General features: G+C 67.5%; 43 protein-coding genes, 1 tRNA gene, 1 pseudogene and 1 riboswitch (1 of these 46 running past the window's edge). Of the genes and pseudogenes, 21 read left to right on the top strand and 24 right to left on the bottom strand.

Annotated features, from left to right (window positions below; genetic code table 11):
- From ACRYCC_RS40640 to ACRYCC_RS40605, 8 genes are all read right to left on the bottom strand, one after another.
- Positions 1 to 418: the 5' portion of an alpha/beta hydrolase gene (locus ACRYCC_RS40640; RefSeq protein WP_433819427.1), read on the bottom strand. It extends 512 nt beyond the left edge of the window; 418 of the gene's 930 nt are visible here — the first part of the coding sequence; the start codon lies at positions 416 to 418; its stop codon lies beyond the left edge, outside the window.
- Between the two features lie 9 nt (positions 419 to 427).
- Complete coding sequence (locus ACRYCC_RS40635; RefSeq protein ID WP_433819426.1) at positions 428 to 1,975, bottom strand: outer membrane protein assembly factor BamB family protein; 1,548 nt, start codon at positions 1,973 to 1,975, stop codon at positions 428 to 430.
- Between the two features lie 156 nt (positions 1,976 to 2,131).
- The gene (gene cobN, locus ACRYCC_RS40630; protein ID WP_433819425.1) at positions 2,132 to 5,815 is read right to left on the bottom strand and encodes a cobaltochelatase subunit CobN; all 3,684 of its coding nucleotides are present in this window, start codon (positions 5,813 to 5,815) and stop codon (positions 2,132 to 2,134) included.
- Between the two features lie 39 nt (positions 5,816 to 5,854).
- Positions 5,855 to 6,001: riboswitch (cobalamin riboswitch) on the bottom strand.
- Positions 5,993 to 6,577 (bottom strand): DUF1444 domain-containing protein, encoded by a 585-nt coding sequence (locus ACRYCC_RS40625; RefSeq protein ID WP_433819424.1) that lies wholly within the window; start codon positions 6,575 to 6,577, stop codon positions 5,993 to 5,995. (Overlaps the previous riboswitch by 9 nt.)
- A gap of 52 nt (positions 6,578 to 6,629) precedes the next feature.
- Positions 6,630 to 8,126 (bottom strand): cobyric acid synthase, encoded by a 1,497-nt coding sequence (locus tag ACRYCC_RS40620; RefSeq protein WP_433819423.1) that lies wholly within the window; start codon positions 8,124 to 8,126, stop codon positions 6,630 to 6,632.
- Positions 8,123 to 9,148, bottom strand: a complete 1,026-nt coding sequence (locus ACRYCC_RS40615) for a cobalamin biosynthesis protein (protein ID WP_433819607.1) — start codon at positions 9,146 to 9,148, stop codon at positions 8,123 to 8,125. Before ACRYCC_RS40615 ends, ACRYCC_RS40620 begins: the two co-directional genes overlap by 4 nt.
- A 45-nt stretch (positions 9,149 to 9,193) precedes the next feature.
- Positions 9,194 to 10,000 (bottom strand): phosphotransferase enzyme family protein, encoded by an 807-nt coding sequence (locus tag ACRYCC_RS40610; RefSeq protein ID WP_433819422.1) that lies wholly within the window; start codon positions 9,998 to 10,000, stop codon positions 9,194 to 9,196.
- A gap of 71 nt (positions 10,001 to 10,071) precedes the next feature.
- Positions 10,072 to 11,286: a cytochrome P450 family protein gene (locus ACRYCC_RS40605; RefSeq protein ID WP_433819421.1), complete on the bottom strand. Its 1,215-nt coding sequence runs from the start codon at positions 11,284 to 11,286 to the stop codon at positions 10,072 to 10,074.
- 391 nt (positions 11,287 to 11,677) lie between these two features.
- Between ACRYCC_RS40605 and ACRYCC_RS40600 the strand changes: the two genes are divergently transcribed.
- Positions 11,678 to 11,751 (top strand) — tRNA-Arg (locus ACRYCC_RS40600).
- A 378-nt stretch (positions 11,752 to 12,129) separates the two neighbouring features.
- Here ACRYCC_RS40600 and ACRYCC_RS40595 read toward each other — a convergent pair.
- Positions 12,130 to 13,170 carry an MCE family protein gene (locus tag ACRYCC_RS40595; protein WP_433819420.1) on the bottom strand — a complete coding sequence of 347 codons (1,041 nt, stop codon included), beginning with the start codon at positions 13,168 to 13,170 and terminating at the stop codon, positions 12,130 to 12,132.
- 258 nt (positions 13,171 to 13,428) lie between these two features.
- Positions 13,429 to 14,715 carry a cytochrome P450 gene (locus ACRYCC_RS40590; protein WP_433819419.1) on the bottom strand — a complete coding sequence of 429 codons (1,287 nt, stop codon included), beginning with the start codon at positions 14,713 to 14,715 and terminating at the stop codon, positions 13,429 to 13,431.
- A gap of 127 nt (positions 14,716 to 14,842) precedes the next feature.
- Between ACRYCC_RS40590 and ACRYCC_RS40585 the strand changes: the two genes are divergently transcribed.
- Both ACRYCC_RS40585 and ACRYCC_RS40580 read left to right on the top strand, forming a co-directional pair.
- Entirely contained in the window at positions 14,843 to 15,493 is a 651-nt protein-coding gene (locus ACRYCC_RS40585; protein WP_433819418.1) for a TetR/AcrR family transcriptional regulator, read from the top strand.
- A 161-nt stretch (positions 15,494 to 15,654) separates the two neighbouring features.
- A complete protein-coding gene (locus tag ACRYCC_RS40580; protein WP_433819417.1) occupies positions 15,655 to 16,557 on the top strand; it encodes an alpha/beta hydrolase in 903 nt (300 codons plus the stop codon).
- Between the two features lie 96 nt (positions 16,558 to 16,653).
- Here the strand turns inward: ACRYCC_RS40580 and ACRYCC_RS40575 are convergent, their stop codons facing one another.
- Positions 16,654 to 16,953 (bottom strand): Pycsar system effector family protein, encoded by a 300-nt coding sequence (locus tag ACRYCC_RS40575; protein ID WP_490885261.1) that lies wholly within the window; start codon positions 16,951 to 16,953, stop codon positions 16,654 to 16,656.
- Between the two features lie 44 nt (positions 16,954 to 16,997).
- Here ACRYCC_RS40575 and ACRYCC_RS40570 point away from each other — a divergent pair, with 44 nt between their 5' ends.
- Positions 16,998 to 17,837 carry an IS5 family transposase gene (locus tag ACRYCC_RS40570; protein WP_433819605.1) on the top strand — a complete coding sequence of 280 codons (840 nt, stop codon included), beginning with the start codon at positions 16,998 to 17,000 and terminating at the stop codon, positions 17,835 to 17,837.
- 278 nt (positions 17,838 to 18,115) lie between these two features.
- Here ACRYCC_RS40570 and ACRYCC_RS40565 read toward each other — a convergent pair whose 3' ends face one another.
- From ACRYCC_RS40565 to ACRYCC_RS40555, 3 genes are read right to left on the bottom strand one after another with little or no spacing between them, the layout of a single operon-like run.
- A complete protein-coding gene (locus ACRYCC_RS40565) occupies positions 18,116 to 19,822 on the bottom strand; it encodes a nitric oxide reductase activation protein NorD (protein ID WP_433819416.1) in 1,707 nt (568 codons plus the stop codon).
- On the bottom strand, positions 19,819 to 20,652 hold the full coding sequence (locus tag ACRYCC_RS40560; protein WP_433819415.1) for a CbbQ/NirQ/NorQ/GpvN family protein: 834 nt from the start codon (positions 20,650 to 20,652) through the stop codon (positions 19,819 to 19,821). The genes ACRYCC_RS40565 and ACRYCC_RS40560 overlap by 4 nt, the downstream gene beginning before the upstream one ends.
- Positions 20,653 to 20,659: 7 nt before the next feature.
- Positions 20,660 to 21,832 carry a spirocyclase AveC family protein gene (locus ACRYCC_RS40555; RefSeq protein WP_433819414.1) on the bottom strand — a complete coding sequence of 391 codons (1,173 nt, stop codon included), beginning with the start codon at positions 21,830 to 21,832 and terminating at the stop codon, positions 20,660 to 20,662.
- A gap of 283 nt (positions 21,833 to 22,115) precedes the next feature.
- Between ACRYCC_RS40555 and ACRYCC_RS40550 the strand changes: the two genes are divergently transcribed.
- Positions 22,116 to 22,718 (top strand): TetR/AcrR family transcriptional regulator, encoded by a 603-nt coding sequence (locus tag ACRYCC_RS40550; RefSeq protein WP_433819413.1) that lies wholly within the window; start codon positions 22,116 to 22,118, stop codon positions 22,716 to 22,718.
- A gap of 65 nt (positions 22,719 to 22,783) precedes the next feature.
- Here the strand turns inward: ACRYCC_RS40550 and ACRYCC_RS40545 are convergent, their stop codons facing one another.
- The 3 genes from ACRYCC_RS40545 to ACRYCC_RS40535 form a co-directional block, all read right to left on the bottom strand.
- Positions 22,784 to 23,251, bottom strand: a complete 468-nt coding sequence (locus ACRYCC_RS40545; RefSeq protein WP_433819412.1) for a spirocyclase AveC family protein — start codon at positions 23,249 to 23,251, stop codon at positions 22,784 to 22,786.
- A complete protein-coding gene (locus ACRYCC_RS40540) occupies positions 23,142 to 23,963 on the bottom strand; it encodes a spirocyclase AveC family protein (RefSeq protein WP_433819411.1) in 822 nt (273 codons plus the stop codon). The genes ACRYCC_RS40545 and ACRYCC_RS40540 overlap by 110 nt, the downstream gene beginning before the upstream one ends.
- 488 nt (positions 23,964 to 24,451) lie before the next feature.
- On the bottom strand, positions 24,452 to 25,072 hold the full coding sequence (locus ACRYCC_RS40535; protein WP_433819604.1) for a TetR/AcrR family transcriptional regulator: 621 nt from the start codon (positions 25,070 to 25,072) through the stop codon (positions 24,452 to 24,454).
- 383 nt (positions 25,073 to 25,455) lie between these two features.
- On the opposite strand from ACRYCC_RS40535, the gene ACRYCC_RS40530 reads away from it, so the two are divergent.
- From ACRYCC_RS40530 to ACRYCC_RS40480, 11 genes are read left to right on the top strand one after another with little or no spacing between them, the layout of a single operon-like run.
- Positions 25,456 to 26,499 (top strand): 2Fe-2S iron-sulfur cluster-binding protein, encoded by a 1,044-nt coding sequence (locus ACRYCC_RS40530; RefSeq protein ID WP_433819410.1) that lies wholly within the window; start codon positions 25,456 to 25,458, stop codon positions 26,497 to 26,499.
- 13 nt (positions 26,500 to 26,512) lie between these two features.
- Positions 26,513 to 27,280: an SDR family NAD(P)-dependent oxidoreductase gene (locus tag ACRYCC_RS40525; RefSeq protein WP_433819409.1), complete on the top strand. Its 768-nt coding sequence runs from the start codon at positions 26,513 to 26,515 to the stop codon at positions 27,278 to 27,280.
- Complete coding sequence (locus tag ACRYCC_RS40520; RefSeq protein ID WP_433819408.1) at positions 27,277 to 27,909, top strand: carboxymuconolactone decarboxylase family protein; 633 nt, start codon at positions 27,277 to 27,279, stop codon at positions 27,907 to 27,909. The genes ACRYCC_RS40525 and ACRYCC_RS40520 overlap by 4 nt, the downstream gene beginning before the upstream one ends.
- A gap of 2 nt (positions 27,910 to 27,911) precedes the next feature.
- Positions 27,912 to 29,174 (top strand): aromatic ring-hydroxylating oxygenase subunit alpha, encoded by a 1,263-nt coding sequence (locus ACRYCC_RS40515; RefSeq protein ID WP_433819407.1) that lies wholly within the window; start codon positions 27,912 to 27,914, stop codon positions 29,172 to 29,174.
- The gene (locus tag ACRYCC_RS40510) at positions 29,174 to 29,509 is read left to right on the top strand and encodes a hypothetical protein (protein ID WP_433819406.1); all 336 of its coding nucleotides are present in this window, start codon (positions 29,174 to 29,176) and stop codon (positions 29,507 to 29,509) included. The genes ACRYCC_RS40515 and ACRYCC_RS40510 overlap by 1 nt, the downstream gene beginning before the upstream one ends.
- Before the next feature lie 40 nt (positions 29,510 to 29,549).
- A complete protein-coding gene (locus ACRYCC_RS40505) occupies positions 29,550 to 30,392 on the top strand; it encodes a TauD/TfdA dioxygenase family protein (protein WP_433819405.1) in 843 nt (280 codons plus the stop codon).
- A 42-nt stretch (positions 30,393 to 30,434) separates the two neighbouring features.
- On the top strand, positions 30,435 to 31,706 hold the full coding sequence (locus ACRYCC_RS40500) for an aromatic ring-hydroxylating oxygenase subunit alpha (protein WP_433819404.1): 1,272 nt from the start codon (positions 30,435 to 30,437) through the stop codon (positions 31,704 to 31,706).
- A gap of 5 nt (positions 31,707 to 31,711) precedes the next feature.
- Positions 31,712 to 32,044, top strand: coding sequence for a hypothetical protein (locus tag ACRYCC_RS40495; protein WP_433819403.1), 333 nt, complete (start codon positions 31,712 to 31,714; stop codon positions 32,042 to 32,044).
- Positions 32,041 to 33,300 carry a metal-dependent hydrolase family protein gene (locus tag ACRYCC_RS40490; protein WP_433819402.1) on the top strand — a complete coding sequence of 420 codons (1,260 nt, stop codon included), beginning with the start codon at positions 32,041 to 32,043 and terminating at the stop codon, positions 33,298 to 33,300. The genes ACRYCC_RS40495 and ACRYCC_RS40490 overlap by 4 nt, the downstream gene beginning before the upstream one ends.
- A 26-nt stretch (positions 33,301 to 33,326) precedes the next feature.
- Complete coding sequence (locus ACRYCC_RS40485) at positions 33,327 to 33,647, top strand: hypothetical protein (RefSeq protein ID WP_433819401.1); 321 nt, start codon at positions 33,327 to 33,329, stop codon at positions 33,645 to 33,647.
- Between the two features lie 39 nt (positions 33,648 to 33,686).
- Positions 33,687 to 35,135 (top strand): aldehyde dehydrogenase, encoded by a 1,449-nt coding sequence (locus ACRYCC_RS40480; protein WP_433819400.1) that lies wholly within the window; start codon positions 33,687 to 33,689, stop codon positions 35,133 to 35,135.
- 1,064 nt (positions 35,136 to 36,199) lie between these two features.
- Here the strand turns inward: ACRYCC_RS40480 and ACRYCC_RS40475 are convergent.
- From ACRYCC_RS40475 to ACRYCC_RS40465, 3 genes are all read right to left on the bottom strand, one after another.
- Positions 36,200 to 36,916: a DUF998 domain-containing protein gene (locus ACRYCC_RS40475; protein WP_433819399.1), complete on the bottom strand. Its 717-nt coding sequence runs from the start codon at positions 36,914 to 36,916 to the stop codon at positions 36,200 to 36,202.
- A gap of 18 nt (positions 36,917 to 36,934) precedes the next feature.
- Positions 36,935 to 37,378, bottom strand: coding sequence for a hypothetical protein (locus tag ACRYCC_RS40470; RefSeq protein WP_433819398.1), 444 nt, complete (start codon positions 37,376 to 37,378; stop codon positions 36,935 to 36,937).
- 118 nt (positions 37,379 to 37,496) lie between these two features.
- The gene (locus ACRYCC_RS40465) at positions 37,497 to 37,859 is read right to left on the bottom strand and encodes an ArsR/SmtB family transcription factor (RefSeq protein ID WP_433819397.1); all 363 of its coding nucleotides are present in this window, start codon (positions 37,857 to 37,859) and stop codon (positions 37,497 to 37,499) included.
- Between the two features lie 141 nt (positions 37,860 to 38,000).
- Here ACRYCC_RS40465 and ACRYCC_RS40460 point away from each other — a divergent pair, with 141 nt between their 5' ends.
- Positions 38,001 to 38,633, top strand: coding sequence for an oligopeptide/dipeptide ABC transporter ATP-binding protein (locus tag ACRYCC_RS40460; RefSeq protein ID WP_433819396.1), 633 nt, complete (start codon positions 38,001 to 38,003; stop codon positions 38,631 to 38,633).
- Here ACRYCC_RS40460 and ACRYCC_RS40455 read toward each other — a convergent pair.
- Entirely contained in the window at positions 38,591 to 39,085 is a 495-nt protein-coding gene (locus ACRYCC_RS40455; RefSeq protein WP_433819395.1) for a hypothetical protein, read from the bottom strand. The genes ACRYCC_RS40460 and ACRYCC_RS40455 overlap by 43 nt on opposite strands.
- Positions 39,086 to 39,349: 264 nt before the next feature.
- Between ACRYCC_RS40455 and ACRYCC_RS40450 the strand changes: the two are divergent.
- Together ACRYCC_RS40450 and ACRYCC_RS40445 are read left to right on the top strand one after the other, a co-directional pair.
- Positions 39,350 to 39,974 (top strand): annotated as a pseudogene (locus ACRYCC_RS40450) (transposase family protein); the annotation flags it as partial.
- Positions 39,975 to 40,370: 396 nt separating this feature from the next.
- The gene (locus ACRYCC_RS40445) at positions 40,371 to 40,526 is read left to right on the top strand and encodes a hypothetical protein (RefSeq protein WP_433819394.1); all 156 of its coding nucleotides are present in this window, start codon (positions 40,371 to 40,373) and stop codon (positions 40,524 to 40,526) included.
- 754 nt (positions 40,527 to 41,280) lie between these two features.
- Here ACRYCC_RS40445 and ACRYCC_RS40440 read toward each other — a convergent pair.
- Positions 41,281 to 48,723 carry an RHS repeat-associated core domain-containing protein gene (locus ACRYCC_RS40440; protein ID WP_433819393.1) on the bottom strand — a complete coding sequence of 2,481 codons (7,443 nt, stop codon included), beginning with the start codon at positions 48,721 to 48,723 and terminating at the stop codon, positions 41,281 to 41,283.
- A 768-nt stretch (positions 48,724 to 49,491) separates the two neighbouring features.
- On the opposite strand from ACRYCC_RS40440, the gene ACRYCC_RS40435 reads away from it, so the two are divergent.
- Complete coding sequence (locus ACRYCC_RS40435; protein WP_433819392.1) at positions 49,492 to 54,222, top strand: ricin-type beta-trefoil lectin domain protein; 4,731 nt, start codon at positions 49,492 to 49,494, stop codon at positions 54,220 to 54,222.
- 464 nt (positions 54,223 to 54,686) lie between these two features.
- Here ACRYCC_RS40435 and ACRYCC_RS40430 read toward each other — a convergent pair whose 3' ends face one another.
- Positions 54,687 to 55,235, bottom strand: a complete 549-nt coding sequence (locus tag ACRYCC_RS40430) for a hypothetical protein (RefSeq protein WP_433819391.1) — start codon at positions 55,233 to 55,235, stop codon at positions 54,687 to 54,689.
- A gap of 22 nt (positions 55,236 to 55,257) precedes the next feature.
- Between ACRYCC_RS40430 and ACRYCC_RS40425 the strand changes: the two genes are divergently transcribed.
- Positions 55,258 to 55,614, top strand: coding sequence for a hypothetical protein (locus tag ACRYCC_RS40425; protein ID WP_433819390.1), 357 nt, complete (start codon positions 55,258 to 55,260; stop codon positions 55,612 to 55,614).
- A gap of 135 nt (positions 55,615 to 55,749) precedes the next feature.
- Here the strand turns inward: ACRYCC_RS40425 and ACRYCC_RS40420 are convergent, their stop codons facing one another.
- A complete protein-coding gene (locus ACRYCC_RS40420) occupies positions 55,750 to 57,018 on the bottom strand; it encodes a hypothetical protein (protein ID WP_433819389.1) in 1,269 nt (422 codons plus the stop codon).
- Between the last annotated feature and the right edge of the window lie 653 nt (positions 57,019 to 57,671).

Raw genomic sequence — 57,671 nt, 5'->3', positions numbered from 1 at the left:
CGCCCTGGACGAGCCCCTGGCCGCGGACCCGGTCGGCCCACAGCGCGGCGATCAGCCCGCCGGTGGAGTGCCCGTTGAGCAGCAGTACGTCATGGTCCTCGCGGATGATCCGGACGGCCTCGTCGAGCTCGGGGAAGTAGTCGGTGAGGCTGCCGATGAAGTTGGGGGTCTGGTGCGGCAGCAGCGACCGGCCGTACTTCCGCAGGTCCAGGGCGTAGAAGTCGAAGCCCTGCTCGACGTAGAAGTCGGCCAGATGCCGCTGGAAGAAGTAGTCCACGAAGCCGTGGACGTAGAGCACCGCGCGCCGGGACGGCTCCGCGGTGCTCCGCCGCACCAGCGTGGCGACGACCTCGCCCTCGGGGTCCTCCCCCAGGGGAAGCACGGTCGCCTCGTAACCCTCGCCCAGAATGTCTTCCATGCCAGGAGACTACTTGCGCTTGGTCACCACGACCGGGTGGTACCAGGGCGAGTAACCCTTCTCACCGACGAAGACGTAGTGGTCCCCGTGCACGTAGAGCGCGGTGTCGGAGTCCACCCGGTCCAGTCCGAGGACCTGGGCGCCGCCCTGCTGCCGGCCGTCCGGCACGTTCAGGGTACGCATTTCGGGGCGCGCGCTGGAGCCGGTGACCACGTACGCCTTGCCCCCCGCCACCTGGACCGTCTCGATGGAGTTCCGGCCGAGGCTCTTGCGCCAGAGCCGGTGCCCGTCGGTCAGGCTGTAGCCGACCAGCGCGTACTTGCCGCGCTGCGACCGGGTGGCGGCGACGAGCGCGCCGTCTCCGACGATCAGCCGCCGCACCGGGGCGGCGTCGAAGCCGTACGTGCTGGAGTCGAGCGTCTCACCGTCGGCGGACAGCATGGGGATGGTGGCCCGGATCCGGCCGGCCTCGTCGAAGGCCATCACGCTGTCGACCCCGCGCTTGCCGCCCTCGCTCACCTGCACCACCGCCGGAGAGGCCGACAGCAGGGAGAGGTTGATGGATTCGGTGCGCGTGGGCACCGGGCTCTCCCAGCGCTGCCGGCCGGTGGCGGCGTCCAGCGCCCGGACCTTCGGCGCGGACCGGGTGCAGTCGACCTTGGTCAGCACCTGGTCGCCCCCGCCGCCGACCCAGTCGAACCGGCAGCTGCTCTCCTCGACCTGCCCGGGCGCGTGCGACCAGCGCTTGACGCCGGTGCGCAGGTCGAGCCCGGTGATGGCCTCCGAGGTCTTCAGCACCGCGGTCTGGCCGGCGACGTCGACGAAACCGGCGGAGGTGCTGCTGGACAGGCTGGTGCTGGTGAGCGCCTGCTCCCACAGCGCGCGCCCGCTACCGAGCTCGATGGCGGCCACCCGGTCGCAGGGCTTGTTCTCCGTCGCGTAGGCGACCAGGCCGATGTCCCCCGACAGGTGGGCGCTCATCCCGCACAGCACCTGCCGGTCCGGGATCGGAAAGGTCCAGCGCTGATGGCCGGTCGCGACGTCATAGGCGATGAGCCCGTCGAAGCGGGCCCGCACGACGGTCTGACCCGAGATCCAGCTGCCGTCGGCGTCCTCGCTGCCGCTGCGTTCGTACGGCGCCTGCCAGACCGCGCCCAGCGTCTTCCCGTGCGCCCATTCGAAGATCGCCAGTCCGGGGTAGACGCCGGCCACGAGCGCGCCGAGCAGGAACACGCCGAACACCCGGCGGGCGACCTCGCGTGCCTTCAGCGAACGGACGATCATGACTGCCGCCAGCGGGAACAGCGGGAACAGCGCGAAGAACGACAGCAACAGCATGGGCGTGGTCCCGCGCGGGCAGGGCCCGTGGCTGATGCCCTTGGAGCTGCCGCAGGAGCCGCCGGCCTCGACCGCGACCGCCGTCCAGCTGCGCACCTGGAGGGTCAGCGCGATGCCGAGCCCGACCGCCACGAGCAGGCCGACCGCCACCCCCCGCACCGTGAGCGTCGGCCGGCCGGCCGCCCGGGCCTGCGGGGGGAGCACACTGTTGAACGCCATGACGGGCACCTCGGTCTTTCTGCGCCCGCGCGGCGCGGCTCGGAGTATCACAGCAGGTGGCCGGTGCACATGCCGGACACTTCACCGATTTCCTGGGGCACGATTCGATGTCACGGATGTGACGCTGGACCTCGGCGAAGAGTTCGGCGGACCTTCTTACGAACCCGGTTGCCCACCGGCCTCCAGGTCCCCCTCGAGCTGCAGGTAGGTCCGGCGGAGCCGGTCCAGGACCTCCGGGTCCGGCTCGGCCCACAGCGAGCGGTCTGCGGCCTCGAGGAGCCGCTCGGTGATGCCGCGCAGCGCCCATGGGTTCGACCTCTCCATGAACTCGCGGGTCTCGGCGTCGAAGACGTACTCCTCGGCGAGCTTCTCGTACATCCAGTCGTCGACCACACCGGCGGTCGCGTCGTACCCGAACAGGTAGTCCACCGTGGCGGCCAGCTCGAAGGCGCCCTTGTAGCCGTGCCGGCGCATCGCGGAGATCCAGCGCGGGTTGACCACCCGGGCCCGGAACACCCGGTGCGTCTCCTCGGCCAGCGTCCGGGTCTTCACCGAGTCCGGCACCGCCGAGTCCCCGACGTAGGCGGCCGGGCTGGCGCCGGTCAGCGAGCGCACCATCGCGACCATGCCGCCGTGGTACTGGAAGTAGTCGTCGGAGTCGACGATGTCGTGCTCGCGGTTGTCCTGGTTCTTCGCGGCGACGGAGATGCGCCGGAAGGACGCCTCCATGTCCGGCCGGGCCTCCTTGCCGGCCAGCCCGCGGCCGTAGGCGTAGCCGCCCCAGACCGCGTACACCTCGGCCAGGTCCGCGTCGTCCCGCCAGTTGCGCGAGTCGATGAGCGGCAGCAGCCCGGCGCCGTACGCGCCCGGTTTCGAGCCGAAGATCCTGGTGGTGGCGCGCCGCCAGTCGCCGTGCGCCGCGTGGTCCTCGACGGCGTGCGCGCGGACGTGGTTACCGGGTTCGTCCAGGGCCGCGACGGCCGCTATGGCATCGTCGATCAGCGTGATGACATGCGGGAACGCGTCCCGGAAGAACCCGGAGATGCGCACCGTGACGTCGATGCGGGGCCTGCCGAGCTCGGCGGCGGGGATCACCTCGAAGCCCGTCACCCGCCGTGAGGCGTCGTCCCACACGGGCCGTACGCCGATCAGCGCGAGCACCTCGGCGAGGTCGTCGCCCTGGGTGCGCATCGCCGAGGTCCCCCAGACCGTGAGGCCCACCGAGCGCGGGTACTCCCCCGTGTCGGCGAGGTGCCGGGCGATGAGCGAGTCGGCCAGCGCGACCCCGACGTCCCAGGCGTTGCGGGAGGGGATCGCCTTGGGGTCGACGGAGTAGAAGTTCCGCCCGGTCGGCAGCACGTTGACCAGGCCACGGGTGGGCGAGCCGGACGGCCCCGCGGGCACGTGGCCGCCGTCGAGCGCGTGCAGCACCGCGTCGATCTCGCCGCTCGTCGCGTCCAGCCGCGGCACCAGCTCGGTGGCACCGAACTCCAGGACCCGGACGACCGCGGGCACGGCCGCGCCGAGTACCCCGGCGCAGACGGCGGGGGCCTTGGCGGCGTCCCAGCCGAGCGCCTCCATGCCCTCGACCAGCCGGCGGGCGACCGCCTCCAGCAGGTCCACCACGTCCGACGCGGTCCGCGCCGCCCCACCCCCGGCGTGATCACGCAATCGTTCGTCGATTGATTGCATGATCACGCCGGGGGTGGTGAGGAGTTCCTTCTCGTTCAGGCCGTACGCCTGCGCGAGCGCGGCGCGCAGGCCGGGCAGGGCGCCGGCGACCCCGCCCCAGACCTGGGCGGAGCGCAGCACGGCGAGCACCAGGTTGGTCTGTGCCTCGCCGGTGGGCGCGGCGCCGAGGATGTGCAGGCCGTCGCGGATCTGGACGTCCTTGATCTCGCACAGGTAGCCGTCGACGTGCAGCACGAACTCGTCGAAGTCGTCGTCGCCGGGCTGGTCGGAGATGTGCAGGTCGTGGTGGAGCTGGGCGGCCTGGATCAGCGTCCAGATCTGGGCCCGCACCGCGGGGAGCTTGGCGGGGTCGAGGGCCTGCACGGTGGCGTACTCGTCCAGCAGCTGTTCCAGCTTGGCCAGGTCGCCATAGGTGTCGGCGCGGGCCATCGGCGGCACCAGGTGGTCGACGACCGTGGCGTGCGCGCGGCGCTTGGCCTGGGTGCCCTCGCCGGGGTCGTTGACGATGAACGGATAGATCAGCGGCAGGTCGCCGAGCACCGCGTCGGGCGCGCACGACGACGAGAGTCCCAGGCCCTTGCCGGGCAGCCACTCCAGCGTGCCGTGCTTGCCGAGGTGGATGACGGCGTCGGCGGCGAACTCCTCCTCCAGCCAGCGGTAGGCGGCGTAGTAGTGGTGCGACGGCGGCAGGTCGGGGTCGTGGTAGATGGCGACCGGGTTCTCGCCGAATCCCCGCGGTGGCTGGATCATCAGCACGACCTTGCCGAACCGCAGCGCCGCCAGCACGATGCTGCCGCGGTCGACGTACAGCTCGCCGGGCGGCTCGCCCCAGTGCGAGCGCATCCGCTCGCGCAGCGGCTCGGGCAGCGCGTCGAACCAGCGCTGGTAGGTGCCCGGCGCGACCCGGGCCGGGGACAGCCTCAGCTGCTCCTCGGTGAGCCATTCGAGGTCGTGGCCGCCCGCGGCGATCAGTGCGTGGATGAGCGCGTCGCCGTCCTCGTGGTCCTCCCAGAGCGACCGGTCGTCCCCGAGGTCGTACCCCTGCTCGGCCATCGCGCGCAGCAGCCGTACGGCCGAGGTGGGCGTGTCGAGTCCGACGGCGTTGCCGACCCGGGCGTGCTTGGTCGGGTACGACGACAGCATGATGCCGACGTGCTTGGCCTGGTTGGGCGTGTGGGCGAGCATCGCGTGCCGGACGGCGATCCCGGCGACCCGGGCGGCGCGTTCGGGGTCGGCCGCGTAGACGGGGACGCCGTCGGGGCCCTCCTCCTTGAAGGAGAACGGCACCGAGATGAGCCGGCCGTCGAACTCGGGGATGGCGACCTGCATGGCCGCGTCCATCGGGGCGAGCGCGGCGTCGGACTCCTCCCAGGCCGCGCGGGAGGAGGTCAGGCAGAGCCCCTGGATGATCGGCACGTCCAGCGTCGCCAGCACGCCGGCGTCCCAGGAGTCCTCGTCGCCCCCGGCGCTCGCGGTGGCGGCCACCGCGCCGCCGGCCGCCAGCACCGTCACGATCAGCGCGTCCGCCCGCCGGAACAGCTCGGTCAGCCCCTCGTCGGCACCGCGCAGCGACCCGCAGAAGACCGGCAGCGCGGTCGCGCCGCGAGCCTCGATGGCCTCGCACAGCGTGTCGACGAAGGCGGTGTTGCCGGACAGCTCGTGCGCCCGGTAGAAGACCACCCCGACGACCGGACCGGCCCCGGCCGGCTCGTGCTGCCCGTGCGCGGCGGATCCGTGCACGCCGTAGGACGGCATGGCGATGGGCGGCTCGAAGCCCTCTCCGGTGAGCAGCACCGTGTCGGACAGGAACCGGGCGAGCTCCCGCAGGTTGGCGACGCCGCCCTCGCGCAGGTAGTCGAGGGCCTCGGCGACCACCCCGGCGGGCACCGTGGACAGCGCCATGAGCTCGGCGTCCGGGGTGGCCTCCCCGCCCAGCAGGATCAGCGGCAGCGTCGTCCGCCGCAGCGCGTCGATGCCCTCCGGCCAGGTCCTCCGCCCGCCGAGCAGGCGGACGACGACGAGGTCGACGCCGTCGAGGAGTTCGTCGAGCCGGGTCACCCGGGCCGGGTTGGCCGTGACGTAACCGGCGTCCGCCGAACGGGCGGCGAGCAGCTCCGTGTCGGCGGTGGACAGCAGCAGAACGCGCATGGGAGGTCCTCCTCCGGGGGTCCGCGCCCCGGTCGGGTGAAGGGTCGGCGACGGCCGGAAGTGTCTGGCTTCTCAGGCGGAGCGCCTGTTCACAGTTGCGGGACAGCCCCGGATTCACACCGGGTTCCTCCCTGTGCCGTCGCCGGGTCAGTCTATGGGCCCGGCACCGGCAGGCCGTCAGGCGTACAGCTCCCAGCGGGCCTGCCGGCGGACCAGCAGCTCCCTGGTGAGCAGCAGGGTGCGCTCCTCGATGCCGGACCAGACCTGGTCGACGATCCAGCGCAGTTTCACCAGCCCGTCCGGATGGCCGGTGCCGGTGGCGACCAGGACGTTGCGGGCGGGCACCGCCACGACGACGTCACCGTCGACGTCCTGGGCGAGCTTCTCCATCATCGCGTCGTCCAGCAGCAGCCCCGACTCCAGGTCACCGCCCAGCGAGACCGACACCGCCTTGGCGTCCGGGTACCAGGTGAAGCCCAGGTCGGGGCGGCGGGTGCGCAGGTTCGCGGTCGATTGCTGCCGCAGCGCCTCCGGGAGCAGCCCGGTCTGCGCGCAGTAGCGCCGGGTGACGTACTCGCTCTGCCGCCTGCCCGAGCCGGCCTCCTGCTCGGGCAGGTCGAAGGCGTAGGTGAGGTAGAGGTCGGCGATGAACGGCTCGCGGATCGGCTCCTCGTCCGGCGGCGGCGGAAACTCCAGCCGCAGGTCCACCGGGACGCGCGCCTTCATCACCGGCACGATGAGCGTATGCCGTGGCTCGGTCATCGGCGATCCTCCGGGCGTTTCGAGTCGATCATCCAAGGGGCGCTCAGGCCGATCACACTAGCGGTCCTCCAGGGGGTAGCACGCTGAGACCAGAGGGAGCACCGTGCTCGATGAGGCGACAGACCGCATCGGTATCGAGGTGGCGTTCGACCAGATCCCCGAGCGCGTCCAGCCGGGCCTCGCGGAGCGCCGCGAAATCGGTGCCCGGCGCCGGGGTGAAGTCCCGCCCCGCCACCTGCGCCACCTGGGCGAGGAAGGCGCGGCGGAATCCGTCGTTCTCCAGCGCGCCGTGCCAGGTCGTGCCCCAGACGGCGCCGTCGCGGCAGCCGTCCAGGAACGGTTCGCCGCCCTCGACCGCGGTGATCCCGTGATGGATCTCATACGCGCGCACCTGGTGCCCGTAGGCGCTGCCCACCGGCCGCCGCAGGGTCTTGACCGGTGCGAACTCGACCCTGGTCGGCAGGAGGCCCAGGCCGTCGACGAGCCCGGCGCAGGATTCGACGTCGTCGAGGATCTCCCGGGCGAGCATCTGGTAGCCGCCGCAGATCCCCAGCACGGGCCGCCCGTCACGCGCCCGGCGCACGATCTCGGCGGCCAGCCCCCGGGCTCGCAGCCAGCCGAGGTCGGCGACGGTGGCCCGCGAGCCGGGCAGGATGACCAGGTCGGCGTCGGCCAGCTCACCCGGTGACGTGACGAACCGGACGGCCACCCCCGGCTCGCAGCCCAGCGCGTCCAGGTCGGTGAAGTTGGAGACGCGCGGCAGCCGGACCACCGCGACGCGCAGGGTGTCCCGGCCGTGCGGCGGGAGCGTGCCGGGCCTCGGAGCGTCCAGGCCGAGGGAGTCCTCGACGTCCATCCACAGCCCCTCGAGCCAGGGCAGCACCCCGTACGTCGGCCGTCCGGTCAGCTTCGCCAGCTGGTCCAGGCCCGGTGCCAGCAGCTCGGGCGCCCCCCGGAACTTGTTGATGACGAACCCGCTGACGAGCGCCTGGTCCTCGGGTTCCAGCAGGGCGAGCGTGCCGTACAGCGCGGCGAACACCCCGCCACGGTCGATGTCGCCGACCACCATCACGGGCAGGTTCGCGGCACGGGCCAGACCCATGTTGGCGATGTCGCCCTTCCGGAGGTTGATCTCGGTCGGGCTGCCCGCGCCCTCGCAGATGACCACGTCGTACTGCTCGCGCAACCGGGCGAGGGAGGCCAGCGCCACCTCGCGCAGCCGGTCCTTGTGCTCGCGGTACTCCATGGCGTCGACCTCGGCGACCGGCCGGCCGAGCACCACGACCTGGCTGCGGCGGTCGCTGCCGGGCTTGAGCAGCACCGGATTCATGATCGCGGTGGGCTCCGTCCGGGCGGCCTGCGCCTGCATGACCTGGGCCCGTCCGATCTCCGCGCCGTCCGCGGTGACCATGGAGTTCAGGGACATGTTCTGCGCCTTGAACGGCGCGACCCGTACCCCCTGCCTGGCCAGCCACCGGCACAGCCCCGCGGTGAGGACGCTCTTGCCCGCGTCGGAGGTGGTCCCGGCGACCAGCAGCGCCCCCCTCATCGCCGGCCCCCGGCACGCACCGGTACGGATCGCACGATCACGGCCGAGAGCACCGCGGCGGCGAGGGTGACCGCCCGGGAGAGCCGTACGGCCCGGCGGAGGTCGGGCACCTCGGGAGGCCGCCCGTCGCCGAGCTCCGGACGGGCCTCGACGTGCCCGCCGTAGACGTTCACGCCACCGATCCGCACGCCGAGCGCGCCGGCGAACGCGGCCTCGCAGCGGCCCGCGTTGGGGCTGGGGTGACGCCCGCCGTCCCGCCGCAGCACCCGGTACGACTCGCGCGCCGCCGCGAGCCGGGCGGGGCCTCCCGTCCGGGACCGCTTCGCGGTGGGCGTACGACCGGGTCCGGCGGTCAGCGGCGCGCAGGCGACGGTGAGCAGGCCGGTCAGCCGGGCCGGGACCCAGTTGGCCACGTCGTCGAGGCGGGCGGCGGCCCAGCCGAACCGGGCATAGCGGGGGTTGCGGTAGCCGACCATGGCGTCGAGCGTATTGACGGCCCGGTAGGCGAGCAGTCCCGGTACCCCCGCGACGGCGCCCCAGACCAGCGGGGCGACGGCGGCGTCGGAGGTGTTCTCCGCGAGGGACTCCACGGTCGCGCGGGCCAGCGCGCCTGCGCCCAGCCCCGCCGGATCGCGAGCGCACAGGTGCGGCAGCCGGTCCCGGGCCGCCGTCAGGTCGCCGGCCTCCAGCGACCGGGCCATGGCCGCGCCCTCCCGGCCGAGCGAGGTGCCCCCCAGCACCGCCCAGGTGGCGGCGGCCGTCACCGCCGTACGGGCCAGCGGCCGCCCCCGGGTCACCCGGCCGGCGGCCAGCCCGAGCGCCGCGGCCCCGGCGACGCAGACGCCGGCGAACACCGCTCCGCTCCCCCTGGAGTCGGTGTAGACCCGCCGCTCCAGCGCGGCGGCGGCCCTGCCGAAGGCCGCCACCGGATGCCCGCGCCGGGGATCACCGAGGACGGCGTCCAGGGCCGCGCCGAGCACCAGGCCCGCCGCGTCCGGGGTACGCCGCGCGGCCGTCTTCATCGTGGGGTTCACAGCGTCCGTTCGAAGGGGGGTCGTGTCGTGTCGTCAGACGAGGTGGGCGTCGAGGTCGTCCCAGTTGCGCTCCAGCCAGTCCTGAGCGCGGCGGATCCGCGGACCGGCCCCCTGCTCCCAGATCCGGGCCCAGCCGCCGCCCTCACGCACGGCCCGGTCGCGCATCGCCGCGTACGACCGCTCGAACCGCAGCCGTGCGGTGGGCAGCAGGGCCCGCCGCCGCCTCCGATCGAGGCCGTACGCCGCACAGAACAGCGCGAGCCGGGGGCCGACGGCCGCGTCGTAGAGCACCGAGTCGCGGTCGGCGGGGTCGGCGATCGGCGCCCAGTGCCGCAGTGTGGTGACCACGTCGAACAGCCGGGTGGTGGGCCGCGCCAGATCGAAGTCGATGAATCCGGCCGGCCCGCCGTCGCGGAACACCACGTTCTCGGGGGTCACGTCGCAGTGGCCGATGAGCTCGGGGGGATCGTCGACGTTGGCGGTCGCGGTGTCCCAGCGCGCCTCCGGCGGCGGGTCGTACGAGCTCGTGGCGTCGTGCAACCGGCGCAGCAGCCCCGCCAGCGCGGCCAGCGTCTGGTCGGTCGCCGCGTGCTCGGGCAGCGGCCGGCGCGCGGTCTCCCCCGGCAGCCAGCTGAGGACCTCCCGGCCCTGGTCGTCGATGCCGAGCACGCGGGGCGCGCCGTCGAAACCGGATCGTTCCAGGTGATGCAGCAGGCCGTGCACGGCCGCGGTGTGCGACCGCAGGGGGCGGCGTACGGTGTCGCCCACGCGGACGACCCCCTCGGTCACATCACCACCGGTCAGGGATATCTCGGGCTCGGTCTTCACACCTGCGGTCACCCCGGAAACGATAGGCGACCGTGGACCCCGCCCGGCTCACGCGCACCACGCACCGGCCCGGGCGGGACGGCTCAGGCCGGGGTGAACGTGACCGGCAGGTGCTTGGGGCCGCGCAGGGTGGCGACTTGCCACGGCAGCTCGTCGAACGGCACGGCGAGGGCGAGGTTGGGCAGCCTGTTCAGCACCGTGCCGATCGCGATCTGACCCTCCAGCCGGGCCAGCGGCGCTCCCAGGCAGTAGTGCAGGCCATGCCCGAACGCGAGATGGGCGTTGTCGGCCCGGGCGACGTCGAGCCGGTCCGGGCTGGGGAACTGTGCGGGGTCCCGGTCGGCGACGGCGGTGCCGACGAGCACCGTCGCGCCGCGCGGGATCGTCACCCCGCCGATCTCGATGTCCTCGGTCGGGAAGCGGGCGATGCCGGGGCTCACCGGCCCGTCGTAGCGGAGGAACTCCTCGATCGCGCTGGGCAGCAGCCGCGGGTCGTCGCGCAGCAGCTTGAGCTGGTCGGGGTGGGCGAGCAGGGCCGCGATGCCGCTCCCGATCAGATTGACCGTGGTGATGTATCCGGCGACGAGCAGCAGGAAGGCCATAGCGATCAGCTCGTCCTCGTCCAGGCGGTGCTCCTCGTCGTGGGCCATGGTCAGGGCGCTGAGCAGGTCGTCGCCCGGCCGGGCGCGCTTGGTCGCGAGCAGCCCTTCCAGGTAGGCCCGCATCTGCTCCCAGGCCTGCTCCATCCGCGCCTGGTCCGGGGCGCCCGACCGCTGGGCGAGCATGGTGTTGGTCCACTCCTGGAAGCCGTGCCGGTCACCGGCCGGCACCCCGAGCAGCTCGCTGATGACGGTGACGGGCAGCGGCAGCGCGAACTCCTCGATCAGATCGGCCCGGCCCGCCGGCGCGATGGCATCGAGCAGCTGATCGGTGACCTCCTGGATCCGGGGACGCAGCTCCGCCACCCGGCGGGCGGTGAAGACCTTGGAGACCAGCCGGCGTAACCGGGTGTGGTCGGGAGGATTGACCCGGAGCATGCTGCGCCGCAGGGATCCCCGTTCCGAGGACGGCAGCTGTTCCAGCAGCGTCGGGTCCTCGGCGTCCCCGATGTCACTGCTCAGCCGCGGGTCCGAGAAGGCCGCGAGTACGTCGTCGTACCGGGTGATCAGCCACGCCTCGAGCCCGTTGGCCAGGCAGACATGCCGGACCGGCCCCTGCTCCCGCAGCTCCCGGTAGAACGGGAACGGATCGGCGGCGAAGGCCGGATCGGTGTACGGCAGAACAGTCGGCTCGTTCATGAATAGCTCCCCCAAGTGCTCCGATCGCCGTATCGGCGCCGCGTCCTCCGGCCGCTCGTGGCCGGCCCGGTGATCGGGACGGCGGTACGGCATAGATGCCCAGGTCAACGGAATACCCGACTAGGCTCGAAGGGAACCGGCCTCTTACTCGGAGACCCTCGGCACGGGCCCGCGCCAGACGGCGTCTCCGGGCCCCTTCACCGCCCCTTCGGCGGCGGGGTCCGGCGTGCCCGCGGGCTCCCTCACCGGGTCCGCAAATCAGTGTGGAGCGACCGCGCGCCCACCCCTACACTGTGGGACGGCACCTGGTCAGGTGCCGGATACAAAGCTCGGCCTGCGGCGTCCGATCGTCCGCGAGAGGCGCGTTTCACAGGTCTGAGCGGTCATCAGAGCGCCCGTAGCTCAGCTGGATAGAGCACCGGACTTCTAATCCGACGGTCGCAGGTTCGAATCCTGCCGGGCGCGCTCCTCTGACGCGGGCATACTCGATTTGTGTCGGGTATGCGCCATGGGTGTTCTGTGGTGTTTTGTGACCTGTGGTCGCTCCATGGCTGCTCGACGGGCGGATCCGGGCATGATCATGGTCAACGTCGCGCCTGGTGGGACCGTGTTCGGACGATCGTTCCCTGACCTGATCCCCCCGGATCAGATCATGCCCTCGCTGTTAGCAATCGGCCTCTGACGGGCGCTGGTTCCGGACCCCGCCGGAAAGGGCGGCAAGAGATGGGCCACATGCTGGAAGGCGCCGCTGAACGCCTTCTAGATCATTTTGAAGGCCGGCCTGTACCAGCAGTCCTCTGGCCAGATACAACAAACAAGATCAGTCGTTGGCTAGATGCTCACTTACTGGCAGTTGGAGTAGGGGGGTGGGAGCGGGCAGGGCACGTTCTTGTTCGGTTCGGGTTCGCGGAGGATCGCGGTGAGGTAGGCCCGCAGGAAGTTGTCGAGGGTGACTCGGGTGGTGATGGTTTTGGTCTTGGTGTCGAAGGAGTTGACGAAGCCGAACCCGAAGCCTTTGAGTGATTGGAGGAATTGGCCGACGCTGGCGGCGCTGCCTTTGATCATCAGGGTGATCTGGGCGGTGCGTAGCAGGTCGCCGGGCAGGGTGTCCTGGTGGGTCTTGATCAGGACGTTGCCGCGTTCGGCGAGGTCGGCGATGGCGTCGATGAGGATCTTGATGTCGGTGCGTTCATCGGCGAGCATTTTGGAGGCCGCGCCGAAGTTGTCGACGAGGGAGGCCAGTGTTTTTTCGCGGCCGCGGACGACGGCGGCGAGCCGGTTGAGGTTCTGGGCGGTCCGTAGGAGTTGCTGGTCTTGGCCGGCGAGGTTGGTGACGAGTTGCCCGGTCTGTTGGAAGGCTTGGTTGAAGGCGGTGCCGTTGCCGTTGATGGTGGTGGCGGTGTTGCCGAGGGCGAGGTCGGCTTTGGCGGGGTCGAAGCTGTCGAGGAGTTTGCCGAAGGATTTGAGGGCGTCGTTGACTTCGACGGGGATCTGGGTGCGGTTCTGGGGGAGCACGGTGCCGTCGGTGAGTTTGGGTTGGCCGGGTTGCCAGGCGGGGGTGAAGGTCAGGGTGCGTTCGCCGATGAGGCTGAGTGGCACGATCGCGGCGGTGGCGGTCGCGGGTAGTGGCACTTTCTGGTCGATGGAGGCGACGACGCGGACCTGCCCGTTGATGGGGGTGACGGAGTCGACCCTGCCGACGTTGATGCCCATGACCTGGACGCGGGAGCCGGGGTAGAAGGAGACGGCTTTGGCGAAGTAGGCGGTGACGTGGTAGCTGGGCGGGGCTGACAGCGGGGTTTTGAGGGCCGAGCATGAGGTCAGCGCGGTGGCGAGGACGGCTGCGGCGGCGGCTGCCAGGGCGGGGCGGGGTGGTGTCGTCACGGGGTCGGTCCTGTCGGAGCGGGGATGGTGGGCGCGGTGAACGCGGGGCGGTGCCAGGCATACGCGACGTGCAGCGAGGGCAGATGCCGGGCGGCCGGTGTCCGGTTGCGGGTGGAAGTCGTTGAGCGCCGTGTTGAGCGGCTCAGGGTGTTCTGCGAGCACGCTGTCGGTTCTCGACCACCCGGCTGCTGTTGCCGAGGATCGTCGCGGTCTCGGTGCGGCGGTGGACCGGTCGTCGGGCCGGCCTGCAAGGGCGGGTCAGCGGTCGTCTGCCGTCTTTCCCAGGATCAGGGGGAGGGCGGTGAGCCGTCTGACGACGAGGCTGGGGTGATAGCGCAGGGGCAGTTGGTCGGGGTCGAGGCGGAATCGCGGTGCCCGGGTGAGGAGCGTCTCGATGGCCACTTTGGCTTCCATGCGGGCCAGTGGTGCTCCGGCGCACAGGTGGATGCCCCAGCCGAAGCCGACGTGCCGGCGGGGTTGGTGCCGGTCCAGCTGGATCTGGTCCGGGTGGTCGTAGGCGGTCTCGTCGCGGTTGGCGGCCGGCCAGGCCAGTAGCAGGTGGGATCCTGCGGGGATCTTCGTGCCGCCGAGTTCGGTGTTGCGGGTGGCGACCCGGTAGTGGCCCCGGAACGGGGGGTCGTAGCGGAGGGCTTCTTCGACGAACGCCGGGATCAGGTCTGGTTCGCGGCGCAGGCGGTCTTGCAGGTCGGGCTGCTCGGCCAGGATGCGGGCCGCGGTGCCGATCAGGCCGGTCGTCGACTCGCCGCCGGCCGCGATGATGACGCTGAGGATGCCGAATGCCTCCAGGTCGGTGATCTCCTGGTCGTCGACCGCCCGTTTGACGATGCCGATCAGACCGTTCTGGTCGTCGATCGCGCCTTCCTTGGCTCGCGCATAGGCATCCAGGACCGGGGCGAGCGCATTGGCGCCTTCGTCCTCCAACAGTTGGATGCGCTCTTCGGGCACGAACCCGCTGATCCGTTCGACCATCGCGTAGCCCTGCCGTTTCAGTTCGGGAGCCAGAGCGTCGGGGAGGCCGAGGATGCGGGCCACCATGACCATCGGGAGGGGCTCGGCGACACGGCTCATCCACTCCAGGTGGCCCTCCTCGCCGACATCCGACAGCGCGTCGGTGAACAGCGTCCGGAACTCGCCTTCCATGGCCTGGACGTTGCTCGCCGAGAGCCTGCGGACGATCACCTTGCGCAGGCGCGTGTGGTCCGGTGGATCGGCCGTCGCGACCGACACTCTGGCGTCCTCGTCCGACAGCCCGGACAGGGCAAGTCGTAGTGCGGGCTCTGGCCAGTCGCCCAGGTGCAGGAACCTGCTGGAGATGCTCGAGTATGTCTCGTGGTCGCCCACGACCTGATGGATGAGGTCCATCGGGGTCACCACGAAGGTGCCGGTCCCGGCCACCTCGTGCACCGGGTCGTTCTGGCGCAGCCACCGGTAGTGATCGTGGGGATCCTCGACCACGTCCCGGCCGAACAGGGAATCGACCCCGTCCTCGCCCGCCGTCATTCCGCACGCCTCGTTCGCCCTCATACCGCACGCCTCCCATGGCCAACCACCCAAGTCATACACAGGACGGATGATCGAGTCATACATGTATTGAATGAGATGTATGATTGCGTACGCTACACCGGGACACCCGCACGGAGAAGGGGAGAGCATGCGGAACCGGGGATGGCAGGGCGAACCACCCGCCGACGACGCCGAGGCGCGGGACCGGGTCATCGCCGCGGCCATGCGCTGCCTCGACCGGTATGGAGCCGACAAGACCGGGCTCGCCGACGTCGCCGCAGAGCTGAACGTGACGCGGCAGACCGTCTACCGGCTCTTCCCTAGCGCGGAGAACCTCTTCCAGGCCGTGGCCACGACGGCGGCGGACACCTTCATCGACCGTATGGTCGCGCGCGTGCACGGTTACACCGACCCCGCCGGCATGCTGGTGGAGTGCCTGGCGTTCACCGTGGAGCGCCTGCACCAGGAGCGGTACCTGTCCGCGCTGCTGGTGCGCGCGCACGCTCACCTCACCCAGCAGTTCACCTCCGCCACCCCGTCCGAACTCACCCGCACCCTGCTGGCGCGCATCCCCGTGGATTGGCCCGCCCTGGGCCTCGACCAGCACGGGCAGGACCAGCTCGTGGAGATCTACCTGCGCACCATCCAGTCCTTCATGATCGACCCCGGCCCGCCCCGCTCGCCCGACGAGCTACGCGCCTTCCTGCACCTATGGCTGGCCCCCGCCATCCGCGCCCTCAGCCCGAACCAGCCCGCAACCCCCGGCACGACCGGTGCTTGCCAAGAACCCACCCCGTAGCAGCGCCATGGCCGGTTCAGCAAGCGGCAACTCGTTTCGCCGCGACGTGTCAGTGCGGCGGGCGAACCACTACGTCCACTCTAGGAAGTGGTGATCGCGCGATGCCGGGATGACCGGACCCCCGTGACAGGCGATATGACCTTCTGAAGATCGGATTCACCATGTCAACGAAGGATTTCCATCCCGATCTACGCGCGATGGCGCCCTGGCTTCCCCGCGCGACCGTGGGCCCGCGAACACTCAAGCTCGTCCGGATACTCACGGACCTGGCCGACCATCGCTCCTCGAAAGACGTGGAGATCGAGGCGGCCGGGCCGATCTCAGTGCGGATACATTGCCCGGCGCAGGTCAAGCGGCCATCGCCAGCGCTGCTGTGGATCCACGGCGGTGGGTACGTGTTCGGCACCGCGGCCCAGGAAGACGCGCTCTGCCGCCGCTTCGCCCAGGAACTGGGCATCGTCGTCGCGGCCGTCGACTACCGGCTCGCTCCCGAACATCCGTTCCCCGACCCTCTGCACGACTGCTATGCCGCGTTGAGCTGGCTCGCGAACCGACCAGAGATCGACGCCACCCGCATCGCGGTCGGCGGAGCCAGCGCCGGAGGCGGGCTCGCCGCCGCCCTGGCCCTGCTGGCACGCGACCGCGCGGGCGTGCAGGCCGCCTTCCAGCTGCTGACCTATCCCATGCTCGACGACCGGACAGCCGCACGGGCCGATCTCGACGAGACCGACCACCGCATGTGGAACAACAACGCCAACCGCTTCGGCTGGCAGTCCTACACCGGACTCCCACCCGGATCACCGGACATCAGCCACCTCGCCGCGCCGGCACGCCACAACGACCTTTCAGGCCTCCCGCCGGCATGGATCGGCGTAGGGGCCCTGGACCTATTCCACGAAGAGGACCTCGCCTACGCCCACCGCCTCAAAGCAGCAGGTGTCCAGTGCGAATTCTTCGTCGCCGATGGAGCCTTCCACGGCTTCGACTACCTCCGCCCCAAGGCAGGAGTCTCACAAACCTTCCAAACCGCTCGAATCAAGGCGCTCGCCGCCGCTCTGCTCTGATACCGACGAAAGGCTCCGGAGCAGCACCACCCGAGAGAAGGGTGAGCCCTGGATGGCGGGTCCGGACCGGCCCCGCGTCCCCGCCAGCGGCGGCCCTCAGATGAAGATCAGGGTGGGCAGACCCAGGCAGGCCGAGGCGCCGAGTAGCACCATCGCCAGCATGACGTGGGTGTATTTTCGGCGCGCCTGTCTGGAGAAGGCCCAGATCTGATCGGTCAGAGCGCGGGCCAGGAGATCTGGCTCGGTGAACAGGTCCATCGCCGCGGTGTGATATTCGGCGGCGTCCTTGTGCCGGGACACGTGGTCGAAGTAGAGCATCGACACCGGCTTGACCATCGGGATGCGGGGATAGACGGCCGCCAACGCTGACAGAGCGCTCAGCGCGGCCAGCACCATCGCCACCACCAAAGCCCGATGTCGACGGCGCCCTCCCCCTTGTCATCCAGGCGGGCGGTGGCTCGTCGCGGTACCCCTCGGATCTGACCGATGACGAGTGGGTGCTGGTAGAGCCTGTGCTTCCGCCGCCTGGTGAGGGCGGCCGCCCGGAGAAGCACTCGCGGCGGGCGATCGTGGATGCGGTGCTGTATGTCGTGCGGACCGGGTGTGCATGGCGGCAGCTGCCTGCGGATTTCCCGCCGTGGCAGACGGTGTACTGGTACTTCGTGCGGTGGGAGAGACAGCGGGTCACGCTGCGGCTGCTGGACGCGTTGCGCGCCCAGGTCCGCGAGGCCGAGGGCCGGAACGCCGATCCGTCGGCGGGGATCATCGACTCCCAGAGCGTGAGGGCCGCCGACACCGTCGCCCGCGACAGTCGCGGCTATGACGCTGGTAAGAAGGTCGCCGGCCGCAAGCGGTTCATCGTCACCCACACCTTGGGACTGCTCATCACCGTGACCGTGGTCGCGGCGAGCGTGCAGGATCGAGACGGCGCCAAGGGCGCCCTGCTGGGCCTGTATCTGACCGCGCCCAAGTGCCGGTTGGTGTGGGCAGACGCCGGCTTCGCCGGGCGTCTGGTCGACTGGGCCGCCAAGACTCTGCGGACCACGGTCAGTATCGTGCGCAAACCCGCGGACCAGAAAGGCTTCGCCGTACTGCCGCGCAGGTGGGCGGTGGAGAGGACCTTGGCCTGGCTCACCGCACATCGCCGTCTGGCCCGCGACTACGAACGCGACCCCCACACCAGCGAAGCCATGATCCGCTGGGCCGCCATCGGCCTCATGACACGCCGCCTGACCCGCAGAGGCTACGCCACACGTCCCGGACCACGACCCACCGAATAACAAGCTTCTCAAACACTCACTCAGTCCGTCCGGGTTGCGGCCTCCGGCGTTGGCGACGAGCCTTTGCCGCCTGCTCCCCCGCCGATCGCTTTGGCCGCGGCGGTGAAGAGTCGCGGGCTTGGAGACCTGGGGAGGCCAAGTCCGGGCTGAGCGAGGTGGCCATCGCGGCTTTGCCGTCGCTCTGTGCGCCAAGGATGACGATGCCGGGTCCGTCGCCGCGTCGCTGGATCAGTTCGGCGGCCAGGGCGTGCACCGTGCGTGGCCTACTGGACTGGATCTCAGTGGTGACGGCCTGCTCGTTGCTGTTTCGGTGCGGCGAGTTGTCGGAGGGAGGCCAGGAACAACTCGTCCATCTGCGGGCTCAGGTCGGCCAGGGTTGCGGCGCTGGCGTGGCCGGCGGAGCCGAAGACACGTTCCAGCACGTCGGTGGAGGTCGTGGGTCCGATGGACAGGCAGAGACAGGCTAGGCCGTCGATGCGGAGTTCGTCGAGGGCCTTACCGACATCGGCTTCGGCGTAACGGCCTTCGTAGCCGTCGTCATAGGGAAATCCATCCGAGAGGACGAGCAAGAGCCGGTTCGGCGTGCCGGCCTCGTTTTTGAGGATTTCGCCTGCACCGCGGATGCCGGCGCCGAGACGTGTGTAGTCGGATGGTTGGAGCTGGTTGAGCCGGGCTCGTCCGAGGGCGTCGAAATGTTGTCCGAACGTTTTGATGGCCGGCAGGTGGACGGCGTGCCGGCCCTGTGACCGGAACGCGTAGACGGCGACGCGGTCGCCGAGTTCTTCGAGTGTGGCGGTCAGTGTCGCGGCCGCGCGGCGCTGGTGGTCGTGTACGGCCAGGCCGCTCGGGTCGGCGTCGGTGGTGGATCCTGAGGCGTCGAGCAGGATGAGTACGCCGAGGTCGCGAGTGAGTTTGCGGTGTTGTTGGTAGATGTTCTCGGGCGGTGAGTGGCCGGAGCGTACGTCCACGAACAGGTCGATGAGCGCTTCGATGTCGATTTCGTCGCCGTCGGGACGGGCGCGCAGAAGTTTGGGGCCGAGGCCGATGCGGGACAGGCGCCGCCTGAGCATGTCGTCGCGTGGAACCCCGGCGGCCGAGATGTCCGCGGCGACGGTCAGTGGAAAGTCGATGACCCGGCACCAGTCAGGCCGATATCGGTTGTTGTGGACGTCCCACTCTGGGTGGAGGGCTCCACCTACGCCCAGGGCGGCGCCGGGCCTGTCGTCATCGGTGAAACGGATCCGGGTGGGCAGAGGCCGCGCGTGTTCTCCGAGCTTGTGCGCCCGCCGGACGGAGCCGACCTGCGCCTCCGCGCCGGCGGCGCCCTCCCCTGAAGTCCGTGAGCCGCCGAGCAGCTTGCGGAGGGCGTCCATGAGGGTCCGTGAGGCGAACAGCGGGTTCTCGAACAGTTTGAGGATCTTACTCTCTCCGGACTGCTCTTGGTCGCCGTCGTCATCAGCCTCGGTCAGGTCGATGGGATCGAACTCCAAGCGCAGTTCCTTGTCGGTGGCTCGCGCGCCCGGTCCTGCAGAGGGAGCCAGCAATCTGGAGGGTCTGATGACACCGAACCATTCCGGTGGGCCGGCTATCTTCGCCCGGCCTCGGGCCAGTTCGAGTGACTCGTCGGCGGTCAGGGTGCTCGGTTGTTCTCCCGGGAGGAGGGTGGCCGCGAGTGGATTTCGTCCGGCGAGTTCGGCGAGTACTCGTCGCCCTTCGAGCGCGAGGTAGCGCCGTGCTGTCGAGGGACGCGCCCGCAGTGCCCTCACCCGCTGCTGGTCCAGGCTGCCCGCACCGAGCAACGCGCTTTGGACCAGCGTCTCGCGGCGCTGCTGGTCGGCAGAGCCGCCGGCAGAGACGAAGATGACCCGGCCGTTCGTATGAGCGGCCTCACCTTCGCGTGCCTGCGTGACGTTGACGGATCTGCCGGCGATGAAGGTGGCCAGGAATCGAAACCGGTCAGGGCTGCTGTTATCGGTTGCGGTCATGTGGGGGGCAGGACGGCGTCGGCGAGTTCGCCGAGGGCGCGGACGACTTCCGGATCGTCGGAGAGGGTTTGGACGATGGCTGACTGGACGGCACCGCGCAGGTTCAGCCCGTGTGCGACCAGACCGCCGGCGAGGATCAGCATCCGTGTGGAGGACACTTCGCGCAGGGGTGAGCCGTCCAGCTTTCGGATGGCGTTGGCGAGCCTGACCAAAGCGCCTGCGGTCTCGGGATCGATTCCGGCCTCGCGGGAGACGACCTGCGTCTCGATCTCGGCGGGTGGGAAGCCGAGCTCGATGGCGATGAAACGCTGACGCGTCGATTCCTTGATGTTCTTCAGCACGCTCTGGTAGCCGGGATTGTAGGAGATCACCAGCTGGAATCCGGGCGCCGCCGACAGTGTCGTGCCGAGCCGGTCGAGAGCGAGTTCGCGGCGGTGGTCGGTGAGCGGATGGATGACCACGATGGTGTCCTGGCGCGCCTCCACTACCTCGTCCAGATAGCAGATGGCGCCCTCGCGCACGGCCCGGGTCAAAGGCCCGTCCGCCCAGACCGTTTCTCCGCCTTTGAGCAAGAACCGGCCCACCAGGTCCGCCGACGTCAGGTCCTCGTGGCCCGCGACGGTGATCAGATCGCGGCCGAGCTCGTGGGCCATGGCCTGCACGAAGCGGGTCTTCCCGCATCCCGTGGGCCCCTTCAACAGCACCGGCAGACCGCCGCGGGCCGCCGCGCGGAAGACCTCCACCTCATCGCCGACCGCCCGGTAGAACGGGGTTTCCGAGGCAAGGTGAACGCTGGCGGGTCTGCTGGTCAACGTCTCTGTGCCGTCCATGGACGTCTCACTTCTTCCTGTCGAAGGGAACGATGGCCGGAAGCTTCTTGCCCTTCGGAAAGACGGCCTTGCCGTCCGGGGTGATCGTGGCGGAGCCGTTGTGCGGGATCGGCAGAGCGGGATCCGGGCACAGCCGCCCGGTCTGGTCACCACAGACGCCCATCATGAAGTACGAGCGCTTCTGGATGTCCGTGGGCCAGGAGTCGGCGTGCATTCCGAACCACTGCGCGGGGACGTTGTAGCAGACGAAGAAGAACATGCTGCACGCCGCGGAGATCGCAAGGAACCGGGTGAGCTGCACTTTCACGAACCCGCCCTGGATGTTCTCCAGTCCCCGCTCGGCGAACGTCCGGCCGCGGTCGTCGGTGAAGTAGCGCAGCGCGCACAGGCCCGCCTGGACGCCTCCCCACATGAGCCCTTCGTAGACCGGCCACTGGTAGTAGGTGCCCGCATTGATCGACAGGGACCTGATCGCGCCGGGGTAGGTGAACAGCCCCATCGGCATCAGGAACAGGCCCTCGATGACGAAGTCGAAGAAGAACGACCAGACGATCAGGACGCCGATCAGTCCGACGTTGCTGATTCCGGGCCAGCGGGCCTTGACGCGGCGCATGACCCAGCATCCGAGGATCGTGCACAGCAGAACTCCGTACGAATAGCCGGGCGCGTTCATCAGCGCCGGTTCGGCCATCATGTGGCCCGGTGTTCCGTAGGACTGCCACCCCGGGATGTCCTGCACCCACGAGCCCCGGTTCCACATCCAGGTGTTGTAGGTGCTCCACGTGTTGAAGTAGTTCAGCAGCGGATCCTGGAAGAACAGCAGGCCGCAGGCCACCAGGAGCATGCCGTCGGTCGTGATGCGCCGCTCCCGGCGCCAGGGCCTGACGATGAAGTAGTAGATGCCGACCGGCAGGCCGATGATGGTCACGGCCGTCCACGTGGTGAGGATCGTCTTCATGAGCATCGGCGGATCGCTCGGCCCTGTGGGTACCCGCTCGAAGTGGGGTCCGGTGAGCCATCTGATCCATACGTAGAGCTGCAAGGCCAGGATCAGACCGCCGATCACAGCCCAGATCCGAACGAGCTTGCTCTTGGACTGAACCTGGTCACCGAGCGAGGCCATCGCGCCGAGTGACTCGGTGACAGCAGGCGTCTTCGCCTTGTCCGAAAGGCTGCTCACAACACCGTCTCCTTTGAATCGTCTGCTGTACGGCGCGCACGCGTCCGTTTGAGCGCCGGCCGCGGACTGTCCTTGATCGCCCTCCTTCATATCGAAGCCTCCACGAAGATACTCGAAGGTATCTCAGAGGGGAATAGGTATCTCCAGGTTCTACCGAGGGAGCTGCGCGCGGGGCGCAGGCCCCGCGCCCTCCTGAGGCCATCAGGGGTGTGGCACCGGCTCGGCTCCGGGGCGAGCGTCCACCTCGTCCAACCCACAAAGCACGGATGGCATAATTGCTGACATGGTTGAACGCTGGACGAAGGAGCGGCGCCTCGATCACACCCGCTCGCTACTTCTTGATTCCGCGGAGGAAGTGTTTGCCGAAAAGGGCTTCACGCAGGCGACCATCGACGACATCGCTTACGCGGCGGGCTTTACAAAAGGCGCAATCTACAAACACTTCGGCGCGAAGGAAGACCTTTTCCTGGCCGTCAGCGACCGTTACTGGCGTCGCTACCTCGACAACTGCACCGAACTGCTGTCCGCAGTGACCGAGGTAGGAGCGAGCGAAGTCGACGAAGTCGCCCAGCGGTGGCGCGAGGTCAGCCACGGCCGCGGGGCGGAGCACGCCGCGCTCGGCCAGGAATTCACCTTGTACCTACTCCGCAACCCTGAGGCCCGAGAACGGATAGCAGCCAAAAGGAAAGAGGTAATCGCGACACTTGCGAATTCCATCAGCGAGAGCATCGATCGCATCGGTGGAACCCTGCTGATCCCTGCAACGACTTTTGCGAATGTGCTTATCGCCACCAACGACTCCGTCGTCCTGGGCAGCCAACTCGATGACGTCGACCTTTACAAGCCGGTCCTCGAGATGTACATGTCAGTAATCAAACTACCCTGATCAGAACCGGCCCTGGCAAAGCGTATACGACCCCGGCGCTCTGGCCTCGTTACGGCAGATTCAAATCACGAACCTCCCTTCCTTCCCCGCTCGAGGGGAACGGTCCTCGGCATCTCCACGCCCGGAGGGAGGACGAGTTCGCCGTCGGTGTTGATGTAGCCGGAGCGCTTGGTGGGTATCGGCAGGCGGGGATCGGGACAGGGCTGATCTGTGCCCTCGCCGCAGACGGGTCCGCTGAAGTAGGAGCGCCTCTGGACATCGGCGGGCCAAGGGTCGGCGTGCAGACCGATCCACTGCGCGGGGACGTTGTAGAAGATGAAGAAGAGTGCGCTGACCGCGGCGAATATCGCGAGGAAGCGGGTGAACTGTTGCCTCGCGAAGCCCCCGCGAATATTGTCCAGGCCGCGCTCGACGACGGTCCGGCTACGATCGTCGGTGAAGTAGCGCAGACAGCACAGGCCCGCCTGGACGCCTACCCACATCAATCCTTCGTAGATGGGCCACTGGTAATAGTGGCCGGCGTTGATCGACACGGATCGGATGGCACCGGGATAGGAGTACATCCCGGCCGGCAGGATGATGCAGGCCTCCATGGACGAAGTCGAAGAGGATCGCTATCAGATAGGTGACGCCGATCAGCTGCAGGTTGCTCATCTTCGGCCATCGGGCCTTGATCCTGCGCATGACCCAGCATCCGGCGATCGTGATCAAAAGAACGCCGAACGTGTAACCCGGCGCGTTCGTCAGGAGGGGTTCCGGCACCTGATGGCCCGGCTCCTCAGGCGATACCCAACCAGGAATGTTCGAGGAGCAGGAGCCGAGGTTGAACAGCCATGCGTTGTACGTGCACCACGTATTGACGTAGTTCAGCAACGGATCCTGGAAGAACATCAGACCCATGGACGCAACGAGCATGCCGTCCAGCGTGATGCGCCGCTCGCGCCGCCACGGCCTGATGATGAACAACCACAGGGCGATTGGCGCCCAGACCCACATGAGGACCACGTTCGCTGTCAGTATCACCTTCATGTACGACGGCGGATCACTCGGTCCCGCGGGCACCCGCTCGAAGTAGGGCCCGGTCACCCACCGGATCCACACGTAGAGCTGGAAAATCAGGATCGCTCCGCCGATGACGGCCCAGATTTGAACGGGCTTGCTCGGCTTGGTCCGGGCACCGACCGCGGCCCCGTCGAGCGACTCGGTGACAACAGGCGCATTCGTCTTGTCCGACCGTCCGCTCACAACATCGTCTCCTTCTGAATCGTTGCAGTTCACTGCTTACGCATCCGCTTGAACACCGGATACGGGCCAGGCAATGAGCTCGATGTCGCCGGGGCCACACAAACGTCCTGCCGCAGGGCGGTCACTGATCACCCCGCCTTCAGGATCCAGCGGTCCACAAAGATACCCATCAGCATCTAAAAGGGGAAGTAGTGTTTTTAATTCCCGTGCAGTGACCGTCTTTCGCTAGATGAGCTGCGAGAACGGGCGCTGGAGTGGTTGCGCAGGCAGGATCCCGACGGTGCCGGCGAGCTCATACCGGTGCGGGTCTCGCCGGTTCTACCAGTGAAGGTCGTGTCCGATGCCGCCCTGGCAGGGACCCAGGGCGTGGACCAGATTCTTGAGCGCTGCCACCGTGAGCGGATCGCGCCCGGGCTCGCCGGGCGAGGGTCGTCCGCGTCGGGCGGGGGCCGCATCAACGATCAAGGGCCGGTGACGGCGTGGTGTGGTCAGCGACGCTCGCCTTCGATCTCGCGCAGGTAGCTCTCGACGACGGCGATCATCTGGTCGTGTCCGGCGGAGATGTCGAAGGACTGCTCCATGAGCAGGAAGCGGGAGACGCTGGACAGGAAGAGGATCAGAGCCAGGGGCGGCCAGGCGCCGGTGTCGGCTCCGCGTTCTTTGAGGATGCGGGTCACCGCTTCTTCCTGGAGGCGGCGGAACTTGCGTGACGATTCGGCGATGACGCCCCGGATGGCTTTCCGGTGGTTGGCGAGCGCGACGAACTCCATCGTGAGGGCGGTGTGGGACTGATCGTGCATCATGTCCCACAGGGCCCACAGGGGCTGTGGTGAGGACAACGCCTCGGCTTGGCGCTGGAAGCTTTCGTCAGCCCCGCGGCGGAACAGTTCGATGAACAGGTCGTCCATGACGCCGAAGTGGTAGTAGACCATCCCCTGGTTGACGCCCGCCCTGGTGGCGACCCGGCGTGTGCTGACCGCGGCGTAGCCCTCTTCGAGCATGATCTGCTCTGCCGCGTCAAGGATGGCCTCACGCATTCTCCGACTTTCTGCGCTGCTATTGCGTTCAAGCTTCATGCAGATATGCCCCTCTTGCGCGGCGACAGGCATCGCCAAGCCTTGCCCTTCATTCTCCCATGTCGATCACCGGGACCGTCGCCGACCAGGGCATCGCAGCGCCGGTCTGGGCGGAGCGAACGTGCCGCTCTGGGGATACCGCCATCTGCGACGACGCGCATCCCTTCGGTCGCCTACCTGGAGGTATTACGTGAAGTAAGCAATCCATCACGTCGCGGGTTGGCCGATGGGCCTCTTGACAGGCCGCTCGGCCCTCGCTAAGAATCATCCTAGTCGATCGACTAATTTCTTGCCCGGCGAGCTTATTTCCTCCGAGTAATCCATTGTGTTCGGGGTTCTCTCGGTACTTTCAAGGCCGTGGCCGGTTCGCCCGTGAAAGATGCTGTCCTGATCGCTGAGATGTCCAGGGAGATGAAATGGTCGGCAGGTTCGATGAATTTTTCCGCGATCGCGGATTGTATTCATTGAGGGTTGCCGAGGTCGTGGGTGAGACGGCGGATGCCAGTTCGTTCATCCTCTCTGTCCCCGATGGCCTGTCGGAGAAGTACGCCTACCGGGCCGGCCAGTTCCTGACGTTCCGCGTGGAGCTCGATGGCGTGGCGCATCTGCGGTCGTATTCGATGTCGTCGTCGCCGCTGGTGGACGAGCGGATGCGGGTCACGGTCAAGCGCGTTGCGGGCGGCGTCGTCTCCAATTGGATGAACGACGCGCTCGCACCCGGCGACGAGCTCGTGGCGACAGTGCCGTCAGGCACGTTCGTGGCGGACGGCGGCGCCGGTGACATCGTGGCGTTCGCCGCAGGCAGCGGCATCACGCCCGTGCTTTCGATCATCAAGACGGCCCTGGCAGGGTCGGCACGCAGAGTCCGTCTCCTCTACGCGAACCGGGACCGCGACTCGGTGATCTTCGGCACCGAGTTGGCGGACCTGAAGGAGCGGTACGAGGACCGGATAGCGCTGGCGTTCCACTACGACTGCGACTCGGGCTATCTCGAGCAGGAGGCCGTCCGCGCCTTCCTGGGGACAGGCGGTGATGCGGTGTTCTTCGTGTGCGGGCCCAATCCGTTCATGGACCATGTCCAAGGCGTGCTGACCGGAGCCGGCATCCACGAGTCCCGCGTCCACATCGAGCGGTTCACCCATGCATCCGACGCTGGCGCCGATCAAGAGCCCGGCGGCGGCACACCGCAGGTCAGCGTGTCGATCCGGCTCGGACGGCAGACCGTCAGGGGTGAGCCCCGGCCGGGTTCGACGATCCTTCAGGCCGCGCGGGCCCTGGGGCTCAAACCGCCGTCGTCGTGTGAGAGCGGCAGTTGCGCGACGTGCATGGCCCGTGTCGTGGAAGGCACCGCGGTGATGCGCAACAACGAGGCGCTGACGCCCGAGGAGGTCGACGACGGCTGGGTGCTGACCTGCCAGGCCGTGCCCACGAGTCCGTCCGTTCGCGTCGTCTACGCCTAGGAGAGCCGAGCCTGTGGAGCAACGTGTCATGCCGCAGACCGCGAGGGTCGCCGTGGTGACCGGCGGCGCGTCGGGGATGGGCTTGTCGGTCTGCCGGCGGCTGGCCGCGGACGGTCACCGAGTCGCGATCATGGACCTGGACGGATCGGCCGCGCGGCGGGCTGCCGGGGACCTGAAGGCCGCGGGCGCGGCGGCGCTGGCGTGCGAGACCGACGTGACCGACCGGAACGCGGTCGAGGAGGCTCTGGCGACGGTCCGCGGCCGGTTCGGGCCGGTGGAGATCCTGGTGACCAGTGCCGGGCTGGTGGCGTTCGAATCGTTCACCGACATCACGGTCGCCTCCTGGAACAAGGTCATCGAGGTCAACCTGACCGGCACCTTCCACTGCGTCCAGGCCGTCGTCCCGGACATGCTCCAGAGCCGGTGGGGGCGGATCGTCACGATCTCATCCTCCAGCGCCCAGAGAGGTTCCCCGCGCATGGTCCACTACACGGCCTCCAAGGGGGCGGTCATCGCGATGACCAAGGCGCTGGCCCGCGAGTACGCCGCGTTCGGGATCACGGTGAACACCATCCCGCCGTCCGGCATCGACACGCCCATGTCCCGCAGCTCACAGGCGTCAGGTGACCTGCCCGGCAACCACGTCATGGCCAAGGCGATCCCCGTAGGCCACCTCGGCAGCGGCGAGGACATCGCCGCCGCCTGCGCGTTCCTGTGCTCTGGCGAGGCCGGCTACATCACCGGCCAGGTACTTGGCGTCAACGGTGGGGCCGTCATATGAGCGAGCACCCGGAGGCCGGGGCACGGACCTCACCCCGCCTGAGCCCACTGCCGCCAGATCAGTGGGACGAGGCCGCCAAGGCGATGCTGCGCGGCAAAGTCAAGCTCGCCGATCGCTATCTGTCCCATGACGCCGACGCCCCGCGCATGCCGAACGTCCTCGGCCTCCTGGGACACCACCCGCGCTTGGCCGCGGCCTGGCTCGGCTACAACGGTGTGCTCCTCGACGAGCCGGCGCTCGCTCCGCGTCTGCGTGAACTGCTGATCCTCCGCGTCGCCTGGCGAGCCCGCTCGCAGTACGAGTGGGTCCAGCACGTGCGGATCGGCAGATCCCTGGGGCTCACCGAGGCGCACATCGCAGCCCTCACCGCGGATGAGCCGTCGGGCCTGTGGACGCCGCTGGAGCGCCTGCTGCTGGCGGCGGCCGACCAGCTCCTTCGCGGCAACCGGATGCACGACGCCACCTGGGATGGTCTGGCCGCGCATCTGGACACCCGCCAGGTTCTGGAGGTTCCCTTCGTCGTCGGCAGCTACCTGTGCCTGGCGATGGTCTTCAACAGCGTCGGCCTGGAACTCGACCCGGAGATGGACGCGGGTTCGGTACCTGAACTTCGCGGAACGGAGGAATGAGCATGGCACGCTGGCCCAAGCCGTCCGAGGGCAGCTGGACGGAGCACTATCCGGAGCTCGGCACGGGGCCGATCTCGTTCGAGGACTCGGTCTCGCCGGAGTTCTTCGAGCTGGAACGCGAGGCGATCTTCAAGCAAGCCTGGCTGAACGTCGGCCGCATCGAGCAACTGTCCCGCAGGGGCGGCTACTTCACCAAGGAGATCGAGGCCGCCAAGGCCTCCGTCATCATCGTGCGGGGCACCGACGAGAAAGTCCGCGCCTTCCACAACATCTGCCGGCATCGCGGCAACAAGCTGGTGTGGCACGACTTCCCGCGCGAGGAGAGCTCCGGCATCTGCCGCCAGTTCACCTGCAAATACCACGGCTGGCGCTACGGGCTGGACGGTGAGCTGACCTTCGTCCAGCAGGAGGGCGAGTTCTTCGACCTCGACCAGAACACCACCGGCCTGGTGCCGGTGCACTGCGAGGTGTGGTCGGGATTCATCTTCGTCAACCTGGCGCCCGAGCCCGAACAGTCCCTCACCGACTTCCTCGGCCCCATGATCACCGCTCTGGACGGTTACCCCTTCGACCAGATGACCGAGCGGTACGTCTTCCGCGCCGACAACCGGAGCAACTGGAAGCTGTTCGCGGACGCCTTCCAGGAGTACTACCACGTGCCGTCGCTGCACCCGCAGCAGGTTCCGACCGCCGTCCGCACCGGAGCGGGCTTCGAGTGCGCGCACTACCAGGTGGACGGCCCGCACCGGATGGTCAGCACGGGTGGTGCGCGGCGGTGGACGTTGCCGCCGGAGTACATGTATCCGGTTGAGCGGGTCACTCGCAGCGGCCTGGTCGGCCCGTGGGAGTCGCCTGACATCGGCGAGCCTCCGGCCGGTCTGAATCCCGGCAAGATCGAGCCGTGGGGCATCGACAACTTTCAGATCTTTCCGAACGTGGAAATCCTCATCTATCGCGGCTGGTATCTGCTGTATCGGTACTGGCCAACCTCGCCGAGCACGCATCGCTTCGAGGGGATGCTGTGCTTCCAGCCCGCCACCACGGTGCGCGAGCGGATCGAGCATGAGGTGGCGTCCGTGGTGTTCAAGGAGTTCGCGCTCCAGGACGCAGGCATGCTCACCGGCACCCAGACGGCGCTGGAATCCGCTTACGCCAACGGGGTGATCGACGGGTTCCCCGTCAACGATCAGGAGATCCTGGTCCGTCACTTCCACAAGGTCGTCGCCGACTGGGTCGGCGCCTACCGGCAGAGGAGGCAGGCGTGATGGCCGGCCGTATGCTGCCTCCCGCGTTCGCCGAGCTGGAGCCGTTCGCCGCGACCTGGTGTCTGGCGAGCGAGACCGAGCGGTACGCCCGGCGGCAGGCGTCCACGATGGCGGAGATGCAGGGCTTCTACGACGCGTTCTTCCCCCGGCTGGAGGAGGCGATCGCCTACTGCGATGCATTCCCGCTCGACGACCTGCCCGAGGACGCCCTGCGGCTGCTGCACCTGATCTATTCGCTGGTGATGGTCTCCATGTCGGTCGAGATCTTCCACCAGCCCAAGGCGGTCGACGCCGCCGACGCCGAGCTGGAGCGGATCGAGGAACCGTTCCCGTGAGGCCGGCCCCGCTCGATGGAAACGATCGAAAGGAACGACCATGTCACCGATCACGGTCGACAAGCTCGGCCACGAGGTCGGCGCACAGGTCCGCGGCGTCGACGTCGAGCGGCTGCTGGCCGACGACTCCCTGCCCGCCGCGGTCATGGACGCGCTGGAGGACAACGGCGTCCTGGTCTTCCCCAGCCTGCACCTCGACCCGGAAACCCAGGTCGCGTTCTGCCGCAAGCTCGGCGACATCGACACCTCGCCCGGGCACCACGACGTCGCGGGCATCTACCGCGTCAGCCTCGACACCGCCAAGAACTCCTCCGCGGCCTACCTGCGCGCCACCTTCGACTGGCACATCGACGGGTGCACCCCCCAGGACGACGCCTATCCGCAGAAGGCCACCATGCTGAGCGCTCATCAGGTCGCCGCACGCGGCGGCGAAACCGAGTTCGCGAGCTGCTACGCCGCCTACGACGCCCTCACCGACACCGAGAAGGACAGGTTCGCGGCCCTGCGCGTCGTGCACTCCCTGGAGGCGTCCCAGCGGATGGTCACCCCCGACCCCACTCCTGTCGAACTGGCGGCATGGCGGCGCCGCCCGGTGAAGGAGCACCCGCTGGTCTGGACCCACAAATCCGGACGCCGCTCCCTCGTCCTGGGCGCCTCCACCGACCACGTCATCGGCATGAACCGCGACACCGGCCGCGCCCTGCTGGACGAGCTCCTGGCCCGCTGCACCACCCCCGACCGGGTCTACCGGCACGAATGGACCGTCGGGGACACCGTCATCTGGGACAACCGGGGCGTCATCCACCGCGCCGCCCCCTACGACCCCACCTCCCCCCGGGAGATGCTCCGCACCACCGTGCTGGGCGACGAACCCATCCAATGACCCCCTCGCCCCCCGGCGTCCGCCCCACCCCCAGGAGGAACCATGGCCCGATGGCCGAAGCCGCCCGAGGGCAGCTGGACCGAGCACTACCCCGAGCTCGGCACCGCTCCGCTCTCCTACGAGGACTCCATCTCCCCGGAGTTCTTCGAGCTGGAACGCGAGGCGATCTTCAAGCGAGCCTGGCTGAACGTCGGCCGCATCGAGCAACTGTCCCGCAAAGGCAGCTACTTCACCAAGGAGATCGAGGCCGCCAAGGCCTCCATCATCATCGCCCGCGGGACCGACGAGAAGGTCCGGGCGTTCCACAACATCTGCCGGCACCGCGGGAACAAGCTCGTGTGGAACGAGTTCCCCCACGAGGAGACCTCCGGCACCTGCCGCCAGTTCACCTGCAAATACCACGGCTGGCGCTACGGCCTCGACGGCGCCTTGACCTTCGTCCAGCAGGAAGGGGAGTTCTTCGACCTCGACAAGGACTCGACCGGTCTCGTACCGGTGCACTGCCAGGTGTGGTCGGGGTTCATCTTCGTCAACCTCGCCCGCGAGCCCGAACAGTCCCTCACCGACTTCCTCGGCCCCATGATCACCAACCTCGAAGGCTACCCCTTCGACAAGATGACCGAACGGTGGCAGTACCGATCCGAGGTCGGCGCCAACTGGAAGCTGTACATGGACGCCTTCCAGGAGTTCTACCACGCGCCCGTCCTGCACTCGAGCCAGACCCCGGACGCCTTCTCCGCCGCCGCGGCCCAGACCGGGTTCGAGGCCCCGCACTACCGGATCGAAGGCCCGCACCGCCTGGTCAGCACCTCCGGCATCGTGGCGTGGGAACTGGCCCCCGACATGCGCAAACCGACCGAGGACATCACCCGCAGCGGCCTGTTCGGGCCCTGGGACAAGCCCGACCTCGGCATCGACAAGCTCCCCGCGGGCGTCAACCCGGCCGGCTGCGACCCCTGGGGCCTGGACTCCTTCCAGCTGTGGCCCAACTTCACCATCCTCATCTGGTCCGGCGGCTGGTACCTCACCTACCAGTACTGGCCCACCTCCTACAACACCCACACCTTCGAGGGGAACCTCTACTTCATCCCCGCCACGACCCCGCGCGAACGCGTCGCGCACGAGATGGCCGCGGTCACCTTCAAGGAGTACGGGCTCCAGGACGCCAACACCCTGGAGGCCACCCAGATGATGCTCGAATCCCGCGCCGTCACCGAATTCCACCTCAACGACCAGGAGATCCTGTGCCGGCACATGCACAAGGTGACCGCCGACTGGATCCGCGACTACACGACCCAGCAGGCGAAGGTATGACGCCGATGACCACCTTGCTGCCCGGCGAGTTCGCCGACCTGGAACCCTACGCGGCCCACTGGTGCCTGCCCACCGAGGCACAGCGATACGCCAAACGGCTGGCCACCCCGATGCGCGACATCCAGGCCTTCTACGACGCGATCACCCCCCGCGCCGAAGCCGCCCTCGCCCACTGCGACAAGTACCCCCTCGACGACCTGCCCGAGGAGGTCCTGCACCTGATGCACCTGCTCTACTCCATGATCACCATTTCGTTCTGCGTGGAGGCCTGGAGCCAGCAGCGCGTCCCCGACACCGGCGCCGCCGCCCTCGACTGCCTCATCGAGCCCGTCCCGTGACGGTGCCGACCGTCCTGACCGCAGACCGCTGGATCGACGTCGACAAGGGCGAAGTCCGCTCCCCGGCCGTGATCGTCGTGGAAGGCGACCGCATCACCGCGGTCGACCCTCCCGCCACCCCCTGTGTCGCGACCCGGATCGACCTGGGCGACATGACCCTCCTGCCCGGCCTGATGGACATGGAGATCAACCTGCTCATCGGCGGCCCCGACACCCCCACCGGGCTGCCCCAGCCCATGCACGGCGTCCAGGACGACCCCGTCTACCGGACCCTGCGGGCCACGGCCAACGCCCGCACCACCCTGCTCGCCGGATTCACCACCGTCCGCAACCTCGGGCTGATGGTCAAGACCGGCGGCTACCTCCTCGACGTCGACCTCCGCCGCGCCATCGACGAGGGCTACACCGAAGGACCGCGCATCGTCGCGGCCGGCCACGCCATCACCCCCACCGGCGGCCACCTCGACCCCACCATGTTCCAGAAACTCGCGCCGCACATCATGCCGCTCACCGTCGAGGAGGGCATCGCCAACGGCGTCCCCGAAGTCCGCAAGGCCGTCCGCTACCAGATCAAGCACGGCGCGGAAGTCATCAAGATCTCCGCCTCAGGCGGGGTGATGTCCCACAGCACCGCCGCCGGCGCCCAGCAGTACTCCGACGAGGAACTCGCCGCCATTGTTGACGAGGCCCACCGCGCCGGCATCAAGGTCGCCGCGCACGCCCACGGCGACGCCGGGATCCGGGCCTGCATCCGCGCCGGCGTCGACTGCATCGAACACGGCTCCCTGGCCAGCGACGACACCCTCCAGATGATGATCGACCACGGCACCTTCCTCGTCCCCACCAGCTACCTGTCCGAAGGCCTGGACATCTCCAAGGCCGCGCCCGCCCTCCGCCGCAAAGCCGCCGAGGTCTTCCCCCGTGCCCGGCGCACCCTGAGCAAGGCCATCGCCGCAGGCGTGAAAATCGCGTGCGGAACCGACGCACCCGCCATCCCGCACGGCCACAACGCCAAGGAACTGTGGGCGCTGGTCGACCGCGGCATGACCCCCATGCAGGCGATCCAGGCGGCCACCCTCACCAGCGCCGACCTCATCGGAGCCGACGATCGCGCCCGCCTATCCCCCGGGCTGCTGGCCGACATCATCGCCGTCCCTAGCGACCCCACCCGCGACATCACCGCACTCCAGGACGCGCAATTCGTCATGAAAGACGGCCACATCCACAAAGCACCCGAACCAGCCCCCCTCGCCTGACCTGCGACCAGAAAGGGCCACCCACCGTGCCCAAGGGAATCCTGTACGTCGAATCCCACCCCAGCACACCCGAAGAGGCCGAAACCTTCCACACCTGGTACGAAGGCACCCACCTCAAGGAGATGACGGCCATCGACGGAGTCGTCTCAGCCCGCAGATTCGCCGCGCTCGCAGACGACGGGCCGTTCATCGCCATCTACGAACTCGACACCGACGACATCGCCGGCATCCAGGCCAAAATCAGCGAGGCCGCCAAAGCCGGCCAGATGTCCCCGCCCGTCGGTGTCCGCAACGACCCGCCGCCCAGGGTGTGGTTCTGCCGCGAGATCGCCGCCCACACCCCCTGACCACCGGACCGAACCCTGCGCCCCGATCGCGGAGGATCCATGCGCGAACACGAATTGCTGTTCATCGGCGGTGCATGGGTGCCGCCGAGTACCGGCCGCACGATCGAGGTGACCTCCCCGCACACCGAGCGGGCCATCGCCCGGATCGCCGCACCCGCCGCCCCGGACGTCGACCGGGCCGTCGCCGCAGCCCGAGTGGCGTTCAACGAAGGCCCTTGGCCTCGGATACCGCCCGCCGAACGGGTCGCGGCCATCCACAGGCTCGCCGACCTGTACGAGCCGCACCGCGAGGAGATCGCCCGTCTGATCACCGCCCAGATGGGGGCGCCGCTCACCTTCGCCCGATCGGCGCACGCCGCCCTGCCCGGTGTCATGATGCGGGCCTTCGCCGACCTCGCCGCCGACCTCGCCTGGGAGGAGCCCCGCCTCGGCCACTACGGGCAGGACATCCTCCTGCAGAAGACGCCGGTCGGCGTAGTCGCCGCGATCGTCCCGTGGAACATGCCGACCCTGCTCACCGTGATGAAGCTCGTGCCCGCCCTGCTGGCCGGATGCCCAGTGATCCTCAAACCCTCACCCGAGACACCTCTGGACGCGTACCTGATCGCCGACCTCACCCAGCAAGCGGGCTTTCCTCCCGGCGTCGTCAGCATCCTGCCCGGCGACGGCGAGCTCGGCGCCCACCTGGTCGCCCACCCCGGCGTCGATCGGGTGTCCTTCACCGGCTCCACCGCCGTGGGCGCACAGGTCGCGGCGGCCTGCGGCTCCGTCCTCAAACGCGTCAGCCTCGAACTCGGCGGCAAATCCGCCGCCCTCGTCCTAGACGACGCCGACCCCGCGACCGTCGCCACAGGCCTGAAAGTCGCCGCCCTCATGAACAGCGGCCAAGCCTGCGTCGCCCAAACCCGCATCCTGGTTCCCCGCACCCGGCACGACGAACACCTCGAAGCCATCACCACGATGATGGACGGCCTGGCCGTCGGCGACCCGTCCGCCCCCTCCACCGACATCGGCCCGCTTGTCACCCGCCGCCAGCAAGAACGCGTCCTGGAATATATCGACCTCGGCCAGAAGGAGGGCGCCACGCTCGTCACCGGCGGCACCACCCGCCCCGACGGCCTCGACCACGGCTGGTACGTCCGCCCCACCCTCTTCGCCGGCGCCGACAACGCCATGCGCATCGCCCAAGAAGAGATCTTCGGACCCGTCCTCACCGTCATCGCCTACGACGATGACGACCACGCGGTCCGCCTCGCGAACGACACTCGCTACGGCCTGTCCGGCTCCGTCTGGACCCCCGACACCGACCGCGGCCTCGCCACCGCTCGCCGCATCCGCAGCGGCACCCTTGGCATCAACCAGCCCTACACCATGGACCCAGCAGCCCCCTTCGGTGGGTTCAAAGACAGCGGCATCGGCCGGGAACTCGGCCCCGAAGGCATCGAGAGCCACCTCGAAACCAAATCCATCTCCGTCGCAACCTCCTGAACCCCTCCGCCCGGAGACCCACATGCCCACCCCGACCGGCCACAGTGCTCACCGCGGGAACCGGCCCCAGATCCGCCGCCTGCGCCATCGCGCAGTGCTGATCGCCCCAAGCACCATCGACACCATCCAACACGTCGGCGGCTGGATGTTCGACCGCGCGACGGAAGGCTGGGACATCTACTGCCTCATCAGCGAACACGCAGACCACACCCCCTGCACATCCTGGGAGCCCGCTCCATCGTCGGCCTCGACCAAGCCCTGGCCACCACCACCCGCGGCACTCGCCCCAGGGTCATCGCGGTCAACGCCACTCTCTACCAGACCGACCAGCGCCTACGCCGGGAACTCTCCCGTGCCCTCAGCCAAGGAGCCAACGAGATCAGACTGTGGCCCGGCCGGCTCGACCCTTCTCCGCACGGCGACCCGACCCGCTACACGCCGAGCAAAGCCGCCCTGGCGTTCAAGACCCACGCTCTGACCTCAGCCGGCCTCCCGTCCGATACCAGCGGAGCCGAAGCCTTCCACCAACAAATGTCGCTCAACCCACGGTCGCGTCCACGGAGGTGGTATACACGTTTTCGCCGCTGAGAGGCCTGGTGTTGTGAATTGAGACCACCACCGCCTGACGGCTGACGGTGTTCATCCCCCCAGCCCCGGCGGCGGACGCACATGCAGTCGCGGTCTTCGTCCGGCCCCTCACCGCCCCAGGCCAAAGCCGGGTGCCCCACGAACCACTTCGACCCGAACCGGGCATGCAAGATTCCCGATACACCCCCGTTCGCCGGGATCCGATCACCGGGCGACGGTCCCCGTGGTCGCTCCATGGTTGCTCCAAACGCCATGACACGATGTGGCAGCGTCCGACCCAGCACGACACGAAAATCAGCTGACACCGGGCCGAAACGGCACGAACCGACACCGCGCGGCACCGCCCGACACGCACCGGCACCTGTCCAGGGTCACTTCTAATCCGACGGTCGCAGGTTCGAATCCTGCCGGGCGCGCTCGCTTGACCTGGGCATACTCGATTTTGTCGGGAAGTCTTCAATCCGGTTTGTGGGCATTTAGGCGTGCCGGCTGCTCCATGCACGTGCTTGACTGCGTTCAATGAGCAGTCGTCCCGCAATGACGGATGCCCATCCCCAGGTCAACGCGCCACCGAGAAGGAGCCATCTGAAGTCCTGGGTGAGAGCCGCGGCGATCCCAGCGCTGAAGTCCCCTGCAATGGTCACCAGGCAGTAGACGGCCCAGCCTGGCTCCCCGAGCTTGAAGAAGCGGCGTGCGAAGACGACGCACGCCGCGTCCAACGCGATTCCCATCACCGTCGGCGCCGCGAGGTGCAGAAGACCGCGCCAAGACGGCTGGCCGACGCCGCTGTTCGGTGTGCCAATTGGGAAACCGTCGGCGGGGTCGGCGGGGAAGAGCCCCGCCCAGATCAACGCGACCCCGTACACACCGATCAGTAGTGGCCCCCATGTACCCGCATGCTCACTACGCAGAGCGCGACGGATCCCTACTGCGGAGGCCGAGACGAGCAGCCCGACGAGGAGAAAGTTCGCGATCTGGACCCACCCGAGGTCCCCCAGGCTGAGCAGGCTGAGTGGATGAGTCCTTGGATCGAATCCCTCTCGATTGACGGCCTGCACGATGACGGTTCCGAAGAACAGCGGGCCTGCGACAACTCCGCACGTCAACAGCGTTTGCGTCCAGCTGCCAGAAACCTCTGCGGACCCTGTGATGGAATTCCGTCGGGGCTCACTAGTCGATGCTTTTATCCTCATCCTGACTCTCCTCTGCCGCTAGGCGACATCTTGCCTCGTGCTGGTCGCTGTGTATCCGCCACCCGGCCATACCCAGGCGCCGTCGAGAATGTTTCCGGCCGCGTTGAAGTCGCCCCTGAAGAACATGTCGGACCCTCGATGACCGCCCCAGATGGTCAGGGTGTCTCTGTCGATCTCGTAGACATAATCAAGGGTGTCGCCCTCGGTCGTGTACGTGCGGGATTTGATTTCGGCACTGGGTTCGGCGCCGAACGGCCGCTCTCGGCCGATAATCTCCGTGAATCGGTTGCGGTTCCCGAAGAGTTCGACCTCTCCTGACTGGATGAGAAAGTACTCGCCGTCCATCCACTGGTAGGTGACGTTTCCCGACGCGTCGCCGCTGATACTCCAGGTACCGACAAGCCGATCCAATGCTCGAAGCGCGTCGTCGGCCAATCGCGTGCCGTGTGTGCTATCGGTCATTGCTCTTTCCTTTTGATTCGCCTGATGATGCTGGGGAAGGGGTTCCGTCGAGCCGCATCGAACTCCCGGACGATATCGGCGAAAGGCAAGCCAGGGGTGGTGATAGCTGTCTGGATTGTCATTGGTCTTCCTCCTTGCCGTCATCGGTGCTCTTCGTTGCGTCAAGCAGGGCGTCGAGGCGTCGGAATCGTCCCTCAGCGATGAGCCGATAGCGTTCGATCCAAGCGGTCAGGTGTTCGAGAGCTGCAGCGTCCAGATGCACGGGCCTCCGTTGAGCGTCCCGCGATCTGGCGACGAGGCCTGCATGTTCAAGTACCTGGATGTGCTTCGACACCGCCTGTTTGCTGATCGCGAAGGGCTCCGCAAGCTCGTTGACCGTCGCACTGCTGCGCGAGAGCCGCACCACGATCGCACGCCTGACCGGGTCGGCCAGGGCAAGAAAGGCCCGGTCCAGTGCGTTGCCGTCCCGCTCGTCCAGCATTGTCAACCTCAAGATTGATCAACCATTTAGTTGATTAAAGAATAGAGGACGGGCCTGGGTGCCGTCAACCGATCGGTTGATTAGTAGAACGTGGCGACGTGACGGTGCACCCCCACCCGTGTTCGCGCACCAGCAGGGATCGTGGACTTCGGCGCCTCGCGGCAGTTCATCGACGAGCCCAGACGCCCTTACGCCAGGATGCTGGCGCAGGCGTTCCCGACGATCGGCGACCCGGCCTCCCGGCTGGCGCCATCGGGGCTGCCCGGCGACCCGCCGAGCATCGCCGACCGCAGTGCCGGGTGCGCCTTCGCACCCCGGTGCGAAGGCGGGCGACGAGTGCCGTACCCCGTAGGCGCCGAGAACTCTGTCACAGGGCCTGTTCTGGGGTTTTGCCGTGCTCTGTGGCTCGGCTCGGGCAGGATCGTGGGATGGCTTTGCGCTGTACCTGATCGTCTTGCCGGCCAACTGGATCGCACTGCTCGCCCGATCACAAGCAGCGAAAGATGTAGAGATCCTTGTACTCCGCCATCAACTCGCTGTACTCCGCCGCCAGGTCTCCACTCCCCGGCCGTCATGGGCGGACCGGGCGATCTTGCCCGCGCTGGGGCGGCTTCTACTCCGGATCCGCCGACACCATTTGTTCGTCACGCCGCGGACGCTCCTGCCTTGGCACGCCGATCTGGTGAGGCGACGGTGGACCTACGCCAAGCGCCGGCCTGGACGACCACCGATCAGGCCCACCATCCGAGCCTTGGTGCTGCGGTTGGCCGCTGAGAATCCGGCCTGGGTCTATCCGCGATCGCTGGGGAGATCGCCGGCCTGAGCCGGAAGGTCTCCTCAGCCACCGTGTGGGCGATCCCGAAGTAGGCTGGATTCGGTCCGGCGCCGCGGCGCAGCGACCCGACCTGGGCCCAGTTCCTCAAAACCAGGCGGAAGGGATTCTGGCCGCCGACTTCTTCCATATAGAGACGATTACGTTCGCCCGGTTGTACGTGTTCGCCGTGGTCGAGCGCACCACCCGCCGTGTCCATGTGCTCGGTGTCACGGCGAACCCGACCGCCGGATGGGTCGCCCAGCAGGCCCGCAACCCGATGCTCGATCTGCGAGAGCGAACCAGCGACTTCCGGTTCCTGATCAGAGACCGGGACCGATTCACCGCTCTGTTCGATGAGGTGTTCCAGGCCGAAGGCATCCGAATCGTGCGCACCGCTCCGCAGGCTCCTCAAAGGAACTCACCAGCGCACTCGGAAGCGTGTGGGTGGCCGAGACCACCCGCTCCTACGTCGCCTCCTTCGCAACAGCCCCAACCGCACCAAGACCCAACTGAATCCAGCGCCCCGCGAACCACTCCCGACCCCGCACCCGGGGCACGCACAGAGCCTTTTCCATCCTGATCTTGCTGGTCACAGGCTGGTTGCGGCGCGCAGGTTTTGATCATGAACGGATGAAGCTCCTGGTAGGTGCGGAGTAGACCATGACATCGCACAACCAGGAGCAACCTCACCTACGCCGAGCTGGCGGCGGGGTTCGGGGTCGGCGTCGCGATCGCCTACCGGTATGTCTGCGAGGTCGTTGATCTGCTCGCCGAGCTGGCTCCCGACCTGCGCGAAGCCCTACGGATCGCCGCCCGCAAGGCATATGTGATCCTGGACGGCACTCTGGTGCCCACCGACCGGCTCGGCGGCCAGGACGACCGGCGCTACTACTCGGGAAAGCACCACCGGCACGGGATGAACATCCAGTTCCTGACAGACCCGCACGGCCGGCTGGTCTGGGCCTCACCGGCACTGCCCGGCTCGACCCACGACCTGACCGCGGCCCGCGCCCACGGGATCGTTGCGGCGCTGACCAGCAGGGCCGTCGCCTGTTTCGCCGACAAGGGCTACCTCGGCGCCGGCGGAGCGATCGGCACCCCGCACCGCAAACCCAAAGGACGCAAACTCGAGCGGCGCAAGAAGGTCTACAACCGGCACCACGCCAAGATCAACGCCCTCGGCGAACGCGGCGCGGGCCACCTTGAAGACCTGGCACATCCTGCGCAAGACCCGCTGCTCACCGGCCCGCCTGACCAGCATCGTCCAAGCCATCCTCACCCTCCACCACCAGACCAAATGAAGATGTAGGGTCGGGGGCTGGCGCGGTGGCGCTTGTCCGGTGGTAGGGCCTGGGGCCTTTCTTCCGCCGGTTTCCCGGTCAGCTGTGCCACCCCAGATGCCCGTGGCCGTACGCTCCGTTTCCAGCCCCCGCCGCATCGAACCGTGCAGGCGGTTCTCCCGCACACGGCTCACCGACGTCGTTCACCGCCGGCATTCGGTCGTTCCCGCCAGGGCTTTCCTGCCCTGGGTGCGACGACGATTCCATACAAGCTGATCAGACCCAGGTCGATCGGCCGGGAGGACGTCATGACCCACCAGCCGAACGCCTTGCTGCGCCGGTGCTTCCTGCTGACGAACCGTGCCAGCCGCTGTTGCGCATACCGTCTGATCTTGCTGAGACGCTGCTGCCGTCACGGTGCTGCTGGCCGGTCTTTTCATCTCCGCGCTCCTGGGCTCCATGACCGGGCTGTACCTCAACGAAGATGAGTCAGGTCTTGATCACCTCTCCCAGCCGATCACGCTGTGGGGGCTGGTGCTCTCCGGCCTGATTCTGGCCTTCGCACCGGCCTAGACCGCCGTCCAGTCGTAGTACGTCCAGGTCATCGGATACCCAGAAAGCCGGTTCGCCTGTCCGGGAGCTCTGGGCGATCTCGCGCACCCCGACTCGGCTGTGACTGTGGCCAGTTGCAGAACTCGGGAAAGACTCACGCGGCTGCGAGCAGCACCAGTCCACATCCCGTAGAAGCCAGGTACCCGACAAGAGAGTGACAGCAATACCGGTGGACACCACCTCACCGGCTTCACACCAACCGCACTACGACCAGCACCGCGAAGGCCCGACCTTGGGGCGGCGCAAAGTTCGCCAAACGATCTCTGTGCTACGGAAGGGGAAGCTCCAATATCGGCACGTAATCGATCGACTACTCCAACGATGCGTCAAACCCTGACTCCTCGTCATACGGGATACCCGAGTAGCACTTTATGAGAATAGACCAAATCAAACTTACTAGATTCCATTCAGGAGACCCAATAATGGTCAATTCCACCAGACAGTTGCTTTGATAAATAGTTTTTCCATCTACCTCCTTGGATACACGTGATAGTTCGGCCGCCAATACCTCGTCATCTAGACGGAGCGTCACCCGGGTAGCATCGAATGATGGGTTAGCTAGAAGATCAATTGTCAGCCACGAGCCCCCCTCGGCTACCACGGATTCTTCCATGACTGGGAGTTCCCGTCGAAGATGAGAAATAAAATCACGCATAAGTTCTCGCGTGCCCAGCTGGGTGCATCTACAGAAAAACAAGACTTCATAGGCCATTATCTAACTACTTCCGCTCACCACGTCAATTGTCAGGCCCAGGTTTTGGCGAAGCCAATTATCGGCCATCTCCTGCTTCGACCCAGCATACCGCTTCCCAGCTCCACCCCACTTAGTCTCTACATACCCCAGGAGTTTGCCACCCTTGTCATGAACCATCAGATCCAGCGTACGCGTCCCATAAGGCGTCACGAATGTGAGAGCAGCTTTGTCTTCGGCGTCCGCAGTGACGACCCTGCCCTGTGATCTTAGAAAATCGGCCACAACATCACGGAATGCATCGCCCGACTTTTTGTTGAGCAGAACACCAACCGGTCCCCTCGGATCAACGATTTCACAGCCGGGACCAGCATTGTGAACCAGGACTGGCGTGGAGCCAGCCTCTACATAATAGGTGTGGAGGCCGTCGACGGTGAGGTCGTAGGTGAGGATGGAGTTGCTGTAGTTACGGAGGGCGAGGATCTTGGCTGTATGACCAGCGGGGGTTTGCAGCCGGTCACCAACATGAAGTTGATCTGCTCTGGCCCATGTGTGTGTGGTGGCGTCCCAGTAAGGGTGGTTGGTGGTTCCAGTGATCGTTTGAGGACCGTATGGGCTCTCGATCGTGACATCAGTGAAGTACCGATCGGAGTGGGTGGTGTGGATCGCGGTTACCGTGTGTGCTTGATCGCGCGCCTCTGGACTTTCGCCTGGGGTCGCATTTGCGACCCTGTCCCCTTTTTTGATCTTCTCGATGGGTTTAGAGGTTCCATCCGCCAGCAGTACCTTGGTCGTTCCGGCGAAGCTGTGGCACAGCTTTCCTAGGCCCGAGGTCCCGGCCCCCCCGAGTCCCTCTAGCACACCTTCAGCTGCGGTCATCGCAGCCGAGCAGGTCCTGAGGAATCTCAGGCAGGTCATTCCTGCGGCTTGGTAACCCCCCTCGCATCCCCCAGCGAGACAGCCGACTCCAGCGACGGTCGCGACAATTGCCACGCCCGCGGCCACGGCCAATCCCTTGTCACTGTCGGTGAGATGGTCACCGGTGAAGGGGTTGTCAGCGCACTGACTTTGGTGATCCGGGTCTACCGTACGGCAGAAGTAGTCCCAGTCCTCGTTACCGAGCCCGCCTTGGAAGAGTCTTAGGGCTTCTCGTATGGTGAAATCGCTGGAGCCGTGGTACCCGATCTTTCGAAGGAACGCGGCCGCACGCTCGCTGATTGGATGACCGAGGAACGGCTTCTCCATGGCCGGGTTACCCAGGGCCTCGCCGTGGGTTCCCATAGGGCCGCAGTAGCTGTCGCAGAGGTGGGAACCCTTACCCCCAGGTTTGGGGCCGGGACCGCAGTCGTTGTTGACCTCGCATCCGTCGACTTTCAGCCCGGAGGGGTCGCTGCCGGCGATGGGATTGGAGGCCGCGTAGGTGTAGCCGTTGTGTTCTTGGGGGGAGCCGGGGGCGAAGACGGGGTCGAGGCTTGCGAAGCGTCCGTTGATTGGGTCGTACCAGCGGGCCTCAAGGTTGGTCAGACCTGTGGTGGTGTCTTGGGGTTTACCGAGGAAGCCGTGGTTGTCAGGCCAGGGGGTGGGGGTCGGGGCCGCGACCGGGGTGGTGCCGCGGGGTGCCCCGTAGGGGGTTTGCTGCCGCCAGGTGGTGTGGGTGAAGTTGGGGTCGGTGGTGAGGCCGGCGGTGCCCTGGGGGTCGCTGGTCTGGAAGTTGACCTTGGTGCCGGTGACGTCGCCGGTGCGTACGGCTTGACCGCCGCCGGGTAGGGGGTAAAAGCGGGTTCCGCCGGTGACGGTGTTGGTGGTGGTGTTGAGAGTGAGTTGCTCGCCAGGCAGGTACAGGGTCGTGATGTGGGTGGTGGGGTCTTTCTGCAGGAGCAGTGCGCCGTCGGCGTCGTAGATGTAGCCGGGGCCGCCGCTGCCGGTGGTGACCGAGGTGAGCCGTCCGGTGTCGTTCCAGCCGAGGCTCTTCTGGTCGGTCTGTTGGTCGGGCTGGCCGGGGCGGGTGGTGGTGTTGCGCTGGAGGGTGCTGCCGACCTTGTCATAGGTGAAGGTCTGCGAGCCGGCGGCTACCGGTGTGGCTCCGGGCGTGGCGGCGGTGGTGGTGGCCGTCGAGGTGAGAGTGTGGGGTTGGGGGTTACCGCTTCCCGCGTAGGTGTAGGTGGTTTTGGTGTCGCCTACCCCGCCCAGGCCGTGGTCGGTTTCGCTTTGCCGCTGGCCGAGCGGGTCGAGGTTCCAGCTGGTCCAGTACGCGCCGCCGGTGATGCCGGAGCCGACGGTGGCTCCGTTATTGGTGGAGGGGTCTGTCTGGCAGGAGTCGGTGGCGGTCCATGCCTGGGTGAGCCGGTCGAGGGTGTCGTAACCGAAGCACTGAGTTTCCGTTGCTGTGCCCTGGCGGGTGGTGACCTGCCGAGTGGGGTTACCGGCCGGATCGTAGCTGTAGGTGGTGCTGTCTATCGGGATGCTGGTGGCCGCGGGGTTGGTGAGCTGGCTGTTGGTGAGATTCGCGGTGTGGGGGTCGTAAGTGGAGGTGAGGAACGCGCTGGTGATAGTGGTGCCGATCTTGGTTTGCGCGACCTGCCCGTAGGCGGTGTAACTGGTGTCGGCGACATAGCCGTCGATGCCCCCCAGACCGGCGGGGAGGTCGAACGCCCCGGTGTAGCCGTAGATGACGGTCTCATCGGGTAGCGCGCCGCTGCCGGGTGAAGCCGGGTAGGTCTCGCTGTCGAGCAGACCGAGGGTGTCGGTGTAGACCTTGGTGAAGGCGTAGTCACCGGCCAGCGCACCTTCGGATGCGGGGATCGACACCGTCATCCCGAGGGGTTTGCCGAACTCGTTGAAACCGTCGATTATGTGGCTGGTATAGCCGCGTTGGCGGCCGGTCAGCCCTCCGATGGTGGTGTTGCCACCTGTGCCGTACGCGGTCGAGGAGGTCAGGCGGCCGATCGGGGCTGTGAGGTCGGCGATGTCCTCGGTGCCGTCGGGGTTGCGGTTGTCGTAGGTCCAGGAGGCGATCTGCTGAGCCGGGTCCGGTTGGCCGCCGCCAGTCGGCGCGCCACCATGGAACTGGCCGATCTTGCGGCCGAGTGCGTCGTAGCTGTAGGAGACGGTGGCGCCGTTGGCGTCGGTGGTCTGCAGCAACCGCCCGGCGAGGTCGTAGGCCATCGACGATGACCCGGCATCGGGATCTTTCTTGCCGGTGACCTGGCCAAGGGTGTTGTAGTCGGTGTGCCACACATCACCCGATGCCAGATTGGTGACGTCTGTTTGATGGCCGAGAGCATCGAAGGTGTAGGCGACGCCCTGGGTCTTGTCGTTACCGGGCTGGGAGTTCGACGCCTTGGTGCTGCCGCCGGTGATGGACACCGTGGTGATCGGGGCTTGGCCGGTGCCGGCCGAGACGGTGACGGTGGGCGGGGTGGTGTACTGGTCGGTTTCGGTGGTGCGGCCGAGCGCGTCGGTGAAGGTCTGGGCGGTGACCCCACCAGTGGGGGGGACAGTGATGGTTTTGTCGCCGTAGTAGGCGGTCGCGACCTGCTCTTTGACCTGGGATTGGAAGTAGGAGGTGGCCAGGATGCCACGGCCCGCGCCGTCGAAAGTGGTCACGGTCTGGTTGGGGACCTGAGAGTCATCGATGCCGACCAGGGTGCTGTTCGGGGAACCTCCAGAGTCCCACCAGGGGTTGTTGACCTTCCACACCCAGCCGTGCGTGTCGTAGATGGTGTTGGTGACCAGACGCCCGCCTCTGGGGGTGACTTTCTGGGTCTGGATCGGGCGCAGCATCGCGTCGAACAACGCGGTGGAGGTGACATACCCGGCCGAATCGTTCAGGACTTTGGTGGTGACCGACGTCGGCACGGTGGCCGACACCTGGTAAGTGAACTGGGCGTTGGCGGATTGAGTCGTGGGCCTGTTCGCGCCCCACATCGCCGTCGTGCGACCGAGCCCGTCATATTTCATGGTGGAGACGACACCGTTGGGGTCGGTGGTCGTGCGCGTGAGTCCCCGCAGTGGGTCGACGGTGGTGGCGGTGTACTGGCCGAGTGTGTTGGTCGTCTTGGTCCCGGTGGTGACGCCGTTGGCCATGGTGAAGTCGACGTGGGTCTTGTGGCCGAGCACGTCGTAGGAGTTGACCGGCCGGCCGTAGGAGTCGTAGTCGGCTGCGGACTTCACCTGGAAGGTGAGTTTGCCGGCGTCCTTGTCGTAGTTGGCGACTCGGGTTTCGGAGATCTCACCCCGGATCGGGGTGACCAGCGGGTGCGACGACGTTCCCGGTTGGAGATCATTGGGCAGTGCCTTGCCCAGGGCAGAGTCGTCATAGATGATCTTCTGGCTCGACACCAGCTCGGTCGCCGGGTTCACTGAGGCCGGCGAGGTCAGGGCGTTGACCTGGATGGCGGTGGGCACGCTGGACCCGTTGGGGTTGGCGCCGCCGCATGCCTTGGCGTCGGTTTCGGTCTCGGCGACCAGCCCCGTCAGGTTCAGCGTCTGATTGGCCGTGGCGTAAGTGGTGGTGGTGCACCTGCGCTGGTCGGTGCGGGCGAGGTCACCGTGAGCGTAGACGCGCAGTGGCATTCCGAAGGTCGAGGAGGATGGTGTCGCGTCGTAGCTGGTGTCGGTTTCGGTGGTGCGCCAGGAAGGCGGGCCACTGCCGCTGATCCGCTCGCGACTCCAGGTCTCCACCTGCCCGGTGGCGTTGGCGGTCAGGTCCGGCAGCCCCGGCCGCGCCCGGGTGGTGGTGGGCGGCGACACCCAGTAGGAGTTGATGGTCGAACCGGTGATGTTGGCCGCGCTCCCGGCCCAGTTGTAGCTGGTGGACTCCAGCACCTCCCCGGCGAGTTGGCCGGTGTCATCGTGTTGGCCGCCTTGGGAGTCGGTCAGCGAGACCGAGCCGGTGAACGTAATGGGCACGGAGGTATTGGTGGGTACCCAGCCGCCACCCGAATCGTCGAAGGTTCCGCCGGTGAGAGTGGACTTCGACATTCCCCGGTAGTAGGTGGCCTCGGACTCGGTTTGCGGGTCGCTGCCCTGACCGGTGACCGTCTGTACCCGGCCGAAGCCGCGCCATTGCCCGTAGGTGCGGTACTTGGCTTTGACGAGTTCGTTGTCGTCGAAGTGCCAGGCGCCGCCACCGAGGTAGGTGTAGCCGGTGAACATCGTCGGTGATTGGCCGGTCGGGTCGGTGCCCGCGGAGCTCGTTTGGGTGATCGAGTTGACCTGGTAGGTGTTGAACCAGTCCCGGAACGGTTTGTCCTTGTACGGCGGCGTCCAGTAGATCGGGTAGCACGAGGTGGTGTTGTGGGCCGGGTCGATCGTGCTCGGGGTCGGGCACGGGTTGGCCTGGATGTAGTTGACACCGATCACCGACCCGGTCTCGGTGGTGACCGACTGGACCCGCATCCGGTTCAGTGGCCCCAGCCCGTCGGTTGTGGCGTCCACCCGGTTGGGGAGCTTCTGGGAGGCGAAACTCGTCCGCGGCAGCGTGACCGCCGACCCGCCCGCGGTCGTGTCCGCACCGGTGTGGACGATCCAGGACAACCACAGCGTCGGGTCGGTCCCGTCACCGGGGTCGGGCATCGTCTGGGTGAAGGCCCACGAGTCCACCGGTGCGTAGGCTGCGCCGGTCCACTGCTGGGTGGCGATACCGGTCAGCCGGACCGACGACCAATGGGCCGGGCCGGTGGTCAGGCACTTCTGACCCATCGTGCAGATCAGCGTGTTGGGCACGTCGTACCAGCCGCCGCGTGCGGTGGGGGTCGGGAAGGTACAGGTGCCGGTGAGGCAGCGGGGGCCGGTATTGAACAGCACCTGGTTGGGCACATGGCTGACTTTGCCGGTGGCGCAGGCTCCGCCGCCGGTGGCCCCGCAGTTGGAGGTGTAGGCCTGCCCGTCGGTGAATCCGTAGTCGATGTGTTCTAGGTGCGAGTCACGCACGTAGGTGGTGTTGGCCTTGAAGGTGGCGGGGTCCGCGGTCAGGTCGGGGTTGCGGGTGTAGTCGGCGGTGTCCTGCTTGTAGTAGTACGCCATCGCGTTGTGGTGCAGGTCGGTGACGTAGTCGAGGTTCCATCGGTAGGCCATGGTGCACCAGGAGTCAGCGAATCCCGACGCCTTGTAGCACGGGTCGGTGAAGGTGGTCCCGTTCGGTGCGTGCGCCGAGTACACCGGCTCGGAGTCCACCGAGTTGGTCGCGACCGACCCCGTCGCGCCCCAGCCGGGCAGGTGGTTGAGCCCGAAGGAGTACACCGTGCCGGTCCGGTCGGTGACCTTCCAGTAGTCGTTGTTGTAGGTGCCCGACCCGTTACCCGAGTTGATGACGTGCTCGATGCGGTCGCCATTGGCGCTCGCCGGTTTGAACGTGCTGCTGGCAGAGTCCCACACCAGGGCCGTGGTGGAGCCGTTGAGCGAAAGAGTCAAGATCGGGCCGGCATAGCAGTTGTCGGCGGTCTTCTTCGGTGCGGCCGTCCCCTCGGGAGAAGCGGCACATGAGGTGAACGACTGCTCGATATATGACTGCGGTGTCGACCAGCCATCCCCGAGCCAGTTGGCCTGTGCCTCGGTGGCCGAGGTCTGGCCGTCCACGCTGGCCGAGTCGTAGGACAGCCCGGCCGTCGGCACCAATCCTGAGGCCGCCGGTGGCACCGTGATGGGGTAGGAGTAGGTGAACGATCCCTTCGATCCGCCGCCCGTCCAAGATCCTGACGGTTTGAGGTCCGAGGCGTTGTAGGTGCCGGCCGCACCGCCGTCGCCGCCACCTGGGCTGCCGTCACTGGTACCGCCACTGGTCGCCGCCAGCACCATCGGGGTACCGGTAGCGAGCGCAGCGGGCTGGGCGTACACGTTATGGCCCCGCAGGTAGTTCCCTGCGCCGGCGAGCGCGGTCTGCTGGCGGCACGCCGGCAGGTTCGGGGTCGTCAGCGCGCAGGCGGGCAGTTGCACCAGGCGCAGCGCCGCCGACCAGTTTCCGCCATAGGCAGTGACCATCGCGGCGTAGTCCACCCCGATCCGCACCGGGCCCGCTCCCCCACGCGTCGCGGTAGCGGGTTGGGAGGCCGGGTGCTGGGCGGTTGCGGTGAACACCAGCCCCGTCACGCCGGCGGCTTCGGCGGTCTTGCGGTCGGCGACGCGCACCGCCACCTTCCCCGGTCCTTGGTAGGTGCCGGTGGAGGAGATGATGGGCTGGGCCCATACCGGCGTCTTGCCTGCGGCGACGCGCCCGGCCGCCGGGTTCTTGCTCCCCAGGACCTTTCGGGCGTCGAGAGTCGCCACGCCCGTACCCGCCGACGGCCAGGACACCTTCGATTGCTGTGCCGTGGTGGCGGCGTCGTCTCGAAGCTTGCGTGGCTTGCGGAAGGGGACCTTGTGCGCACCCTTGACCGCCAGGCCTGCGGGCGCGTGCGGTCTGGAGGGGCCGCCCATCGCCCAGTTGCCGACCACGACCAAGGGTCCCAGGATCACGATCGCGATCACCGCGCGCACTATCCGGGATTGGGAGGCCCAGGCCGCCCAGCCGCGCCGCATCCAGCCCGTCCAACCGGCAACCCGCATCGCGACCCAACTCTCGATCAGCCAGCGCTGCGCCCGGATTGCGGGCGGAGTGCCGAGCAGCAGCAGACAGGTGCGTCCCGGATGCCGGTGTCGAAACGACGAGAACCTTCGCCTTGCGACCGAGATCAGAGATCAACAGCCGCAATATGTCATGATCACGCGAACCCAAACAGAGCAGGAAAAGTTATCCATCCGTGATCAATTACGCCCACAGAGACCATGATCAGCAAGGATGGGGCTCAGGCAAGCCGGGGAGAAACCTGAGAGTGATCTACGTCACTTGACCGCCGCTGATAAGCGGCGTCTGATGAGCGCGGCGTGTGCGCTGGGCGAGTGTCCGGCCGACAGGAACCGCACAGCCAGGTGTTAGGCCCTTTGTGCTGGAAGGACTCCTGCGTGCGCGCTACTCGTTCTGACTCCTCCCCTGACCGCGGCAACCTGCCCGATCGGCCGTTTCCGCGTCGGCGCAGGCGAGGAGTGGCCGCGGCCGTGACGGCGGTGGTCGTCGCTCTGGCGACGACCGGGTATGGGGTGCCGGCGGCCGCTTCTGCGCTGAACCCGCCGAAGCCGGGAGGTCGTTCGGGGGCCTCCAGCCTGAGTGGCCGCCTGGACGGGAGTGTGCAGTCCCGGGCGGCCAGGGCGATGACGCGGGCATCGATACAGGCTCGTGCCACGGGGCAGAGTGTGGGCGTGGGTGAGTTGACCACGCCCACGTCGACCACGACGGCGAACCCGGACGGGACCTTCGACCAGGCCCAGTCTCTAGAGCCGACGCGGATCCTGCAGGCTGGAATCTGGAAGGACCTAGATCCGACCCTGCACGCCAACCCCGACGGCACGTACTCACCGAATGTGACGACCACCGACGTGGTGTTGTCCGGTGGCGGGATCGGGCCGCTGGTGCGCCTCGCCAACGACGACCGGGCCGTGTCCCTGGGCTGGCTTCCGCTGCCCGCCCCGGCCGTCAGCGGTCCGACCGCCACGTACTCCGAGGTGATCACGGGTGTGGATCTGGTCGTCACCGTGGAGGATGACGGTACGACCAGCGACGTCCTGGTCCTGAAGACCAAGGCCGCCGCCTCCAATCCGTTCCTGGCGGTGCTGCAGTTCGCCGTGGGTCTGACCAGCGGCACCAGTCTGGTCAAGAACGGCGACGGAAGCCTGGACGTCACCGCCGACACCGCCGCCGACCCCGTCTACACCGCTGAGCCGCCCATCATGTGGGACTCCTCCACCGCTCCCTCCGACACCAGCCCGCCCACCGGTGACGGCACCGATGTCAACCCGCCCCCCGACGACGGCACCCTGTCCACGCCGGGTGCTCGTGGCAAGGCCAAGACCGCACCTTCCGCAGGGCGTGCAAGCGGGGTGGCGACGGCCTCCAGTACCGAGGAACCTGGCGCCTTCGCCCGTATCGCGCGGGTGAAGACCGCCGTCACCGCAGGCTCCCCCGCGACCGCGGCGAAGAAGCAGCCCGGGGCTGCGGGACGGGCTTCGGCGGTGACGACCGTTACGGGCGGGCAGGAGACCACTCTCACTCTGACTCCCGATCAGGCGATGCTCAACGACCCCGCCACGGTCTACCCGGTCTACATCGATCCTCGCCTGGCGCCCGTCACCCCGTACAAGGGCGGTAACGCCGACCAGAACGGCACCTGGGCACAGCGCACCGACAAGTTCGGCTACAAATGGCATCCGACCAAGAAGCACAGCGATACCGGCCGCACCGAGCACAACCTGCAGGTCGGCTTCATGGGCTGGGTTCCCGCCAACACCAACACGCCGGTCGGGCCGGGCGCGGCCGGTACTTTCACCGCCCGTTCCTACGTGCAACTGCCCATCGCGCCGGAGTTGCACCAGAACGCCACCGTCATCAAATCCGAGCTCGACGTCACCGCCTGGCACGCACCTTCCTGGTCGTGCGACGTGCAGCCCACCCGCGCCGACCTCTACGTCACCGGCAACATCACCAAAAGCGGCGGGCCTGGCTGGGCCAAGTCAGGATCGGAGATCGGCCACGACTCCAGCCCCACCTGCAGCGGCCGCACACTCGGCTTCAACCTCACCAACTTCATGAAGAACTTCCTGAGAGACAATCCCAGCACCAACAAGATCAACTTGATGCTGAAGGCCCACAGCGAGGCCAACGCCTACGGGTGGATGCAGATCAAACCCAAAGACATCAGGATCGTCACCAGGTTCAACCGCCCCCCTGCCGCGCCCTCCCACCTCACGACCTCCCCCGGCGGCCCGTGCAAGAGCGACCCGACCAAGACGATCATCGGCAACGACGACGTCATCTTCTCCGCCGTGCCCTCCGACCCCGACGGTGGCCAGCTCGACACCACCTTCCACATCGTCAACGAAACCGGCACGGAGGTGAAGGCAACCACCATCCGCACCAACAACGGCACCCCGGCCATCCCGCCTGCCGTCACCCGTGCCACCTTCCAGCAGACGTGGAGCACCGACGGCGCCGCCCACAAGTACACCTGGTACGCCACCACTACCGACGGGCAGCTGACCGGCCCCTCCTCCGCCAGGTGCGGCTTCACCTACGATCCACGCGCTCCGCAAGCACCGGGCCTGAAAATCCCCGCGCCGCCCAGCGGCGTCCCCGGTGACCCCATCGGCGCGATCGGGCAGAGCGTCGACTTTCAGGTCGCCCCCTGCCAGAGCAAGGTCGCGGACACGCCGCAGAACTGCACTTACGGGCCTACGGACGCGCCGACCACCGGCTACGTCTACCAGATCAACGGCGGCCCACCCATCACCGTCCCAGCGGTCACAGGCGGCGGAGCCCAGCCGCTGCATGTGCGACTGACCCGCTACGGGGTCAACACCATCTCCGTCAAGGCCATGGCCGCCAGCGGCACCCCCGGCGACCTCGCCGTCAACGCAGGCGTTCCCGGCACCCCCTTCACCTTCAGCGTGAGCAGGCCCGTCGCCTCCGACGGCACACCCGCCCCCTACCGCGACGGGGACCTCGACGGCGACGGCAACCCCGACCTGCTCCTCAACGGCAACGCAGGCGGCGCCGGCGTATGGCTCGCCCAAGCCGGCCCCGATGGCAGGCTGTCCACCCCGGTCAATATCGGTGCCGACGGCCCCGGCATCAACGCCCCGCCCACCGCGGGCGACTGGAACGGCGCGCAAATCCTGCACGGCGACTTCACCGGCCAGCAGGTCCAGGACCTCGCCGCCTACTACCCTGCGAGCAACCCCGACCGGCCCGGCCAGGCCTACCTGCTCAGCGGCACCGGCGACGGGGGACCCCTCTCGCCCTATCTCGGACAACAGACCCTCAAGGCCAGCCGGCTGCGCGACCCCCAGTTCCGCAAGAACACCGCCGTACCCAGCCAGCTGATCGCCGCGGGCAACGCCACCGGCAAGACCAACCCGGGCCCGCCCGACCTCATCGGCATCCTCGGCGACGACAAGGGCCGGGAACTCATCGCCTACAGCACCGTCGAGAGCTTCGGCATCTACACCAAGAGCAGGGTCATCGCCCTGCCCGGCAACACCGACGGCTTCGGCACCTACCAGGGCGACCAGAGCCCCGATGGCAGCAGCTGGGCCGGCTTCACCCTGGCCGCCGTCCAGCGCAACGGCACCACCGTCTTGTTCGCCCTCAAGAGCGACGGGAAACTGTGGTCCTCAACGGCCACCGCGACCACCCTGCCCGGAGCACCCGGTACCTGGACCCAAATCACCGTCCCGGCGGCCCCCGCCGGCAAGACTTCATGGGCCGACGGCTCGACCCTGGTGTCCGCCGACGTCAACCGCAACGGCGTCACCGAACTGTGGCTGCGTACCGGCAGCGCCGGAACCGCCACCAACTACACCCTGTCGGCCGACGGGAAGACCCTGGCCACCGCCACCACCAGCAGCCTGGCCGCACCCGCTCACGACTGGGTCCTGCACGACGGTGAAGCCGCAACGCAGGCTGTCGACGCCAACGGCGCCGACGGCACCCTGCACAACATCACCTGGACGGCTCCCGGCGACAACCCAGGACACGGCACAGTCCCCAGCTTCGACGGCACCACCAGTTTCCTCACTCTGCCCCAACCCCTGGGCGCCTCCCAGCAGGCCGCGACGATATCCCTCTCGTTCCAGGCCAAACCGGGCAGCGCCGGTATCCTGCTGTCCACAGCCGACAGCGCCTCCGACGGCTCCCCTCAGGCGTCCAACAACACCATGCCGGTCATGTACATCGGCACCGACGGCCGTCTCTACGCCCAGCTGTGGGCCGGGCACGTCCTGCCCATGACCTCGGCCTTCCCGGTCAACGACGGCCAGTGGCACACCGCCACCCTCACCCTCAACGGGCAAACCCACGAGCAGATCCTGTACGTGGACAACAACATCGCCGTCCACAGCGCCTACAGACAAGCCATCCGCAATGCCGGCAGCCAGCTCTACATCGGTGCCGGCACCTTCCCGCCCTACCCCTGGGTGAACGCCCCCGGCACCGCCGGAACCCTGCGCACCAGCTACTTCTCCGGCCAGGTGTCAGACATCGCCTACTACACCGCACCGCTCACCCAACCGCAGGTAGCGGGACGCGGCAACCGTCCTGCGCCCATGACCGGCCCCATCAACCTCGACCGGTCCGCTAAGTGCATCAACGACTTCCAGACCACCGGCAACCCGCCGCTGTCCGGCGACAAGATCGTCTTTTGGGACTGCAATGGGAACGCCCAGCAGCGATGGACGCTCAACCCCAACAGCACCATCACTCTCGCCTCCATGGGCGGCACCGGAGACAACGGCAGCGGCCTGTGCCTGACCGTCCCCAACGGCTCAGCACCCGGAGCACCCAACGGGGCACAACTCATCCTGTCGTCCTGCCTCGGTAACGGCGCCTCGCAATGGCAGATCCTCGCCAACGGCGCCATCTACAACCCGACCTCCGGCAAATGCATCGACGACCCCGGCTTTGGGACCACCAACGGACTCCAGCTCGACATCTGGGACTGCGCCGGCTCCACCAACGAAGCCTGGACCAGCCCCGCCCGCATCACCCCACCGATCCCCACCGGCACCGTCGTCAACACCCGCGGGAACCTGTGCGTCAACAGCCAGACCACCGCCAACGGCAGCCCTGTCAAGGTCGAACAGTGCACCGGTGCGGCCTCCCAGCAGTGGACCCTCCAGTCCCCGAGCGCGACCGGCACCATCACCTACGCCGGCAAATGCCTGGACATCACCAACGGATCCAACGCCCTCAGCACCCCCATACAACTCACCGCCTGCAACAGCGGCGCCTACCAGCAATGGCACTACGACCCCGTCGGCGGCGCTCTCCTCAACCCCACAACCGGACTCTGCCTCGACGCCGGCCCCGGCACCGCAGGCACCCAGCTGAAGACCTACACCTGCAATCAGACCACCGCCCAGATCTTCATCGCCCCCTGAGCCGCCCATGCCACACATCAACCAGCCAGCACCAGCAGAGAGCGGGCAGAGCCCACGCGTGCACCTCCTCTCCGCCCCGCTGCGAGTCTTCGGTGTACCGGCCCTGGCCTGGCCGGTACACCGGAAGCCAATATCGGCGACCGGCACAGAAAAGGGCTTTAACCCCGCTCCTGCCGTCACGAACACCGGACCTCTGCACGCAGGCGCTCCGCCGCTCAGGAGGCGGAGACAGTGATGAACGGGAAATCCGCGAGAACGCGCATCACCTTCTTTTCCCGGCTAATGGTGACTGCCCTGCCGCTCGCCGCTGTGCTCATCGGATCTCCCGCCGAGGCCGCCCCGAGTCCAGCGCCCCAAACCCCAGCCACTACGAACGGCGCTCAAACCTCCCCGGCTGCCACCGTCCTGCTCATCCACACCACGATCCAGACCCCCATCCCAAGATCCGGTGACACCATCCACGCTCAAATCTGGATCGCCGCCACCGGTCCCCCCGCACGCAACGCGACCCTCACCCTCACCGTCTCCCCCAAGTCCGTGACCATCACTCCGATCTGCACGCTGGCAACGCACGGCCAATGCCGCCTCGGAGACCTCGACACCACCGGCGCCACAGTCCCCGTCACCATCTCTCCGGCACGCAGCACGAGCGTCACCCTGACCGCGACGGCCAAGAGCGACAACACCCAACCCGCTGCCACGTCCACCACCGTCAAACTCGCCCCCGCACCCACCGCCAAAACCCCCACCCCGACCCCCACAAGAACCACCAGGCAGAGCCCCCACCCGACCCAGACGACGCAGGCGACGACACCGCTCACCGCCAGTCCCATCGTCCCGTCAACGTCGGCCACCTCCCCAACACCGACGCCATCGGCCGCCTCCCCGAGCGCCCTGTTCCCCGTCATCGCGCCCCCGTCCGCCACTACACCCGCACAACCGCCACCGGCAAGCACCCATCTCAGAACCCCGACCGCCAGCCCTTCCGAGAAGACCGCGCTCAGCGCTGTCACCGGCCAAGCCACCTGGCTGTCCGTGCTCGCCATCGCCGTCGTCGCAGCCGTCTCGCTTCCAGCGGCCCGTAAGAGAAACAACCCGCGCGCCGGGCAGGAAATGGCGATTCCCCTGCGCCGCAGCAAGAGCGCAGCCCCGTCAAGTAGCCATGGCTTCGTCTCCGGCCGGCCCATCCAGGTACCCACACGCTTCAAGATGCTGCTTCTCTTCCAGCTCACCGTCCTACGGCCCGATCCAGCCCCTGACCCCCATCCACAGCCGAAAAGAACAGAAGAGCCCTACCCTGCCGTCACGAGGAAACAGTTCATGCTCGCCTGGATACGACCCGAAGACAGAACAAAGAGCACGGTCAACCGGAAATGGATAAAGAAGAGCTGAACGACAGTCTGATGGCCACCGGTCTCCGAGCCTCAGTTACGGTCGGGGCACGGTCACGCCCAGGGTCCCGGTATCCCGTCTCGCTGCACGAAGCCCGGTCTGATGTTTCGCGGGCGATAGCGAGACAACGGCTGCTCATCGCGAGAGGTACACCGCGACGCTGCCGCAGAGCTGGGTGCGACCCTTGACCGGTCCGGTCACCGGCACTGTGCTCTCTCCCAACGCTGTCGCCTCGATCAGACCGCCGATCGGAATGGCCTTCAGCATCTGTTGCGGGGCACCGGCCGGGGGCTGTGACCAGATGATGCAGACCACCCGCACGGACGTCGAAGCGAAGTTCGGATTGACCAGACTCAACTCGCTGAACGGCTGAGGCGGCTCAACCGGACCGCCAGAAGAGTCGATCCGCTGGGCATGTAGTTCCCTTACCGCCGTCCTCGGCGACCCCACCCGAACGGCATCCGCCACGATCGTCCTGACCCCCACGACCTTCTGGAAGCCGGGACCATCGAAGGCGAGGATGTCGAAGCCGGACGAGCGCGGCGGGATGACCACCATGCCGTGATCGCTACCGAACGCAGTCCGAACGGTCACACCGGGAACCTCCTTGCCGTCACCGTCGAGCGGCACGAACACCAGCCTGGGAGCGACGGCGCCGCGACCGGGATTGCCGATGTTCAGGACCTGGTCCATGTAGCCGGCCTTGCCGCTGGTCGACTGGAAAACGAAGGTGAGCCCGCCGGAGCTCTGAGCGTGCGTGCTTCGCGGAGCGATCCAGGTACCCAGCAGCATCAGGACGAATCCGGTACTGAGCAGCGCCCCCCACACCTTCGCCGAACGGGCCGCCCGCTCACGGCGAAACCCGGCCGGACTGTAAGCAAAGGCCGAGAAACCACCCGCGGCGGCATACTCCTGCCGCAGTCGCTCGATATCCGCCACGAGTTCCTCGGCGGGCACCGAAAGCCGGTCGGCCTTCAACGCGATCGGGCCACCGAACCGTTTCAGATTGGAACGGAACTCCCACCCGCCGAACCCAGCCACGCTCTCCAACACCTGATCCGGCACGGCCACCCGCACCACAAAACGGACGCCGCCGCGAGCATCGAACTCCTCCGCGCCGCCCGCCACGTAGGACCAGGGGATGAACAGCTCATACTTGTGCCAAGTGATTCCGTCCGCGGCCAGCGTCAAGCCCCGCCTCGACCGCAGACCGACCATGATCGAGGCCGTCTCCAGCAAGACGATACCCGCAACCCAGATCACCAATGGCCACGACAGCGCCAGGTCATGTCTCCACAGCCACAACGCACCCAAGAAGATCAACCACGCCAGCTGCCCGGGCCAGAAGGCACGGTCCCGGTACCCGACCCTGCGCTCAGCCTGCGGCTCGGTCAACTGCGTCACATCTCATCCATCCGTAAGCGGCAAGAAGCCCGCTGATCTTAGGACGAAACCGAACACATCGGTGAACCGTGAGATAAGCACCCGACGCATACCAACCCCTGCGCCTGCAGCAGAATCGCCGTGTCATCGGCCACTTACTCGCCAACGACGTCCCCGAACTGCCCTAACGACGGCTGGTCCTATGGCTACCACCTGTCGGTTTCACCGGGAACAAAGGTCGGCGGGTGGGTGCACTGGACCCAAGACCCCTGGTGGCCGACGTGCGACGAAGGCCACCAGACACAGCACCTCCTCACGATCGCCAGCCGAGAGTCAGATGGGGAATCATGGAAGGCCTGGACACCGGTCCAAGACCGCGCCCGCATCGGCGAGCACCCATCAACGGTCGACGGACGACCTATCCACATCGCGCTCGTCCCCCATCAGGAACCATCAGGCATCATGATCGGCGACGCGGGATCGCTCCACCTCTTCATATGCACCACCTGCCCACAACGACCGATTCACTTCCTCGGCCAATGCTCCTAAGAGGGAGTGTCATAAAGATCGTGTGTGTGGGGCGGTGATCCGGAAGGCTGGAGCGGATGCTCTGGCTGGGAAGGATCACCAGTGAACGACGACGAGATCACGGGCGGGTTGGATGTGCAGCTCGC

This window comes from Actinomadura scrupuli, from assembly GCF_050971785.1.
Taxonomy (GTDB): domain Bacteria; phylum Actinomycetota; class Actinomycetes; order Streptosporangiales; family Streptosporangiaceae; genus Actinomadura_E; species Actinomadura_E scrupuli.
Note: the sequence above shows the minus strand (reverse complement) of the source record. Positions and strands in the feature narration are given on the sequence as shown.

Excerpts from the sequence above, each read along its gene's own strand:
- ACRYCC_RS40585 (WP_433819418.1), top strand. The coding sequence starts at position 14,843 with ATGCGGAACCGGGGATGGCAGGGCGAACCACCCGCCGACGACGCCGAG.
- ACRYCC_RS40520 (WP_433819408.1), top strand. The coding sequence starts at position 27,277 with ATGAGCGAGCACCCGGAGGCCGGGGCACGGACCTCACCCCGCCTGAGC.
- ACRYCC_RS40480 (WP_433819400.1), top strand. The coding sequence starts at position 33,687 with ATGCGCGAACACGAATTGCTGTTCATCGGCGGTGCATGGGTGCCGCCG.
- ACRYCC_RS40535 (WP_433819604.1), bottom strand. The coding sequence starts at position 25,072 with ATGCCTGTCGCCGCGCAAGAGGGGCATATCTGCATGAAGCTTGAACGC.
- ACRYCC_RS40470 (WP_433819398.1), bottom strand. The coding sequence starts at position 37,378 with ATGACCGATAGCACACACGGCACGCGATTGGCCGACGACGCGCTTCGA.
- ACRYCC_RS40580 (WP_433819417.1), top strand. The coding sequence starts at position 15,655 with ATGTCAACGAAGGATTTCCATCCCGATCTACGCGCGATGGCGCCCTGG.
- ACRYCC_RS40615 (WP_433819607.1), bottom strand. The coding sequence starts at position 9,148 with ATGAAGACGGCCGCGCGGCGTACCCCGGACGCGGCGGGCCTGGTGCTC.
- ACRYCC_RS40625 (WP_433819424.1), bottom strand. The coding sequence starts at position 6,577 with ATGACCGAGCCACGGCATACGCTCATCGTGCCGGTGATGAAGGCGCGC.
- ACRYCC_RS40500 (WP_433819404.1), top strand. The coding sequence starts at position 30,435 with ATGGCCCGATGGCCGAAGCCGCCCGAGGGCAGCTGGACCGAGCACTAC.
- ACRYCC_RS40635 (WP_433819426.1), bottom strand. The coding sequence starts at position 1,975 with ATGGCGTTCAACAGTGTGCTCCCCCCGCAGGCCCGGGCGGCCGGCCGG.
- cobN (WP_433819425.1), bottom strand. The coding sequence starts at position 5,815 with ATGCGCGTTCTGCTGCTGTCCACCGCCGACACGGAGCTGCTCGCCGCC.
- ACRYCC_RS40560 (WP_433819415.1), bottom strand. The coding sequence starts at position 20,652 with ATGGACGGCACAGAGACGTTGACCAGCAGACCCGCCAGCGTTCACCTT.
- ACRYCC_RS40620 (WP_433819423.1), bottom strand. The coding sequence starts at position 8,126 with ATGAGGGGGGCGCTGCTGGTCGCCGGGACCACCTCCGACGCGGGCAAG.
- ACRYCC_RS40475 (WP_433819399.1), bottom strand. The coding sequence starts at position 36,916 with ATGAGGATAAAAGCATCGACTAGTGAGCCCCGACGGAATTCCATCACA.
- ACRYCC_RS40510 (WP_433819406.1), top strand. The coding sequence starts at position 29,174 with ATGGCCGGCCGTATGCTGCCTCCCGCGTTCGCCGAGCTGGAGCCGTTC.
- ACRYCC_RS40505 (WP_433819405.1), top strand. The coding sequence starts at position 29,550 with ATGTCACCGATCACGGTCGACAAGCTCGGCCACGAGGTCGGCGCACAG.
- ACRYCC_RS40530 (WP_433819410.1), top strand. The coding sequence starts at position 25,456 with ATGGTCGGCAGGTTCGATGAATTTTTCCGCGATCGCGGATTGTATTCA.
- ACRYCC_RS40565 (WP_433819416.1), bottom strand. The coding sequence starts at position 19,822 with ATGACCGCAACCGATAACAGCAGCCCTGACCGGTTTCGATTCCTGGCC.
- ACRYCC_RS40575 (WP_490885261.1), bottom strand. The coding sequence starts at position 16,953 with ATGGTGCTGGCCGCGCTGAGCGCTCTGTCAGCGTTGGCGGCCGTCTAT.
- ACRYCC_RS40515 (WP_433819407.1), top strand. The coding sequence starts at position 27,912 with ATGGCACGCTGGCCCAAGCCGTCCGAGGGCAGCTGGACGGAGCACTAT.
- ACRYCC_RS40605 (WP_433819421.1), bottom strand. The coding sequence starts at position 11,286 with ATGAACGAGCCGACTGTTCTGCCGTACACCGATCCGGCCTTCGCCGCC.
- ACRYCC_RS40465 (WP_433819397.1), bottom strand. The coding sequence starts at position 37,859 with ATGCTGGACGAGCGGGACGGCAACGCACTGGACCGGGCCTTTCTTGCC.
- ACRYCC_RS40495 (WP_433819403.1), top strand. The coding sequence starts at position 31,712 with ATGACCACCTTGCTGCCCGGCGAGTTCGCCGACCTGGAACCCTACGCG.
- ACRYCC_RS40550 (WP_433819413.1), top strand. The coding sequence starts at position 22,116 with ATGGTTGAACGCTGGACGAAGGAGCGGCGCCTCGATCACACCCGCTCG.
- ACRYCC_RS40590 (WP_433819419.1), bottom strand. The coding sequence starts at position 14,715 with ATGAGGGCGAACGAGGCGTGCGGAATGACGGCGGGCGAGGACGGGGTC.